48 protein-coding genes (2 of these 48 running past the window's edge) are annotated in these 57,671 nt (G+C 42.2%); 14 read left to right on the top strand and 34 right to left on the bottom strand.

Translation table 11 applies throughout. From position 1 onward, the window contains the following. A protein-coding gene (locus OCU48_RS18235) for an HAD family hydrolase (protein ID WP_141346308.1) crosses the window boundary here: on the bottom strand, nt 1-602 show its 5' portion. The gene continues 46 nt to the left of window position 1, outside the view; only the first 602 of its 648 coding nucleotides appear in the window; it begins with the start codon at nt 600-602; its stop codon lies beyond the left edge, outside the window. A gap of 290 nt (nt 603-892) precedes the next feature. Between OCU48_RS18235 and OCU48_RS18240 the strand changes: the two genes are divergently transcribed. Next, entirely contained in the window at nt 893-2,467 is a 1,575-nt protein-coding gene (locus tag OCU48_RS18240; RefSeq protein ID WP_141346307.1) for a winged helix-turn-helix domain-containing protein, read from the top strand. Nucleotides 2,468-2,558: 91 nt separating this feature from the next. Here the strand turns inward: OCU48_RS18240 and OCU48_RS18245 are convergent, their stop codons facing one another. From OCU48_RS18245 to OCU48_RS18260, 4 genes are all read right to left on the bottom strand, one after another. Beyond that, the gene (locus OCU48_RS18245; RefSeq protein ID WP_141346306.1) at nt 2,559-3,233 is read right to left on the bottom strand and encodes a DUF3313 family protein; all 675 of its coding nucleotides are present in this window, start codon (nt 3,231-3,233) and stop codon (nt 2,559-2,561) included. 406 nt (nt 3,234-3,639) lie between these two features. Continuing rightward, nucleotides 3,640-4,542, bottom strand: coding sequence for a protein translocase subunit SecF (gene secF / locus OCU48_RS18250; protein WP_141346305.1), 903 nt, complete (start codon nt 4,540-4,542; stop codon nt 3,640-3,642). 2 nt (nt 4,543-4,544) lie between these two features. Beyond that, nucleotides 4,545-6,380, bottom strand: a complete 1,836-nt coding sequence (secD, locus tag OCU48_RS18255; protein ID WP_141346304.1) for a protein translocase subunit SecD — start codon at nt 6,378-6,380, stop codon at nt 4,545-4,547. Nucleotides 6,381-6,532: 152 nt separating this feature from the next. Next, nucleotides 6,533-6,970 carry a hypothetical protein gene (locus tag OCU48_RS18260; protein ID WP_141346303.1) on the bottom strand — a complete coding sequence of 146 codons (438 nt, stop codon included), beginning with the start codon at nt 6,968-6,970 and terminating at the stop codon, nt 6,533-6,535. A gap of 432 nt (nt 6,971-7,402) precedes the next feature. Between OCU48_RS18260 and OCU48_RS18265 the strand changes: the two genes are divergently transcribed. Both OCU48_RS18265 and OCU48_RS18270 read left to right on the top strand, forming a co-directional pair. Then, the gene (locus OCU48_RS18265) at nt 7,403-8,515 is read left to right on the top strand and encodes a BamA/TamA family outer membrane protein (protein ID WP_371859125.1); all 1,113 of its coding nucleotides are present in this window, start codon (nt 7,403-7,405) and stop codon (nt 8,513-8,515) included. A 230-nt stretch (nt 8,516-8,745) separates the two neighbouring features. Then, the gene (locus tag OCU48_RS18270; RefSeq protein WP_141346301.1) at nt 8,746-9,639 is read left to right on the top strand and encodes a LysR family transcriptional regulator; all 894 of its coding nucleotides are present in this window, start codon (nt 8,746-8,748) and stop codon (nt 9,637-9,639) included. Here the strand turns inward: OCU48_RS18270 and OCU48_RS18275 are convergent. The 6 genes from OCU48_RS18275 to OCU48_RS18300 form a co-directional block, all read right to left on the bottom strand. Further along, nucleotides 9,629-10,654 carry a hypothetical protein gene (locus OCU48_RS18275; RefSeq protein WP_141346300.1) on the bottom strand — a complete coding sequence of 342 codons (1,026 nt, stop codon included), beginning with the start codon at nt 10,652-10,654 and terminating at the stop codon, nt 9,629-9,631. The genes OCU48_RS18270 and OCU48_RS18275 overlap by 11 nt on opposite strands. Further along, nucleotides 10,644-11,705 carry an HlyD family secretion protein gene (locus tag OCU48_RS18280; RefSeq protein ID WP_141346299.1) on the bottom strand — a complete coding sequence of 354 codons (1,062 nt, stop codon included), beginning with the start codon at nt 11,703-11,705 and terminating at the stop codon, nt 10,644-10,646. Before OCU48_RS18280 ends, OCU48_RS18275 begins: the two co-directional genes overlap by 11 nt. Nucleotides 11,706-11,983: 278 nt before the next feature. Further along, the gene (locus OCU48_RS18285) at nt 11,984-13,306 is read right to left on the bottom strand and encodes an MATE family efflux transporter (protein WP_141346298.1); all 1,323 of its coding nucleotides are present in this window, start codon (nt 13,304-13,306) and stop codon (nt 11,984-11,986) included. Nucleotides 13,307-13,500: 194 nt separating this feature from the next. Continuing rightward, the gene (locus OCU48_RS18290) at nt 13,501-14,007 is read right to left on the bottom strand and encodes a DUF3087 domain-containing protein (protein ID WP_141346297.1); all 507 of its coding nucleotides are present in this window, start codon (nt 14,005-14,007) and stop codon (nt 13,501-13,503) included. Between the two features lie 256 nt (nt 14,008-14,263). Next, on the bottom strand, nt 14,264-16,621 hold the full coding sequence (locus OCU48_RS18295) for a GH36-type glycosyl hydrolase domain-containing protein (RefSeq protein ID WP_141346296.1): 2,358 nt from the start codon (nt 16,619-16,621) through the stop codon (nt 14,264-14,266). A 24-nt stretch (nt 16,622-16,645) separates the two neighbouring features. Further along, the gene (locus OCU48_RS18300) at nt 16,646-18,265 is read right to left on the bottom strand and encodes an MFS transporter (RefSeq protein ID WP_141346295.1); all 1,620 of its coding nucleotides are present in this window, start codon (nt 18,263-18,265) and stop codon (nt 16,646-16,648) included. 232 nt (nt 18,266-18,497) lie between these two features. Between OCU48_RS18300 and OCU48_RS18305 the strand changes: the two genes are divergently transcribed. From OCU48_RS18305 to OCU48_RS18335, 7 genes are all read left to right on the top strand, one after another. Next, nucleotides 18,498-19,226: a helix-turn-helix transcriptional regulator gene (locus OCU48_RS18305; protein ID WP_167496204.1), complete on the top strand. Its 729-nt coding sequence runs from the start codon at nt 18,498-18,500 to the stop codon at nt 19,224-19,226. Nucleotides 19,227-19,300: 74 nt separating this feature from the next. Next, the gene (locus tag OCU48_RS18310) at nt 19,301-19,753 is read left to right on the top strand and encodes an exoribonuclease R (RefSeq protein ID WP_141346293.1); all 453 of its coding nucleotides are present in this window, start codon (nt 19,301-19,303) and stop codon (nt 19,751-19,753) included. A 780-nt stretch (nt 19,754-20,533) separates the two neighbouring features. After that, entirely contained in the window at nt 20,534-21,907 is a 1,374-nt protein-coding gene (gad, locus tag OCU48_RS18315; protein WP_141346292.1) for a glutamate decarboxylase, read from the top strand. A gap of 226 nt (nt 21,908-22,133) precedes the next feature. Further along, complete coding sequence (locus OCU48_RS18320; RefSeq protein ID WP_371859124.1) at nt 22,134-23,858, top strand: aspartate:alanine exchanger family transporter; 1,725 nt, start codon at nt 22,134-22,136, stop codon at nt 23,856-23,858. Nucleotides 23,859-23,997: 139 nt separating this feature from the next. Further along, the gene (locus OCU48_RS18325) at nt 23,998-24,648 is read left to right on the top strand and encodes a hypothetical protein (protein WP_141346290.1); all 651 of its coding nucleotides are present in this window, start codon (nt 23,998-24,000) and stop codon (nt 24,646-24,648) included. 537 nt (nt 24,649-25,185) lie between these two features. Beyond that, entirely contained in the window at nt 25,186-25,911 is a 726-nt protein-coding gene (gene mtnN, locus OCU48_RS18330; protein WP_244312340.1) for a 5'-methylthioadenosine/S-adenosylhomocysteine nucleosidase, read from the top strand. A gap of 42 nt (nt 25,912-25,953) precedes the next feature. Then, nucleotides 25,954-27,222, top strand: a complete 1,269-nt coding sequence (locus OCU48_RS18335; protein ID WP_141346288.1) for a NupC/NupG family nucleoside CNT transporter — start codon at nt 25,954-25,956, stop codon at nt 27,220-27,222. A gap of 99 nt (nt 27,223-27,321) precedes the next feature. Here OCU48_RS18335 and OCU48_RS18340 read toward each other — a convergent pair whose 3' ends face one another. The 7 genes from OCU48_RS18340 to sigZ all read right to left on the bottom strand — a co-directional run bounded on the left by OCU48_RS18340 (nt 27,322) and on the right by sigZ (nt 36,239). Beyond that, on the bottom strand, nt 27,322-28,890 hold the full coding sequence (locus OCU48_RS18340; protein WP_141346287.1) for a polysaccharide lyase 6 family protein: 1,569 nt from the start codon (nt 28,888-28,890) through the stop codon (nt 27,322-27,324). Between the two features lie 541 nt (nt 28,891-29,431). After that, nucleotides 29,432-30,475: a DUF1254 domain-containing protein gene (locus OCU48_RS18345; RefSeq protein WP_141346286.1), complete on the bottom strand. Its 1,044-nt coding sequence runs from the start codon at nt 30,473-30,475 to the stop codon at nt 29,432-29,434. A gap of 400 nt (nt 30,476-30,875) precedes the next feature. Beyond that, entirely contained in the window at nt 30,876-32,120 is a 1,245-nt protein-coding gene (locus OCU48_RS18350; protein ID WP_141346285.1) for an NADH:flavin oxidoreductase/NADH oxidase family protein, read from the bottom strand. Between the two features lie 227 nt (nt 32,121-32,347). Beyond that, entirely contained in the window at nt 32,348-32,578 is a 231-nt protein-coding gene (locus OCU48_RS18355; RefSeq protein WP_167496203.1) for a DUF3622 domain-containing protein, read from the bottom strand. Nucleotides 32,579-32,866: 288 nt separating this feature from the next. After that, entirely contained in the window at nt 32,867-34,039 is a 1,173-nt protein-coding gene (locus OCU48_RS18360) for a MalY/PatB family protein (RefSeq protein ID WP_141346283.1), read from the bottom strand. A 70-nt stretch (nt 34,040-34,109) separates the two neighbouring features. After that, nucleotides 34,110-35,594 (bottom strand): glutathione synthase, encoded by a 1,485-nt coding sequence (locus OCU48_RS18365; RefSeq protein WP_141346282.1) that lies wholly within the window; start codon nt 35,592-35,594, stop codon nt 34,110-34,112. A gap of 105 nt (nt 35,595-35,699) precedes the next feature. Then, nucleotides 35,700-36,239: an RNA polymerase sigma factor SigZ gene (gene sigZ, locus OCU48_RS18370; RefSeq protein WP_141346281.1), complete on the bottom strand. Its 540-nt coding sequence runs from the start codon at nt 36,237-36,239 to the stop codon at nt 35,700-35,702. Between the two features lie 337 nt (nt 36,240-36,576). Between sigZ and OCU48_RS18375 the strand changes: the two genes are divergently transcribed. Next, the gene (locus tag OCU48_RS18375) at nt 36,577-37,344 is read left to right on the top strand and encodes an RluA family pseudouridine synthase (RefSeq protein ID WP_141346280.1); all 768 of its coding nucleotides are present in this window, start codon (nt 36,577-36,579) and stop codon (nt 37,342-37,344) included. A gap of 30 nt (nt 37,345-37,374) precedes the next feature. Here OCU48_RS18375 and OCU48_RS18380 read toward each other — a convergent pair whose 3' ends face one another. Both OCU48_RS18380 and OCU48_RS18385 read right to left on the bottom strand, forming a co-directional pair. Beyond that, the gene (locus OCU48_RS18380; RefSeq protein ID WP_141346279.1) at nt 37,375-38,169 is read right to left on the bottom strand and encodes a hypothetical protein; all 795 of its coding nucleotides are present in this window, start codon (nt 38,167-38,169) and stop codon (nt 37,375-37,377) included. Nucleotides 38,170-39,636: 1,467 nt separating this feature from the next. Continuing rightward, nucleotides 39,637-40,413, bottom strand: coding sequence for a RelA/SpoT domain-containing protein (locus OCU48_RS18385; RefSeq protein ID WP_141347196.1), 777 nt, complete (start codon nt 40,411-40,413; stop codon nt 39,637-39,639). A gap of 475 nt (nt 40,414-40,888) precedes the next feature. Between OCU48_RS18385 and OCU48_RS18390 the strand changes: the two genes are divergently transcribed. Then, complete coding sequence (locus OCU48_RS18390) at nt 40,889-41,884, top strand: polysaccharide lyase family 7 protein (protein ID WP_167496239.1); 996 nt, start codon at nt 40,889-40,891, stop codon at nt 41,882-41,884. Between the two features lie 127 nt (nt 41,885-42,011). Here OCU48_RS18390 and OCU48_RS18395 read toward each other — a convergent pair whose 3' ends face one another. After that, on the bottom strand, nt 42,012-43,016 hold the full coding sequence (locus OCU48_RS18395; protein ID WP_141347195.1) for a LacI family DNA-binding transcriptional regulator: 1,005 nt from the start codon (nt 43,014-43,016) through the stop codon (nt 42,012-42,014). Between the two features lie 277 nt (nt 43,017-43,293). Next, nucleotides 43,294-44,601 carry a carbohydrate porin gene (locus tag OCU48_RS18400; RefSeq protein ID WP_141347194.1) on the bottom strand — a complete coding sequence of 436 codons (1,308 nt, stop codon included), beginning with the start codon at nt 44,599-44,601 and terminating at the stop codon, nt 43,294-43,296. A gap of 536 nt (nt 44,602-45,137) precedes the next feature. On the opposite strand from OCU48_RS18400, the gene OCU48_RS18405 reads away from it, so the two are divergent. Further along, nucleotides 45,138-46,679: a bifunctional GNAT family N-acetyltransferase/carbon-nitrogen hydrolase family protein gene (locus OCU48_RS18405; protein WP_141347193.1), complete on the top strand. Its 1,542-nt coding sequence runs from the start codon at nt 45,138-45,140 to the stop codon at nt 46,677-46,679. Between the two features lie 112 nt (nt 46,680-46,791). On the opposite strand, the gene OCU48_RS18410 is transcribed toward OCU48_RS18405, so the two are convergent. The 10 genes from OCU48_RS18410 to OCU48_RS18455 all read right to left on the bottom strand — a co-directional run bounded on the left by OCU48_RS18410 (nt 46,792) and on the right by OCU48_RS18455 (nt 54,308). After that, nucleotides 46,792-47,052, bottom strand: coding sequence for a DNA polymerase III subunit epsilon (locus OCU48_RS18410; RefSeq protein ID WP_141271617.1), 261 nt, complete (start codon nt 47,050-47,052; stop codon nt 46,792-46,794). 365 nt (nt 47,053-47,417) lie between these two features. Further along, on the bottom strand, nt 47,418-47,861 hold the full coding sequence (locus OCU48_RS18415) for a F0F1 ATP synthase subunit epsilon (protein WP_141347192.1): 444 nt from the start codon (nt 47,859-47,861) through the stop codon (nt 47,418-47,420). 15 nt (nt 47,862-47,876) lie between these two features. Beyond that, the gene (gene atpD, locus OCU48_RS18420; protein WP_141347191.1) at nt 47,877-49,262 is read right to left on the bottom strand and encodes a F0F1 ATP synthase subunit beta; all 1,386 of its coding nucleotides are present in this window, start codon (nt 49,260-49,262) and stop codon (nt 47,877-47,879) included. A 29-nt stretch (nt 49,263-49,291) separates the two neighbouring features. Then, nucleotides 49,292-50,161: a F0F1 ATP synthase subunit gamma gene (gene atpG, locus OCU48_RS18425; protein WP_141271620.1), complete on the bottom strand. Its 870-nt coding sequence runs from the start codon at nt 50,159-50,161 to the stop codon at nt 49,292-49,294. A 45-nt stretch (nt 50,162-50,206) separates the two neighbouring features. Then, a complete protein-coding gene (gene atpA / locus OCU48_RS18430) occupies nt 50,207-51,748 on the bottom strand; it encodes a F0F1 ATP synthase subunit alpha (protein ID WP_141347190.1) in 1,542 nt (513 codons plus the stop codon). 9 nt (nt 51,749-51,757) lie between these two features. Then, nucleotides 51,758-52,309 carry a F0F1 ATP synthase subunit delta gene (locus tag OCU48_RS18435; protein ID WP_141347189.1) on the bottom strand — a complete coding sequence of 184 codons (552 nt, stop codon included), beginning with the start codon at nt 52,307-52,309 and terminating at the stop codon, nt 51,758-51,760. Nucleotides 52,310-52,320: 11 nt separating this feature from the next. Continuing rightward, entirely contained in the window at nt 52,321-52,791 is a 471-nt protein-coding gene (locus tag OCU48_RS18440; protein WP_141271623.1) for a F0F1 ATP synthase subunit B, read from the bottom strand. Nucleotides 52,792-52,854: 63 nt separating this feature from the next. Then, on the bottom strand, nt 52,855-53,091 hold the full coding sequence (gene atpE / locus OCU48_RS18445; RefSeq protein WP_004730405.1) for a F0F1 ATP synthase subunit C: 237 nt from the start codon (nt 53,089-53,091) through the stop codon (nt 52,855-52,857). A 46-nt stretch (nt 53,092-53,137) separates the two neighbouring features. Beyond that, nucleotides 53,138-53,905 (bottom strand): F0F1 ATP synthase subunit A, encoded by a 768-nt coding sequence (gene atpB, locus OCU48_RS18450; protein WP_141347188.1) that lies wholly within the window; start codon nt 53,903-53,905, stop codon nt 53,138-53,140. A 1-nt stretch (nt 53,906) separates the two neighbouring features. Next, complete coding sequence (locus OCU48_RS18455) at nt 53,907-54,308, bottom strand: ATP synthase subunit I (protein ID WP_141347187.1); 402 nt, start codon at nt 54,306-54,308, stop codon at nt 53,907-53,909. A gap of 634 nt (nt 54,309-54,942) precedes the next feature. Here OCU48_RS18455 and OCU48_RS18460 point away from each other — a divergent pair. Beyond that, complete coding sequence (locus tag OCU48_RS18460; protein ID WP_141347186.1) at nt 54,943-55,422, top strand: arginine repressor; 480 nt, start codon at nt 54,943-54,945, stop codon at nt 55,420-55,422. Nucleotides 55,423-55,511: 89 nt separating this feature from the next. Here OCU48_RS18460 and OCU48_RS18465 read toward each other — a convergent pair whose 3' ends face one another. Together OCU48_RS18465 and OCU48_RS18470 are read right to left on the bottom strand one after the other, a co-directional pair. Then, complete coding sequence (locus OCU48_RS18465; RefSeq protein WP_141347185.1) at nt 55,512-56,834, bottom strand: CoA-disulfide reductase; 1,323 nt, start codon at nt 56,832-56,834, stop codon at nt 55,512-55,514. Between the two features lie 79 nt (nt 56,835-56,913). After that, a protein-coding gene (locus OCU48_RS18470) for a cation:dicarboxylate symporter family transporter (protein WP_141347184.1) crosses the window boundary here: on the bottom strand, nt 56,914-57,671 show its 3' portion. 655 nt of this gene lie beyond the right edge of the window; the window shows 758 of its 1,413 coding nt (coding positions 656-1,413); its start codon lies beyond the right edge, outside the window; its stop codon occupies nt 56,914-56,916.

Genomic DNA, 57,671 nt, shown 5'->3' on the forward strand with positions numbered 1-57,671 from the left:
AGTATCGTAACTCTATACAAAAAGTTCTCTTTGGGTGGCAGTAAGTCAGGAATCATCACTACATAACAACCTGCATCAAGCCCTGCTTGTACCCCATTGTTAGAATCTTCCAGTACTAAGCATTGATCAGGTTCAAGACCCAGTTGTTGAGCTGCCATTTGATAACAATCAGGATGTGGCTTACCGCGCGTAACGTCTTCTGCTGTAAGAACTAACTCATAATCAGATAGATACTCACTATCACGAAAGTTATGCTGTACCTCTGGCAGATGTGAGGAAGTCACAATAGCCATTTTTGACCCGCGTAGCTTAATCGCATTAAACAAAGCGTCATAGCCAGGCTTATACGCAATGCCTTTCTCTCTCTGCGCATGAAAGTGCTTGTCTCTCACCATGCAATAACGTGTCATATCAATCTTTGAACCAAAGTGCTCTGCGAGAATACGTTCACACTCCGGATCTTGAACGCCGATGAACTGCTGATAAAAGTCATCAGTGATATTCAAACCTTGCTGTTGCGCGGCAAATTGCCAGCTTTTCTTGTATACCGATTCGGTGTCGAAAATGAGGCCATCCATATCAAATAGTACCGCTTGCAACATCTTTCATCCTCTCCATTCTCGGGAAACTCTTCAGCTCATAATACTTTAATCAACAAGTGCTCAACCAAGCATACTTTATCTCACTGTTTTTTATGACATTGTCCAGTAATTGACTATATTTAGGTTTACGGCTCCACCATTGAGCAATGACTCTCTAATGGCAGGCTTGAATTTACATCATCAAGCACTAGAGACGGTGTTAACATTTATAAGCAAAACGGACCATTTAAGGACAATATGGCCCGTCAGCACTGAAATCTCTCTCAATTTAATGGATAAAATAGAATATTATGGATAAAGAGTATGTGACGTATCGCTTCGATGGCTGGGTGTTTACTCCAGACGAAGACAAACTCAATTATCAAGGGGAAACCTTTACTTTAGACAACCGTCTTTCTAAGCTTCTGCACTTTTTTTGCCAGAACCCCAATACGGTATTCTCTCGCAACGAGCTTATCGATGAAGTATGGAACGGTTCCATCCTGACGGATCAGGTCATCACTCAAGCGATATTTGAGCTTCGAAAAACATTAAAAGCCCCGAATAGACATGCGATGGGCTACATAGTCACTGTGCCTAAACGTGGCTATAAATTTGAAATCGAACATATTGAGCAGCAGGTTGATAAACCTAAAGTAGCTGCACCTATTCGCGTAGAAAAAGAACCCGAAGCTCCTGCTCCTGCTCCCGCTAGTGAATCCACTAAGATAGAGGTACTAGAAGCAGAAGAAATTACGCCAGATGCCGAACCTCAAGCAGCGGTAATTGATGAGAAACCTAAGGTTGCAGTCTCCCAAGCATCGACAGCAAAAGCACCTAAAAAATCACCGCTAGTTTACATCCTTGGCATCATCGTACTTGTTCTGGCAGGTATTCTAATTATGCAACCCAATCAGAAAGATGACGTTGTTGCACAAGATCCAGTGACTTCTGACCAGCAACAGATCCACTACCTATCTCTTGAGCCTCGATATATTTTTGTCGACCTAAAAGACGATCTGAAAAACGATCCCTTTACTATCGGCATAATCCGAAAATTGCTGGATTATCTGACTGTCTACAAAGATTACCGCATTGTATTTGATGAAACATACGTACCAAACTCTGCGAATGTCGTTACGTTTACAACAGAGAGCAGCGGTGATAGAAAATCATTGGCGGTGACTTATTTCAATCGTACATCCAACTTTAAGCATCTAGATCGTAGCTACGTTATTGAGCCGTCTACTACTCTGCACTCAACCATTGAAGTCATGCTCGATGATCTTCTTGATGCATTTAAAATAGATATTCCGAAATCCGTCATTGCAGAACAAGTGAGCGAGTTACCTGATAATCAAGCAGCACTTCATCACGTACTAGAGTCACTAGGATATAGCTTGACAGTCAAATATGCAGAAGCCATTGAGAGTGTTGGTCAAGCTTATGAGATTTCCCCAGATAATCACTTAATCGCGTCAGACAAATACATATTTGAACTTGCTAGCATCTTCATTACTGAGCCTTCTAACTCGAAGAGTAAAGTGAAACAGCTCAATCAAACAATGAAGTCACAGCTCATGGCAATGGAACCAAACCCCGAATCTTTTCGGGTCTATGATGCACTGGCGGCCTATTACTTATCTCTCGATGAGCCAAAACGAGCGAAAGAATATCTAGAAAAAATCCCTAACCACCACTTCAGTATCTTTTCGACTGTGCTTTATGCCAAAATTGAAGAAAGCTCAGGTAACACTGCCTCTGCAGAGGAGTACTACTACGAATCTATCCGTGAAGCGGGATCACCCGTCGTGCTTGATTTAGCGAGAAAACTCTTTTTCAACAGCAACCTCAAAGATATCGAGGCTAAGATCCACTCTCACTAGTTCGCAAGCCTCCATATCTCGATCTAGAGATATGGAGGCTTATTCCTAGCTTTTGTAATCGACGGGCTGATAATCAGCTCTATCTCCGCTCTTAGCCCTTTTCTTCATACGCAACGTGCATAACAAAATCGATGGCTTGGTTTGTGATGGTATCAACATTCTTTTCTAGCATTTTTAGAGTGATTGGTGAGTCATCATTCTCCAGTACACCATTGTTATTAACCACAAATAGGCGACGAGCAATGAGCTCTTTGCTTTGATCATCAATTAGGTCAACACTCGCCACTAAACGAATAGAACGGTCTCTTACTCCTGTCGCGTATTTAATCGCACCAATTACCGTACCTACAGGAATCACTTCAGTAACACGTAGGTTTTCTGGCATGTCTTCTATATCATAGAGAGTAAGGCTAATATCCATCGCACGATTAGGCAGCATTTTAGTTTTGTGACTTGGTAGTTTCGAGGCTACACGTTGTGACAGTTTTTCTTGCAAGTTGCTCGCAAACTTTTGTTCTACTCCCTCAGAAACATGAGGATCGACACCCGTCTCATCCACGTCTACTTTTTCGAAGTGAAACTCATTAAAGTCGAATTGGTCGGCTCCTTTGACAATCCAGGACATACCTGCGTTTCCATCTTCAAAACTACTTTCCACAAAGTAATGTTTAGTGTCGATATCTTTCACTTCATCGGTATTCGGTAGTGAACTAGCACAACCCGTAAAAAGTAGTGACAACGGTAAGAATAGGTGATGTAACTTCATATAAACCTCAAGTATTAAAATTCTTTATTTACACCCCCCGTTTATCGCGTTGCTACTAAGGAGTGGTTATGCACGTCAGTGCGTTGAGGTGAAGAATTCTTATGTAATTGAGGCGTCAATAAATCAACAGTTCATAATATTAGATACAAAATCGCTAAAATATATATAAGCTCTTTTAAATCAAAAGCTTATAGCAAAAAACCCTTGAATATGCCACTTAAGATCACGGCCAGTTACCAATCAAAATCTATGAAATTATCATATCTAAATATTTTTATTTGTAAGATAAGGAGAGGCGCATCGAAAAAGGAGGTTAGCGATAACGGAAATGAGCGAGCGACCCAAACTTTATTGAATTCGGATCGCTTGCTTGAAACGCACAACGTAAATAATTAACTCAGCTTAATCAAGGCGCCGCATCAACCTCAACTGCCCGATAATGCTTAGCTTTCAAGTTCAGCCACTCTGGCAAAACCGTACCAATAGAAATGGATGACCAAGTACCAGATAAAACACCGATGAACATTGCGGTCGAGAACCCCGCTAGAGCAGAACCGCCCATCACCCACAATGCACCAACCGTAATCAGAGTGGTACCCGATGTCACCATTGTCCGAGAGAATGTGGCAATAACCGCTTGATCATTCACCCACTTGACACTCTTATTTTGCTTCGCAACGAGCAGTTCACGAATTCTGTCTGCAATAATGATCGAGTCATTCAACGAATAGCCGAGAATCGCCAGAATCGCCGCAAACACCGTTAAATTAAACTCCATCTGAGTAAGCGCGAAGAACCCGAGAACCAATATCACATCATGAAAAAGCGCAAGCAATGAACCACTCGCTAATCGCCATTCAAATCGAAAACAAAGATAGCCCAGTATCGACAAAATTGAGAACATCAATGCTAATCCACCTTGTTCAAATAAGTCTTGTCCTACTTGTGCTCCCACAATGCTATTGCTAACAACTTCAACTTGATCTGAGTAAGACGACAACACTGAGCCTACATTTATTGCCTCTGAACCATCTTCAGGAATCGAGTAGCGAATCACCCAGCGCCCCTCTTCCCCTGCTGAGGTAACACTCACCGACTCGCCCATTTCAGGTTGTAATTGTTTTACTATTTGATTACTCGACACAGATTTATCTAACTGAACTTCAGTTACCATGCCGCCAGTAAAATCTAGCCCAAGGTTTAATCCCTTAATGCCGATTGCTGCTATAGCAATTACCGTAAGCAACACTGAAATGATAGTGGTGAAATAGCGGACCTTACGGATATTATGTTTAAAGAACTTAACCATGATTACACCCTCACTTCACGACGGGCATCTTGGCCCCAAATTAAATTAATCATTGCTCTTGAAGCAAAAACACCGGTGAAGATACTGGTCAATAGACCGAGCCCCAAGGTCAATGCAAAGCCTTGAATCGGCCCATTACCAATTGAATAGAGAATCGCCGCTGTGATCATAGTGGTAACGTTGGCGTCTAAAATGGTAGAGAATGCACTATTAAATCCTGCATCTATAGATTGAGCAAAACTGCGCCCTTCACGCATTTTGTCCTTAATACGTTCAAAAATAATCACGTTAGTATCGACGGCCATACCCACAGTTAATACCAAGCCTGCAATACCCGGAAGAGTAAGAACAGCGCCTGGCAATAACGCGATCAGGCCCAACAAACACAGCATGTTCGTACAAAGTGCAATGTTAGCGACCCACCCAAGACGTCGATACCAAACTGCCATAAACAACAGAGTCATACCCATACCAAAAGCTAAAGCAGCAAAACCATTTTGAATATTTTCAGCACCTAACGAAGCACCAATCGTACGCTCTTCAACTATGGTAACGGGTGCAGTTAAGGAACCAGCTCGCAATAGCATTGCTAACTCTTGTGCCTCTTGCATTGAGCCTGCGCCCGTAATTCTAAACTGACTTCCTAGCTGTGATTGAATAGTCGCTACGCTGATCACTCGCTCACTACGCTCAGTCACTCCTTGCTGAGTGGTTTTATATTCTCGATAGACCGTTGCCATAGGCTTGCCAATATGAGTCGCTGAAAAGTCGCTCATCTTCTTACCACCAGCATGGTCAAGCGTGATGTTAACTTCTGAAAACCCCATTTCGTCCATACCAGAGCGTGCATTGGTAATATGCTCGCCCGTCAGTACCGGTCTTTTCTCAAGAACAACTGAGCGACCGTCATTATCCTTTAATACAAGGTTTTGACTGTTATAGGCTGCGGATGCACCTTTCACTTCATAAAATGCGAGACTCGCAGTTGCACCAATCACATTCTTAGCTTGAGCTGGATCTTGAACACCTGGTAGCTCAATTCGAATATTGTCCGATCCTTGCCTTTGCACTACAGCTTCGGTAATGCCAAGCTCTTCGATTCGACCTCGCATGATCTGCAAATTTTGTTGCACTATCGTGGACTGAAGCTCAGTTCGACGTTGTTCATTCTGCGTCAAAATGAAGCCGTTTGAATCCGTACTAATTTGCCAATCAGGAAACTGAGTGCGTACATATTCCACCATCTGTTGCTGAGCGTTAGAATCGCGCACATTTACATTGATAGCATCACCATTGCTTACTCGGACTTGCACATTCCTAATCGAGTTTTGACGTAGATGTGCCTTGATATCCTCTACTATGCTGGATTGTTGCTCTTGCAATGCTTTATCAACATCAACGTGCAGCAAAAATTGCACACCACCACGAAGATCGAGCCCTAACTTAATAGGATTCATACCCAGATTCGACAGCCACTGCGGCGCTACAGACTGATAAGAGTAGGCAATGGACTCTTCTGAATACTGTTTATTCAAAATAGTGCGTGCGTGAGTTTGATCAGACTCGTTATCAAACAGTAATGAGATCTGGTTATCTTGCTCTGTCGCGGATAAAACCGGTATACCCTGATCTTCTAACGAACGCATTAAAGTCTGAATTGAAGTGTTAAACCCCGTATTTTCAGTACCTTGAATCTGAATTGCAGGCTTCTCGCCAAACCATGTAGGAATAGCGCTAAGTGTGAGAATGACAACTGTCATAATAAGTACGACATATTTCCAAGTGGAATAGCGATTAAGTCGTTTGTTATTTGTTGGTGTTATAGCTTTTTTCTTCATATATAGAGTATCCCTCCGTCCTCAAGGACAGAGCTAAATTAATTAATTTAGATCGACGATAAACACGTATTCCCCTACCAATTTTGTTGGCAAAGGTAGACATCGGATATCGTTAAGTATTCACCGTTAAGTGAACAATAAGGGGATAGTACTTATGAAGAAAACTGGCTGTTCAGTGCAACGTATAAGGCATTGCTATCTTTCCAACCACCCAGCCGATAGGCACTTTTATCATGATGAAATGCAGCGAGATTAGTTTGCCATTTCGCATGAAATGCATATATATCATCATTGATACAATGATCATTAGGGTTGGAGGTATTGCGAGCGTATTCGTTGTCGTTTAGTTCTTGCTTAGGGACGGAGACACTGCGCTGATTTTGCACAATAGCAAAAGTATTGTGCTGCACATGTGAAGTGCTTGTAGGGGTTTCAGATGCGGGAGTCGGTTCTGACTCGAACAACTGGCTATAAGATAATAGTTCGGTGGTAACCCCTTGCGCCTTCTCATCAGACGCAAAGGCTTGCATAGGAGCAAGCGCTGCTACAAGTAGCAGTAGAACTAATCGTCTGATAATAAATAAAGGCATGAAACTCTCATCTGAAATAAATCGAAATGACCATTCGACGAGAGCATCCTAAGCCGATTAAAAGTGACTTACAACTAAAAACATATAAATCTTAATTCATAGTGAATTAGATGAAATTCAACATTACAAAAAGAAGTGGTTACTATCATTTTTTGAAACTAAGAAGGAAGACATTAAGAGCGTATTTGGTTGGCAGAAAATATGGATAAAGCTTTCTTAATCTTACGCTCCTATTCCTATGTAGGAAGCTGTCCATCAAACTGTAGTTTGTACTTTCGTGCAACCCCGTAAAATCAGCGCGTTTTTCAACCTAAATCGAGCTCTACAGTGACCAATTTTCGACATACCACTTTTGCGACACTCTTGTCTTTAAGCGTTTTTCCAACAGTAGCAATAGCCTCTTTTTCCGATCCCGTTGATGGACGTTTTGACATGGGAGACTATCTAGCTAACAACGCGTATGGCTTCTTACCTGTACCTATCATTATTACTGAGCCAGCCGTGGGCTATGGCGGAGGCGTTGCGGGATTATTTCTGCACGAAACCGATGAAGAAAAAGAACGACGTCAAAAAATGGCAAGAGAGTCCCTTGATGGCGGCGCGCAATTAGTCCCTCCAGCGATGACAGCAGTAGCTGCGGCTGGCACTGAGAATGGCACTTGGGTAGTCGCTGCAGGACACAGACGTACCTGGATGGAAGACAGTATTCGTTATATGGGTGGAGGCGCTATTGGTCATGCAAATATCGATATCTACAATGATTTTGGTGGACTACTTCCTCAAGACAAAGCTTTTAAGTTCGATACGGAAACCGATTTTGCAGTGATCATGCAACAAATTCAGTTTCGTCTTCCCAAAACCAACTGGTTGCTTGGCGCGAAACAAACGTGGAGCAAATCTACGTTAGAATCGTCCAACACCTTAGTGGATAAAACTTTGCAGTTCATGGATCTGGATGAAACCAATAACTCAGGTCTGGGCCTAGTGGTCGAGTACGATAGTCGTGACAATATGTTCTTTCCGACCAAAGGTTATTCTCTAAATGCCGATTATATGTGGTATCGAGAAGAGATAGGCGCCGACCACGATTACGATACTTTCTCTATAGAAGGGCAAGCATTTGTTCCGATCGGTGAAAAGTGGATTGTCGCCTTTGCAGCAAGCTATGATGCCCTTAGCACTGATGAGACCATGCTTACTCCTACAGCCAACCCTTATATCGATCTCCGAGGAATATCCTCCTATCGTTATCAGGGTGATCAAGTGGCTACAGCTCAGGCTCAGCTGATGTATCGTATTGATAATCGTTGGACCATTTTAGGATTCTATGGATTAGGCCATACTCGCAATGAGACTACAGGATTGGATCTAGGAAATTGCCCGAGTAACTGTTTTACCTCGAAGACCTCTTCAACCACTGTTGATGCCTATGGTGCGGGTTTTAGATATCAGATCGCTCGCCGTTATGGCTTACATATGGGAGTCGACCTAGGCTTTAGCGATGAAGAGCAAGCGCTCTACTTTACTGTTGGTACCGGGTTCTAGATCTCGTGATAGCCTTTTTACACCGATGTGGCTGTAGTGAAGACGAGCGAGTTCATCAATAGAGAGCGTAAGGGAGGCTTAAATGCATTTTTGTTTTGATGCCTTCCAACTTTTCAATGATAAAAACTCTTACAATCAATAATTTAGATACTCTTCAGTAGCATATTCATTTGGAATGCGAACCAAAACTGTACTAGTGTGAATAGGGTATTAAAATTATAAGAGCAGCTATGAAACGCACTAGCCTTGATGACCTCTATCTCTTTCACAGTGTCGCCAAATACAATTCAATTTCTGACGCTTCAAAACATCTCTCTGTATCCATAGCTACGATCAGCAGAAGGCTTATTGCTTTAGAGGAAGAATTAAATCTCAAACTGTTTAATCGAACTCGTCGCAATCTCACTCTTACCAACGATGGTCAAACGTATTACCAGCAACTGCACGAAATATTTGATAGGTTGGATACTGAGGTAGAACTTCTACGTTATAAGAATTCTAGCCCGGTTGGACACCTCAAAATAGGGTTACCTAGCTTTATCTATGAATACATCCTTTCTGATGCAATCCACCATTTCCATGAATCTTATCCAAAGATCAAGCTGACAATTTCTCCTGTCTACGATAGGAATATCGATATTGATGATGAAATAGATATTGCATTTCGGCTCCACAAGCCTGAATCTCCTGATTTGGTCAGCAAGCGAATCTTATTTTTAGAGCAAGTATTGGTAGCAGCAACTCCAAGCGAGCAGAGTTTTTCTGATTACTCAGAGCTAAAGCAATGGCTCGATAGCAAACAGCTCATTTCGCATTTAGAAGATGCCAAGATTGATTTAATGGATCCAGGGAAGAAAACCTGGCATACATATAACTCTAAAAATCAGAGGCTTACATTGACGATGGGTTCAATGATACTAAGAAACTTGTCACAAAGTGACACCATTGCTTTGTTACCAAAAGCCATGGTCGAACAGCAATTGAATGACAATAAATTATTTGATGTAGCCAAAGACTGGGACAAACCAATACTACCGATAAACATGATATATCGTTCCAGAAAAAATTTGCCCAGCGCACATAGATTGTTTATCGATATGATATCCAACTACTTCACACACTAGGTTCAGCCTTAGTGTTGCGCTCTAGCACGGTTTTTGACAATTGATACACAATAAACATAACAGTAGCAGTAATAATCATGTCATAACCTCTATGATAATAACTGGTGACACTAAAACTATCTGAACTGGTGTACAGGGATATCGGTATCAATGCCGCTCTTAGTATATTGTTCTCAAAATTTACATTATCCAGGCTAGCTACTCTCAAATGAAGGTTAATTGCAAAATACAAGTAAAACCCTGTAAATATCATCAGCACAAATAAAGCCCATAATATATTACCAGTATTAATACACAATAATAAATTAACAAACAGAGCAATAATACAACCACCTACTTGTATAGGGATTATTTCTTTCACATTATTAAGGAAAACTTTATCATTTGCAGAAAATGCACAACTACTAATAACCAATATACAAAATACAGATGTGGAAAAGTCTATTAACAAGAACAAGAGAAGCAATAAACTTACAATAATAATAGAAAATACCTTACTTCTAAATTGAAGTAAATTCAAATTCAATTTCTGGCTACTATCTTTAGTATCTACTGGAAATGCCTTAAATAACAACCAAGCCAAAGGCATTTGAATTAAAACACATTGAACAAGACTGTATAAACTGTGCTCTACTGATATACCATAGCTGCTATTTATTACCCCAAACATATAATAGAATATTATTGTAGGTAAAAATGCCACTTGAAACCAGTATTTCACACGAAAAATAAACACATAGAAAATAATCAATGACATGACAAATATCATTACATTATTACCCCAAAACACTTCAGCTATCAGAGTGCCGGCTATCAAAGAGAATGCTTGTTTCGCATAACGCTTTAACAATGCTTCCACCGAAAAACGGCTCTGCATAGCAATAGGCAAGGCCACTAACACCCCAAATACTGGACTGCTAATGTTGGTTGCCCATGCAAGTAATAGACCTAATGTATAAATTAAGCTGCGTCTTATTACTAGATTATGTCCCGTGTGAAAAGGCTTAATAAACATAGCGTACGAATGCCATAAACTTCATTGTTAATGATGATACCGCATTCCAAAAAGAGTTAGATTGTTCGCTAAGCATCACTGTGGCCTTGGAGCCCGCAATCAAATTTTCAGGTGGTTCGATTATGTTGATTCTTACCGGAAACTGTTCTGAGCGTCTTACCCAACGGTCACTGCTATCCATTTCAGACAGTTGACCTACTTGACCAACACCACCTTGTATCGCTCTATCAACACTTGTCACCAATCCTGAGTATATCTGTCCTGGATAACCATCAAATACAATGGAAACTTTAGACCCAACATGAATTGTAGATAAACCTTTTTCATTGAAGTTAGCTGACAAATACAAAGACTGCTCATCAACAATAATGAGTGAGTTATCTTCGGTCCCGATGTAATCTCCCTTTGTAATTTGTAAATTTGAAATAATTCCACTTCCGCCCGCTCTGACATCCGTTCTGTCGAGATTTACACTCGCTTTTACCAGCGAAGATTTTGCTTTAAGCACTGATGCATTTTTGCCATCTTCACCAATTTCATTTTTTGTTCTAATTATTTCACTTTCGATTTTCTTAATAGCAAAGTAATCTTGTTCTTTTTGATTTTTAGCTGTTTCATAATCATCCGAACTGATGCTTTTTTTCAAAAAAAGCTGTTGGAATCTTTTATAGTGATTAAATGATTTATTATAAGATGATTTTTGTTGAGAAAGGTCTGAACGTTGAATATCTAGTTGGTATTTTAATGACAATAATTCTGTATTAGCTCTCACTAGATCTGCTTTTGAATTAGATAATGCTATCGAATAATCAGTTTTATCAATTGTATAAAGCAGTTCACCTTCTTTAACGTATTCTCCATTTTCAACAAATACATTGGTAACATTACCCAGTACTAGAGGTTTTACATTGATCGCTGACATTTGTACTTGTGACAATGTTGTATATGGCGAGTATATATTAGAGCTGACGCCTATTAATGCTATCAATAGAGCAACAATTATAAATAGTCTTACTAATATCTTTGAAAGAATTATCGCATCTAATTTCATGTAACCAACATATTTTGAAATATTTAATCTTTCTTATTATATTCCTCCTTTAGAAAAACAAAATAGACAATATATTGAACGTCTTTCTCAATTTTGTAAACAAACACTCGATACATAAGAGTGCGTCGTTAGGTTTGAAGTGTACCGGCGTTGCTCACTACCATTTTTGACCACACTCTATCGCAATAAACCTGTGTTAATGGAACAATGAATGATTAGCGCTCCTTTAGAACCCCTTATTCTAGCAAGACGTCAAGCGTGCTCTGGCAAGATAACGATCATTCATACATCAACTCTTTAGCTTTCTTACTATCAAATTCTCTCAAGAATTTACGTGCTTGATAGCGCATAGGGATGATCTTCAGTGTTTGTTCAAATACGGTCACCGCATACACCCAGAAGATTGAAGCATTAAGCACTAACACAACAAAAGCACACAGTGGCAAGGCAATTAACCAGCGAGTCACAAAATTGATATTAAAGACAGCGGTTGTCTTACCTAGTGCACGAAGTACCTGACCATGCACAGTGGTGTAGCCTTGTATTAGGGGCATTAATATATACAACGGGGCAATGACCGCTAATGCTTGATAAGTCGTTTGTGAATGTCCTGGGTAGATTTTATCGATCACCAAACTCAAGATAAAAGAGGCAAAGGCAATAATACCGGAGACAGCGATAGTGACCTTAATACTCAGGCTCACATCAGAGTCCAAAGTATCTAGATGATTGGAACCAATAGCCTGAGAAATAGTAATCGCGGACGATACTGCCCAAGCCAACACAAATTGCGACAGTGCTGACAACCAAGGCGTTATCATCACAACGGCTGCATAGGCCTCAGTGGGCAACTGTGTATACAATAGGTTATAGGCAGCAAGTCCCATAGCTAACACCATCATATTCGCGGCGATAGGAAAGGTCTCTTTAAAGTGAAGAATGACGTTGCGAGCGACGCCTTGAGTAGCCTGATTAAGAGAAAGTTTAGATGTGTTTTGATATTTCAAGCACACCAACAAAAATGTCGTTCTCAGCCCAAGTGCAAAAACAGAACCAAGTGCAGCACCAGAGATACCAATACCAGCAAATTGGCCAAATCCATAGATAAGGTAGTAAGAAACCAAAGCATTGATAGGCATGGTGAGTAGGTAACTCAGCAATGGAAGCTTGGTTTTCCCCATTGCATTAAACAATGCAATCGAAACTTGTGAAACACCTGTCAGTAACAAAGCATACTTGATCACAGATAGATAGGCGTCGATGTCATTATAAAGATGAGTATCGTGACTGATGAGCCTGATCAAAGGCCATTTGAACACGGTTACTAATGTAAAGAACAGTACAGCAACAGATAAATTAATAATAACGCCAGAGAGAAATGACTTAGAGAGTAAGTTCTCTTTTCCGGAACCGAAAGCCCGCGACAATACATTTTGTGAGCCATTAGCTAAAGCATTCTGAACACCTAACATCAAAGCGACTATCGTACTCGCTATACCCATTGCTGCAAGTGAGCCCTCTCCTAATGGAGAAATAAGTAGGGTATCGATCATCAACATGCCTTGCATTAACAAGGCATTAATCGCAATAGGCCATGCCATTTTGATGTTCTTTTTGATGTAGGTACTATTTTTGAACACGGAAAGCCTTTGGGTCTTATATAACGCTATGCTAGTCGGGGAAAATACCGAGATTACCGGCGCAATTCAATCATCAATCTTGAGAAGTTATTTTCTAAGGTTACTGAACGAATAACTCACACTTTGAGTGGATAACCAAAAGTGTTTAGATGGTTCTAAAACGACTTAAGTAACTGCGAATCATAATCTGAAATATCCAGCTGCGCATCATACTGTTTAGCCCACTCATCAAGCTGCGCCTGTGCTTTATTCAAGCTACTCATGGTGATCGTGTTGTCGTCTAGTTGCCACAACTGACGAGAGCCTTGATAGTTAAACTGTAGCGCTAACATTGCATCTTTGTTGCCTTGCTCTGCTGCAGCAAGTAGCTTTCTGTTTTTTCTGTAAATCAGATTCAACTGATGTTTCAGATCCCAAATATAAGCTACTTCGAACATTTTAGGGTGACTCTTTAGCTTGCGTAGCGTCATCCCAACAACGATAGCACTAACAATCACTCCCAATAAATTCCAATGAAAGTGAGAGCCTGACTCTGACGGGAAGATGTAAATCAGTGTCTGAGATAGTGACAAACTTAAAACCGCTAGACTGACAATACAGCCAACAATTACCACGTTTAATCGCGAACGGTATTGCTTTTTATCTATCTCTTTTAACTGCATTTTGGTACCAAGATCTCTGTTTTTGATTAATTGATATCGACCATTGTCAACAGCGGGAAATTATACACGGTTCAATTGCGGTAATAAGGAATATTTGTTCACAATTGCTGTATGAAGTCATGTTCTCGAATGTGGCAACTTCAGAGAAAACCAACAATTGAATGGGGTAAATTAAGCCATTTCAATACGCTGATGCCGCTGAATCTCTTCAGCGGCATCTCTATCAACAGAACAACGATGGAATTAGCTACCAGCGCTAAGCAATCAAAACCTCAACTTTATACGTTTTTCCTTCTTCGAATTCTTCGATCCTATTTGACGATAGTTGCATTCCGTCGACGCTCACCACTGTTTGCGTCACATCTGCTCGCTGAATTGATACTTCAAAGGTTGCCCCACGGAAATGGCGTACGGCGCTAGCGTTCTCCCAATCTGCAGGTAGCTGAGGCTCAATAGATAAACCACGATCATCCCCCTTCAGGCCAAACAAACCTTCAACAATACAGCGATAAACCCAAGAAACCGTGCCGGTGTTAAATAACTGGCTAGAGCGACCTGCCGTTCTTGGGAACTGATAGTACGCACCACGATAGTAGTTAGGGATAAATACCGGAAGCTGGCCACGCTGAACATAATCCGCCTCATCTGGCCCTGTCAGCATCTGCGACATTAGCTTAAATGCGCGATCGGTTTCACCCGCTTGATAAAGGCTGAAGATATAGAAAATCGCCGCGTGATTATAAACGCTGCCATTTTCCGCCGAACCCGGATGCTTTTGCGTTACACGGCCAACATCATCTCGCATTCCTGTAAAGCTTGGCGCTAACATCATCACCCCATAAGGCGTTTCTAGTTGTTGCTCGACTTGTTGAATCATCTTCTGTCGTTTTTCCGCATCTGCCGTATTGGCTAAGATTGCCCAGCTTTGAGGGTTAAGGAAAATACGACCTTCTTCGTCTTTACTGGTGCCAAATACCACGTCATCGTCGGTGATACCACGCGCGTACCAGTCACCATCCCAGATGTGCTTATTCACCGCTTCATTCAGCGCCTCGGCATTACTTCTAAATTCAGCCGCGAGCTCAAGCTCTCCCAGTTGCTGACAAATATCAGACCAAATATTTAGCGCATAAGCTGCAGCCATAGATAACCAGCCTGATACCCCTTTGCCTTTGTAACCCACCATATTCATTGGATCACACCAGTCCCCTTGCGCGATATAGCTCAAGCCTCGATGATCACGCTCGTTGAACAGCCAGCGCATGGCATTGGTAATACGCTCAAAGGCCGTCTTAGATTCAGTACCTTTAAACTGCTGAACGGGTTGGTTAAAGATCGCATAATCATTAGTTTCATCCAGATAAGCACGCAAACAAACGGGGAACCAAATACAGTGATCCGTATGCGGGATCTGATTGATGTATTTAAGTTCGGCTTGTTCGGTCAACAAAATACCATCAGGAATAGCGCCTGACTCCTCCTGCTGGGCGAGCGCATGCAAGAACGCAGCACGAGTCGCATCTGGTTTGATATACACCATGCCCATCGCATCTTGAATGTAGTTGCGTGTCTGTGGATCAGTACTCAGGCGGTTTACATCGCCGTGATAGAACATCTGTCTTGGGAGCCAACTATTCACAAACTCATTCAGTTGAGTATCAGGCGAGTTAATTTCAATACTCCCCTTACCTTGTGCCACATACGCAGAGTATTTCTCTTTCGTGTTCGCAAAGTCAGTATCAACAAAGTAGCGATTGCGCTTGAGCTCAATCTCTACATCATCAAATGCAGGGCCTAACAAGAACCGATAATCTTCTTGCTGTTCTGCATCCAGATCCATTTGATATTGCAACGCTGCTGTAGGTGTCTCATACAACGCATTACCATTGTCCAAAGTGGTTTGCTGAACACCCGTAGGATTGTGCAGACCACCCTCGCCTTCAAACACTTCACGTATGGTTTCATACGATGTTGGTATTCTATCATGAAGAAAATACGTCTTATCTTTCAGGTCTTTATTTTTAAAGTAATCCGCTACTTTTTGATAAGGGGTTACACAGCTAGCCACTACACCACCAAGATCTTCTCGGTATTTCGCAGACTGATTCATCCAGCTCATGTAACCGATTGGAAAATAAGGATAAACGCTAATCTTTCGCGCGCGACCAGAAACGTTTTTCACTTTTAGCTGCCAAAGCTCTACCACATCATCTTGTGGCAAGCTAAGACACAGCTCTACTTCGATGCCTAGATGTTCAATCTGCCATTGGATATCCGACTGCCCCAATGAGAAGCAATACTTATCTAGCTTCGCTCTGACCGGCTCATAAGGGGCTGAGAAGATTTCTCCCGTCTCTTCATCCTTAATGTAAAAGAAGCGTCCAGGATGATGGGCAAAATATGGTTGCTCAGGTTGCATAAAGCTCTTGGCTTCCAGGTTTGGAGCATGCATGTATTTGGCAGGTTCTGGTTGCATAAATTGTGCAGTGGCATAGCCACGACAATTTACCTGAATCATCATCTGCTTGTTCCAAAGAAACCCCGACGCTCTTGGCATCTCCGTTGGGCTTAAAAGTTCTACTCGTTCGCCATTTTGTTTTGTTGTTATCAACATATCATTCAGCCTTTGTAATTATTCTTAAACCGCTTCGCGGGCTTTTAGCTCTATTTGAATGGTTTCGATCTTGTTTGCTGTTAAGTCGTAATAACGCAATGCCCAAATAGCAATAAAGGCAAAGAACGCTGGTACGATAGTTTGTAGATAGACAATGCTGGATAACGACGCGCCATCTTGAATTTCATTGGCAGAGTAGCCAACGATCGCAAGTACCCACAGCACAGTTGCTGAGCCAATAGCACCACCTAGTTTTTGAGAGAAAGTCGCAGCAGAAAAGGTCATTGCTGTTGCACGTCGACCTGTTTTCCATTCATTAAAGTCGGCTGCATCGGCGTACATTGACCATGTGATTGGAGACTTAGGTCCTAGCGCCAAGCTGATCAAGATGTTTAGAACAAACATGGTGATAATCTCAATCGGCAAGTCTGAGCTGTTCATCACCTCACCGTTCGCTAAGGTTTTCTGAATGCTGATTACCGTACCGCGCGCATCGTCAAGGTTAAGCTCTTCACTGCCCTGAGCAACCACAACTTTGTCGCTAAATATCCAGAACGATTTTTGGTGTTCAATCCACTCAATGTGCTCACCCTCACCTGTTGGCTCACCCAATACTTCAGTAGCCGTTAAGGTGATAGCTTCACTTGAAGGTACAGTCACCACCCCCATCGCAGCTGGCTTTGGTACCAATGCAAACACCACACTTAACGAGCCTACGATACCCATCAGAATCATCAACAGCTTAGCTTTGTCTGTTATCTTGCGCGTTAAATATGGTGTCGCTAAACAGCCCACCGCATAAGCCGCCATTTGCAATCCAATGTACGAACCCATTAAGTCAGGACGCTCAACAAAATATTTGAAGTAATAAGTCGCGCTACTACCACGAAATACAATCGTCATCATGATGATCATCGCAAGGGCAAACAATATCAGCCAAGGCTTGTTGTTCATCAGGTCTTTAATATCTGAGAGTGGATTAGTTTTCTGTCCAACTGGCGGTACTACACGTTCTTTAGTGGTATAGAAAGTGATAAAGAAGCACACTGTCGCAACACTCGCATACAGAGCCATTGTTAATTGCCAGCCTCGAGCATCATCGCCATTACCGAAATAGTCGGCTAATTCTGGTGTAAATGCGCCCACTAAAATGCCAGTTGCGTACGCAAAGAAAAAGCGAAGGCCGAACAGCGAGTTTCTCTCTTCTGTATCTGCTGTTATTACACCCGCTAACGAGGAATAAGGGGTGCTTAAGATGGTGTAACACAGCATCATCAACGAGTAAGTACCATATGCCCAGAGAAGCTTTCCGCCCTCTCCCAAATCAGGAGTGCTCATGGTCAGCACTGCTGCGCCTGCCATCGGCAGTGCACCAAGCATTAAGTAAGGTCTAAATTTACCCCAGCGAGAGTTCGTGCGATCAGCAATAGCCCCCATCAATGGGTCGGAGATTGAATCGACGATTCGTGTAACCAAAAACATAGTACCTGCAGCTGCGGCAGATAGACCAAAGATATCGGTGTAGAAGTAAGATAGGTAAGATCCGATAATGATCCAGTAGAAATTGAAGCCTGAGTCCCCTATGGCATAACCTAATTTTTCACGTAGGCTAAGCTTTGCAGTTCTATCTAAAGAGTTCGACATTAATTGTGCCCTATTTGTTATTATATTCCGTCATATTCATATACACGGCTTGTTTGACACTTTAATGTATCCAGTGCTCCATTCTATGGCACAATCTCTCTTGAGCATGTCATAAACTATCAAGCGAGCAATAACGTCGATGGTGTCAAATAAATTCAAATTAGGTAAAAACTCGAAAGAGTTATTTATTTCGCAAGACAACGCGCCACTTTTCGCCAGTCAGAAAATACGAATGGCGGGGGTAACCCATGTATGTGATGAATACCTTTGTTCAAGGAAAAGCCCAGATCATCACACACTGCTGTTTACCTTATCGGGCAATGCTACGGTGGAAAGTGAAGGGCAAATCATAAGCCTAACCGCATCAAGCATGGTGCTTTTGAAACACGATGTTGACTTTGTTTACTACAAAACAGACAGTCACTGGGACTTTGTATGGTTTATTCTTGAGCCAACCTCTAACTGGGCAGGAATGAACTCACTCCCCCTCTCTTTGGGGAAGGGCCACTATAACGATAACTTAAAGTACATGTTGCACTTGCTAACATTGGATGTGCCATTTGAAACTCGAAAGATCCTCAACCAAGACATCCACCGTTATATTCAAAAATCTATCGTTCAATTTGATGCCCCAGATATCGAAGGGCAACTAGAGCGCCTTTTTCTGGAGGTTGATCAGCAACTGCATTTTCCATGGACGACCCAAGTCATGGCAAAAAAACTGCATATTTCCGAGCCCACCTTGCACCGCCTTTGCAAAAATATCTATCAACAAAGCCCTAAACAAAAGGTGATCGAACTCAGAATTAAACGCGCGCAGTTCTTGCTACTGAATACACACTGGCCCCTTGCAGTTATTGCTGAGCAAGTCGGTTATAAAGATGGCTTTGGTTTATCTAAAATGTGTAAAAAGGTCTTAGGCGTCAGCCCTGAAAGCTTAAGACTCATGGCTGAGCAATAGCATCTAACACTGGTAAAATCATACATAACGCTTAGAATGCGGGGTCTAATTAACAGACAACTAGAGCGATTTATATGCTTCGTGATTACACCTTTGATTGCCTTGTCACTATGCCCCGCCATGAACTAGAAGAGTTTGGCGCACGAATGATCAGTAAGATGGTGCCAGAAGACGTAATGAGTGAGCTTTTTACTTTCGATCATGAAGAAGTGGACAGCGAAGAGCGCATGATGTCAGCACGTCTTGATGCAACACTGCGCATGACGGCTATTGCGCTTAGTGAAGTTCAGCAAGCCTTTGATGACTCTGAGAATGCCAAGCAAAACAGCGAAAGAATGACACGCTTAGTGCTTTGGCATTTCTACGCGATTTCATTCAATCTTGAAGAAGCCATCACTCTAGAAACGCACTGTGAGCAGGTTGAGAAAATACTGATTAATCCGCCTCAAGATGCCTTTGGTTGGGTAAAAATACTCACTGAATTGTTACACACCTACGCGAGCATTAATGCAGAGCAGAATCCATAAGACTTCTATTCCTGTCAAAAGTTAGGGTTGCTCAATAGTCACTATTTTACCGTGAAATGTGTAGAAAATGGACTAAAAACCACTCTATCATCAAGATACACAGCATAAGGCATGAACACTAAGTTTATGCCTTTTCTATTTATAACCGGAGTGCCAACTCTAAGTTAGTATTACTAAGATTAGAGCTAAATCTAATTCTTAAACAGCTAAACCAATCATCACACGCAGCTCTTCAAATAATATACTGGTCATCCCCTCTCCCGCGAAAAATAACAGCATAAAAAGCATAAGTTACTCGCGTAGTGAATGAGTGATATTCAAAAAGATAAAAGATGAACTAGCGCACGAAAATTAGGCAACTTTTATGTGCGCTAAGTGGATTATTATTTCGTTTAAATTCTACCTGTTTACTTAGCATCATTAGTTATGAAAGTACCTAGAGATAAAAATAATCTAACGTCACTCCAAAAAGGAAAATGTAGCGGAAGCATGCCTTTCAGGTTTGGGTTAGAGAAAAGGTTCCTCATCGAGAACATGTTGAATCCATTGGGGTTACTGGCTTCTCTCAGGGTAAATAAAAACAAAAATCAATTCTTATTCTCACATGATTATTCATCGTTGATGGATCGTGTCAATCAAACAAGATTGTTGTGATGCTAAAACTTCGCTTAATGTTTCTCTCGTTGAAGCAAACATTACATATAGCGTCAGATTAGGCAGTTGCATTCACTTGTAAATTCCTAACGTTGTCGTTGAGCAATAACTATAAGGGAAAAGAAAATGTCACATGAAAAACACTCAGAGTTAACTCCATACGAGCAATTTAATATCGAGCTTTCAGAAAACTTTCCAGAAGAAGGTATGTCAGCTCGAGCTGCAGAGGCCTTGGTAAGAAGTGAATGTTGGACTGATGCAAACCCAAATTTAAACCTTTCTTCATTTGTTACTACGTTCATGGAACCAGAAGCTGCTGAAATCTTTAAAGACGGCTCTTTCCGCAACTTTGCGGATCCAGATATGTACCCTCACACTAAAGCGACCGAAGAGAAATGCGTAAAATGGTTGCACGAACTGTGGAACGGACCAGCAAATGTTGAAGCATACGGCGCAGCAACTATTGGTTCTTCAGAAGCTTGTATGCTAGCGGGATTAGCTCATAAGTGGAACTGGCGTCAAGCTCGTGAAAAAGCGGGTAAAGATGCCTCTAAGCCAAATATGGTAACTGGTGGTAATGTTCAAATTGTATGGAAGAAATTCTTAAAGTATTTTGACGTTGAGCCACGCATCGTACCTTTGAAGCCAGGTCAATATCGTCTAACCGCGGATCAATTGGACGAGTATGTTGATGAAAACACAATCTGTGTTGTAGGCATCGCAGGCCAAACCTTTACAGGTGAAGATGATGATTTCCAAGCTATTCACGACTGGTTAGACGCCTACGAAGAAAAAACTGGGATCTCAATTCCAATGCACATTGATGCTGCATCAGGTGGATTTGTAAACCCGTTTCTTTACCCTGACTATGAGTGGGACTTCCGTCTTCCTCGCGTACAATCTATCAATGCATCTGGTCACAAATTTGGTTTAGTACCTCCAGGCCTAGGTTGGATCATTTTCCGCGAGCGCGCTGTATTTAATGAAGACCTAGTATTTTACGTGAACTACTTAGGTGGAGAGGCAGCTACTGCAACATTAAACTTCAGTAAAAGTTCAGCTACTGTCCTTGCGCAGTACTATAACTTCATCCGTTTAGGTCGTGAAGGTTACACTCGTATCATGAAACAGACTGTCGAAAATGCTGAATACATTCGTGATCGCTTACTTTCCACCGGAAAATTTAAAATCATGAATGAGACCCAACGTATTCCAGTAGTTGCGTTAACTCTTGATGAGTCGGTAACTAAATATAATGAATTTGATATTTCAAATAAAGTACGTGAGCGCGGCTGGATCCTTTCTGCTTATTCGATGCCTGCCAATGCACAAGAAGTAAATAGCCTTCGCATTGTAGTGAGACCTCATTTAAATAGAGACGCTGCTGAAATATTAGTGCGCGACATTGAAATGGCATGTGACTTTTTAGAAGAGCATGGCGGTAATGCAACACCACCAAAATTGCATGACCTTCATAAAGTCTCATCAGGAAAATGTTAATCACTAAATATTAATAGTAAATAATGGAGAAGAAGCAAACTAAGGTCTGCTTCTTCTTGTTAACTCATCTAGGTGTTGTTACACAATGAACTCAAATAAATTAGTGGGATATATATCCCACCCTCCCAAACACATAATTAGCCTTATATTAGGTCTATTCTTTCTTGTATCTCTGTTCTTTGGCAATGCCTATGCTGCATCTGTCCAGCCAGAGTCATATAGCGGCATTGCATGGGCAATGAATTATTTGGCGCAAAACCCTTTTGCCTACTTATTTTTGACACTATCAATTGGATACCCTTTAGGTCGTATCACTGTTGGAGGCATCTGCTTGGGTGCGACAGCGGGTACACTTGTTACAGGGATCTTAATCGCACTAGCCTCTAGCGCTCTTTATGGAATTACATACAATATTCCTGGTCTAGTTGAAGACATATTCTTGATGTTGTTTATGTACGCTCTTGGCATGCGAGTAGGCCCTCAATTCTTCTCAGGTCTAGCTCGTGGTGGTATTGATTTCCTCGTTATTGGTCTTATTGTCGTATTCTCTAACTTCTTGATTGTATTTTTGGGTGTCAAACTTCTGGATCTAGGTCCGGGTTACGCTGCGGGTATTATCTCTGGCAGCTATACAGTTACAGCCGTAATGGGTGTTGCACAATCAGCAGTAACTAGTGGCGCATTCAAACTGCCTGACGGCGTTACAGCTGACATGGTCGGTGCAAATATGGCAGCTGGCTATGCCATTAGTTATGTGCTGTCGTCAATCTTCATTATCCTTTTAATCAAATATCTACCTAAGATGTTTGGCAGAGATGCGATAGCTGAAGCAAAGATAGCTGAAAGTACATTCACTGCGGGTGAAGATGGTGGTGCATTACCAGGAACGGCCGGCGCATCAACCCTTGGATTTACTGACAAGCAAGTTCGCTCTTACCGCGTTGAGCACAAAGAGTTGGTTGGAAAATCAGTCAGTCAGTTGTATAAAATGAACCCTCACGCTGCAATATTAAAAGTGGTTCGAGGCGAAACGGTCATTGATTCGAAAGAAAACCCTACCATTAAACTGGGTGATATCGTAGGTGTCGCAGGCGACTACAATTTGCTGCTCAAGGAAAGCAGCCAAGTTGGCAATGAAGTCGATGAACCTCGCGCTCGCATGATAGACCTCGAGGTTGCCGATATTCATGTGGGTAAAAGCGAATATGCTGGAAAAACCATTGATGAACTTGGTATAGAAATTGGCTTTGGGGTTTACTTAAAATCCCTGTTCAGAGCTGGCATAGCAATTCCTCATCTGCCTAAAACGGTCATTGAGAAAGGGGACGTTCTTCGATTGGCAGGCCCGGCATGGTGCGTTGATCATGCTGCAGAGGCTTTAAAGTCAGTACCCGTCGTAGAAAGTGCGTATACCGAAGTATCATTCATGTCTTTTGCTCTGTTCATTGGCTTTGTGATTGGCCATGCCAGCGTTGAAATTGCTGGAATTCCATTTGCGCTAGGAACCTCGGCTGGATGTATGCTAATGGGGATCTTAATTTCGTGGATTCGCACTAGAAATCCAAACTTTGGTGGACCGACGAGTGAAGGCGCTCGTGCATTCCTTAACGACATTGGCCTAAGTCTCTTTGTTGCTGTTTTAGCTGCTGGCGTAGGTCCTAAAATCATGTCATCGTTTCAGGGTACAACCGTGCTTTGGATTACAGTGCTTGGTTTGCTAGGCGCATTAGTGCCACCTTTCCTTGCTTGGATATACGGGTATTACTTTAGAAAAATGAACCCTATCATCTTGGCTGGTGCTTGTGCTGGTGGCCGAAATAGTACCCCAGCCCTAAACGGTATACAGGAGCTTTCACAAAGTGGAATCGCGGCAGTTGCCTACCCAGTACCGTACGCACTCACCTCCGCAATAGTCCTTATCTTAGGATACATCGCAATGGTCTTCTCATAGTAGCGACAGTAGCGAGTAAATAAAGCCCTAGTAAACTTTAAAAGTTAATCACTAGGGCTTTTTCTACCAATCATAGTAAGTAAGCCATTTACTTATCGTGATTGGTATTTTTTGTGGTGTACCAAGATAAGAGTAAATTATGAATAACAGTGCCTCTCCACGCATTGCAATCAACGTCATGCGCTCAAGACTTACCGTAGTAGGAGTAAATGTTGCGGTAGTCTCGTTTCAAGTACCTCAACTATTCAAACTAAAAGGTGGCGTAGTCATTCCTGGCATAGACCATTCTATCCACTTTAGAGCGGATATTGCTCTTCTGATGGCTTTGGTATTTTCTTTGCTCGCACTCGTCGCGTTTATTGCATCAACTTCACTAGACGAAGTAGGTTATTGCGATCACTGGTCATTTATTGCTGGGGATCTATTGATGTATCTGGGGCTCGCAAACGCTATAACGGGCTTTATTTCTCCGTTACACCAAACATTTCAAATGGCTTTACAATCGGCTTCCGTACAAGATCTAAACTTAGCCATGCTAGGTTCCATAATTACTGTATTTGGTTCGATCATCTGGTTCGCTACGTTCTATATTGGTCCAATAGTCACTCTCAAACGCTCACCCTTTAGCCGAATGGGTAATCTTGGGTTGTCACTGGGCTATGTAGTACTTTTGCTCATTGTATTCTGGGTATTCCATCAAGCAGTGAATATTGAATTATCTGTCCTATCGAACCAAGAGAAAGTAGTCATTCCTTATTATTATGAGCTATTACAACCTCTGTTGTGGTGATGGCAATTTCTTTTGGAAAAAAGAGTCTGATTGTTACTTGATCGCGGTCAGACACCCATTTTATATCTAATCCTGGACTCCATTCACGAATCTGCATGCAAACCTTCAGAATATCAGAGAACAAAAAACACATAAGGCTGCTCTTCACCTTGTCGTAGCAGTAGACGAAACTCATCGAGTAATGACGTTGAAGATGTGCAAAAATACTATTTTAGGTGCGTTACATCTAGTTACCTTTCCTTGGGGTCATAGGTAATTTGTTTCCTGTGTATGATTCCCATTATTTTCAGTGTGTCCTAAATATTCTTGGCATCTATGTCTATGAATACTCAGTATGTTTTCAATGATGAAAGAAGATGTCCACCTGCTTCAATTTGTTAGAAGTATATTGAAGCTCTGATGCCTCAATATATGCACATTGAAGCAAACGATTGCAACTGGTAGACTCCGCGCTCTTTTTCATTGAACAGTTTACCTATGCAAAATAATCAAGTGTTAACACATTTAAAGGGCCAACCTATTCTTGTGCAAGGAGCCATGGATGTTGAGACGGAGATTCTCATTGCCTCGTTAGATAACCCGATTAAAACCACTATCGCTTCATGGACGTTTTGGCAAGGTGAATACTTTAACTACCCTGTTGTTGTTTCTCGCACTGAGATTGGGCTTGCGAATGCTGCCGCCTCAACAACACTAGCAATCGAGCGCTTCAAACCAGTTTGTATTATTAACCAAGGTACAGCCGGTGGACATGACCCAGAACTTTATCGTGGCGATATTGTTATTGGTGAAAGTAGCTTCAATATGGCGGCGCTAAAGTCAAAGTTCACTGAAAAAGGAAAGGGAATGCATCCTCAAACTTGGGAACGCCTTGGTTATCCAATGCACCTTAGAGAGGATGACAAAGTCATCGAACACGAACAGTTTTTTGCCAACGCTGAACTTGTAAAGTTAGCATTACAGCAATCTGAGCATTACTCACACGGCAAGGTTGTTAAAGGCATTATCGGTACCGCTGATGAATGGAACCGAGAATTGGACAGAATCAACTGGTACCACGAGACATTTGGCACATCAGTAGAAGAGATGGAAACATCCGCTGCTGCCTTAGTTGCGCATGCCTATCAAGTTCCTTTCGTGGGCGTTCGAGTTCTATCAAATACCGACCAACACGAGCAAGATTTTGAGCCTCGTACCGCTATTGATTGCCAGAACTTCACGCTTGACGTCATTAAAGCACTTATCAAAAACGTGCTTTCTTAATCGAACATACATTTTCCTTTAAAGATTCTTTCGGAACACACGATGCACATTTTTATTAGTTTTATCGGTATTTTTTCGCTGCTATTTGTTGCTTATTTAGTATCAGAAAATCGCAAAGCCATTAATTTCCGTACTGTTGGTTATGCTTTTCTAATCCAGTTTATTCTTGGTGGCATTGTCCTCTATTCATCGTTTGGTCAGGCGATCATTCTCTCTTTAGCTAATGGTTTTTCAGCCGTTATTGGTTATAGCAACGAGGGGATAAGCTTCCTGTTTGGCGGCCTTGTTAGTGACAAGATGTATGAGCTATTTGGTGGGGGTGGCTTTGTCGTCGCATTCAAAATTCTACCTGTCATCGTTTTCTTCGCGGCTCTTTCATCCATTCTTTACCACCTGGGCATTATGCAGTTCGTGGTCAAGTGGGTGGGTGGTTTCTTACAGAAACTGCTCAAAACAAGTAAAGCTGAATCAATGTCGGCAAGTGCCAACATCTTCTTAGGCGTGACTGAAGCACCTCTTCTTATCAAGCCGTATATGCCAAAAATGACCCGCTCTGAGCTATTCGCAGTTATGTGTGGCGGCTTAGCTTCGATAGCAGGCACCATGTTGGTGAGCTATGCACAGCTAGGGGTTAAGATGGAGTACCTTCTAGCCGCTTCATTTATGGCAGCACCAGGTGGATTGCTATTCGCCAAGCTTCTTATCCCAGAGACCGAAACATTTAGCGATGAAGATCTTAAAGAGAGTGAAGAGACCAAAGCCTCAAATATCATTGATGCTGCAACCCAAGGCACACTAAGTGGCCTTTATCTTGCTTTCGCTGTTGGCGCGATGCTACTGACCTTTGTCAGCTTGGTAGCTATGTTTAATGGCATGCTAGGTGGTGTTGGCGGTTGGTTTGGTTTTGAAAACCTAAGTCTTGAACTTATCCTTGGTTATCTCTTTGCGCCTATCGCATGGCTTATGGGAGTTTCATGGGATGAAGCTATGCTTGCTGGCTCATTCATTGGACAGAAGATTGTCGTAAACGAGTTCTTTGCATACATCAATCTAGCCCCATACCTATCGGGCGATGCCATTGTTGAAGCCACTGGACTACCAATGACCGAGAAGACTCAAGTAATCATATCGTTCGCACTGTGTGGCTTTGCTAATATTGGTACTGTAGCGATCGCAATCGGCGGCATTGGAGGCATGATCCCAGAACGTCGCGAGCAAATTGCTTCTCTCGGCGCGAAAGCTCTGCTAGCAGGTATTATGTCAAACTTAATGGGTGCAACCATTGCTGGTATTTTTATCGGTCTTGCATAATGTAAGACTTGTTTAAAAACCATTTAATCGAAGAAAAAAATGGGTTATTCACTTTAAAGTGAATAACCCATTTTAAAAAGGAATAGCTCTATAAAGCTACTATTTAAATACGATAGTAGAGCCAACCATGTCTTCTGTTAAGACTGTTAGGTTAGATGCACCAACAGAACCTACCGCTTTAATTAGACCTTGCTCATCTCTTTCCATTGCTGGCTTTTCAGTTGAGATTCCTTGTGGAAGTGGCTCAAGCCCTTGGATTTGACCGTAGAAGATGTTGTTAACATATTCAGAGCCAACCATTTGGAATTTCTCGCCTTCAAACTGTCTGAATGCGTTTGTACCTTCATTTGCGGCAATCGATAAGTTATTTTCAAACACAGTGTCAACCGCTGGGAAGATAGTCTCGACGCGAGCATCATCAGTTAAGCTCACTCGGTGAATAGCGTTGCTCGCAAAAATACCTTGAGTGTTGTTGACTAAAGTATTGTTCTTAACAATCACGTCTTTAGGCGTCCACTGCTTTTGTAGCGTCTTGCCATCAGTCGAATCCTTGCTAAGCACTTCGCCTTTAGTAACATCAATAATACCGGTATTTAGAACAAGAGCACCTCGGTAAGTGCCTTTACCTAAAGTCCCTTCAATGTAGTTATTTTCGATTAAATGATTTTCATCATATATTCTGATGCCACCCGAGTTAGCCGTATTGCCAGGCAAAATAACATTGTTTGTTACTACATTATTGTGACCGTGTCTTAGAGAGATCATGGAAGTACTATTTTTGATCGTATTTCCATCAAATGTGATGCCGCTTGCCTTAACTGAAATCAATTCAATTTCGCCAGAGCCATTTTTACCTACGTAACCACTAATGTTGTCAAAGTAGTTATTTCTTACAACACTTTGAGAGTCAAATAGTGAGTTGTGGCTATCGCCAACGCGGATTGCTTGTCTGTCGTTACGGTTTGTTCTAACCATCTTAGGATCCGAGTTCTCGATCAACTCGATATCCAATGCCGTTAGGTCTTTGAAGATGTTACCTTCAATTAATGTCTTTTCTAGCTTGTCTGAAGTCGCAACCACAAGCATAGCGCCACGCTTGTACTTACCTTCAAAAGTGTTGTTGGTTATTTTGTTGTTCTCTCCACCAACCGTTACCCATCTGATGTTAGGGTATTTACCTTTTTCATCTGCAACGTATTCGTAGTCATTGAACTTGTAAATTACTGAATTATTTAACGTATTGTTTTTGCCGAAGATTCCAAAAACACCCATGATATTTGCATCATGACTTTCTGTACTTAATGTCGCGCCACCATCAGTGAATACCAAGCTTTCAATTAAGTTATCATTGCCCTTGATGATGAACTGAGTCGAACCATTAAAAATAACAGTACCTGACTTTTCAGCTTTAATGGTTACGTTATTTGCATTTAAAGTAACACTACCTAAGTCTTTATAGCGACCTTCTTTAATGCTGATGATATCGCCATCTTTAGCATTTAGAATGCTTTCTCGTAGCTCTAAAACCTCTTGCATTGAAGCTAAAGCTACGCCTTGGTCAACCATGATGAATGTTGGTTGAGTAACTTGCTCTGTACTTGCAAAATTTGAAGTACATCCTGTCAATAGTAGTGAACCTGCGATTAATAGAATTGGTGACTTTTTCATTAGTATCTCTTTAAAGGGTGTTTCGGTTGAGCGAAAGACTAGCAACTTGCATCATATCTAGAAAGTCTCTTTGACCCAGTAATGTCTACTCAAACCAACTTTGTTTACCAATTTGTGGACACCTTCAAATAATTTAATAATACAATTGAACACAAATCGAAATATGCTTGAAAAAGACAGAACATCACGTTAATTGCCTTTTTTGCTCACCGTAGATAAAACAAAAAAACCACTCAAACCATTGTTTTAATTAAAGTTACTAAATATTCATCGTTAATATAAAAGCCTGGTTTACTTTAAAAACAATAAACAACCACTAAAACAATACACAGTTCAAATAAGATTAACACCTCTAAGACCCAGGTTAATTGTAATATTTTATTTCTTTTAGTTGATAACTTAATCGATAGGCTAGTATGACGAACCGCTTAGTCAGGTTCTATATCATATCGGTAGACAGTAGAGCGAGGACAGCAATGCTAGGATCAAAAAAAGGCCTGAATAATCAGGCCTTCTCATCAGCAAATTTAGAGAGTCGTTGCTATTTTACTGGAGCAATATCTTTACTCGGATCAATGCCCTTGTACAGGAACTCAGTAGTTGGTGCATAGTGACGCACTAACACGTTCCACTTTTGACCGTCCTTCAAACCGTCTAAAGGAATATTGTTCGCACCGTATTTTTCTTCATCACACCCAAAATACACAGTGTAAGTACCATCTGCATTTGGTTTCGCTATACCGCTGTTAGCACTTGCATCATCATTGAACATAAAGCCATCTTCGTTATATACAGTAAATGACCAGAAGCCTCTGTTTTTAGGGTCTTCAAATGTCACCGAGTGACACTGCGTAGATTCAAAGTTAGGCGAGTATTGATAGATATTATCTTTGAACGTTGCCCCGCCCCATCCGTAAGCTGCACCTTGGATGCGTTTTTCGGCGGTAGTGTATTCACCCGTACCAAACATCTTCTCTGAGTCAGCAACACCCTCAACAGCGATCTCTGTCAAAATATCTTTCTTCACTGGCTCAAGTTTGGCTGCAAGAGTTGGCAAGTCGTAGCCACCAAAAATCGGGTAATCATCTTTTGAACCTGCTTTGATGACTAGCTTGTCTTGTAGTTTATTAAGCTCTGCGATTTCTTGCTTATCATGAATATTTGGAAGATAAGCTCGCACAACCACGAACATGAATTTTGTCGAGTCTGGCACTTCTAGTGTTTCATCGCCCTTGGTATAAACCATGTCAAAGGTTTGGTGATTTTCATCCGTAAACTGCACCATTACGAAGCGATCACCAAAGTCAGGTAGTGTCAGTGTCGCGCCTTTTTCCGTATCGATTACCGCTGTAGAATAAATAGTGTCGCGGTTCATACGCACGATTGGCTGGTCTTCAGTCAATGGCGGAGTACGGAAGTGTCTCCAGCTATTTACGCCATCTGTCGCTTTTGCTTCAGTTACTGCAAAATACTTAGAGGTTTCAGCTTGAATATAATTGTCTCGGCTAATATTTACTTCCGCAGATGCAATATTCGACATACCTAAGATACTTACCGCAATTGGTGCTAGTAGAAACTTTTTCATCTATTCAATACCTCAATTCTTTCTAAGTAAAATGCAACCACTGTAGATATTTTCAATATTAGCAGTTGATTCAAATGTAATGCTTATCAATGAATTGCAATCATTGTCTCAGCCAGTACGAATGAGTTTATGGCGAACTGCGGGTAATCACAAATTCCTATTCATGATATCAATAATAACCCAGGCGTATATCATACAATATCGATGAGTCGATTTGCGCATATCACAGCTAGCCCAACTGAAAAAGAGTAGAGTATTTGGAATGCTACGGATTGGTTTGATTTAAAAAGGAAGTAAGCACAATGTCTAAGCGGCGCCGTCTGACAGTGACTGATCTTAATTCTTGGATTTAAAGAGCCTAGCTTAACCTAGGCTCTGTGCATTTAAAGTGATCTATCGGTTATGCTCTGCGCTTTTTGAAGGTATGCCACCCTGCACTTAGGATGGTTTTTATTACAACACCGAGTGCGCTTAATTTAGGATCAGTATGCTTACCATCGGCAATACGCCACATTTGGTGCTCGTACCATACCAATCCAACCATCGCCACTTTATCAAGCGCAGGTTTACCCGTAGTAGGGACAGTCAAAGGCATCCCATAGTTAGAATTTTCAATTAACTTGTTTGGGAAGTCAGGATCCACGGCCATGGTTCGTGCAATACCAATAAAGTCAGTCGCCGAAGTGTTTAATGCTTCATTCATCGCTGGCGCAGTTCTAAAGCCCCCCGTAACCACCAGCGGAGTGCTTACCAACTTTCTAACCTTAACCATGTAGTCCATGAAGTAGGCTTCACGTTTTATTGTGCTGGCTTTTACTGGCTCGCTTTTACTCTTAGACCCCATCATTGATGGGCTTTCATAAGTACCACCGGAGATCTCGATGAGGTCGACGCCGTTTGCACTTAAAGACTGCACAACCTGCATCGACTCTTCCTCCGTAAAGCCTCCTTTCATAAAGTCAGCACTGTTTAGCTTGATCCCGACAGGAAAATCATCGCCAACCTCATTACGAATCGCACGATACACTTCCAACACAAATCGAAGTCGATTTTCCAATGAACCGCCCCATTTGTCATCTCGTTGATTGTGACGTGAGGATAGAAACTGACTAACAAGATATCCGTGAGCACCATGAATCTGAACGCCAGTGAAGCCTGCAGATTTTGCAAGTTTGGCACTGGAAGCAAACTTCTCAACAATCTCGTGAATTTCCGCTTCAGTTAATGCACGAGGTGTATTAAAGCCCTTCTCCAAGCCACGGCCCAATGAAATCGCTGAAGGCGCAACAGGTTTATCACAAAGAAACTTGGGAATCTGTTTACCCGGGTGGTTAAGCTGCATCCATATCTGCGAGCCATTTTGCCTTCCAGCATTTGCCCACTCAATAAATTGCGACAAGTCACTTTGCTCATCGAGAACAACATTCTTTGGTTCACCAAGGGCACTTCGATCCACCATGACATTGCCCGTAACACATAAGCCTATCCCCCCTTTAGCCCAACGTTGATATAGCGTTGCTATTCTAGAAGTAGGGTTATGTTGCTTATCTCCAAGCTGCTCACTCATCGCTGATTTAAACAAGCGATTCTTAATGACTTGGCCATTGGAAAGGGTGAAAGGTTTGCTGAGATCGATTGAATTCATGCTTACTTAAACAATTAGATAATCTGGGGATGATGCGCAGTATGCTCTATTTTGTGCAGAGTTCCGAGCATTTAGGGCAAAGAAGCAGTTATGTAATAAACGGTACGGCTTATGGGTACGCAGATTAGAAAAAATTAGCAGATACTAGGAGTGGTTAAATGTTTGAACAAAAGAAAAGTCAGCGAAAGTTTCGCTGACTCGATAGTGGGCGCGCTTTAAAACGAAGCTTAATCTTCTGAACGACGGTCAGCGGCTTTACGTTTGTTACGCTCTACTTGGTTTTCAATGAAACCTTCTAGCTCTTTCTCGCCCCATGCTTGCGCTTGTTCTTCAGTTTCGAAGCCCATTTCTCGCTTAGACACGGTTGTTCTACGAGATGTTACTTGGCGAACAATCTCGGCACACCAGCCATTACGCTTTTCAATAGTGCGAACCGTAAATTTTTTACTATCAGACATATGTAATTCTCTAAAAATCTGTGCATTGCTCGGGTTAAAAATACTCACCCGAGCGCATTGCCAACACAAGCTAGCTTGGTTGAAAACTATAGATGACATCCATAGATAATACCATCTATTGGAAGGGCGCCATTAAAGCACAGAAGCCTGTATAAATGTAATCATTTATCTAAGCCTATTCTTGTATGCTAAAACAAAGAACAAACACCCGATTTCAGATAATAACTGAGCTCTGAATTACGATAAAGCTCAATCTAAATCAACTACGTGCGCTGAAACACCATTACCCTATAACGTCTCAATTGATATCTTTAATCGTTCAAACGATGCCTGAATTTGATCTAAAGGCGAAGCAAAATTCATTCGATAAAAATTCTCATTAGGTTCGCTAAACCAAGTACCTGGTGTTAATGCCAATTTAGCCTGTTGAGTGAGTAAAACTTTTAGTTGTTCAGGCTCTAAACCTAGCCCGGAGAAATCAAACCAAATTTGATTCGTACCCTCAGGGACAAAAGTATTGATTTGAGGCAGTTCATTTGCCATAAACTGCACGATCCAGTCTCGTGTATTTTGCGTGTAGGCCAAGAATGCATCAAACCATTCTTTACCTTGTTGATATGCAGCAATAGTGGCATGGGTGGTAAAAGCGTTGCCATGATCCAATGACATAGCAACCGTAGTCGCCTTTACTTTCTCTCGTAACTCTGTGTTATCACTGTAGATATAGCCATTAGAGATGCTGTTTAACCCAAAGTTTTTGGCTGGGGAACCAATAATAGTTAGGCTATTGTCGTAGTTCAATGATGCCATCGACGTAAAGGTTGAGCCTTCAAATACGATATCGGCATGCACTTCATCACTCACGATCAACACATTATATTTTTTGGCTATTTCGACCATGCTTTGTAATTCGGATTTTGTCCATACTCGACCAACAGGGTTGTGAGGATTACAAAGCAGCACGACTTTTACATCTCCGTCTTTTAACTGACGCTCAAAATCTTTAAAGTCCATCACATAGTGGCCTTCTTCAATCTTCAACGTATTTGCCACAGCTTTACGCCCTGCAGACTCAATTAGGCGGCGAAATTGATGATAAACAGGGGTTTGAATCAAAATACCATCGCCCTCATGGCTAAACTCACGAATCAATAAGGCTATCGCGGTTAATACGCCAGGTACTTGAACAAAGTGATTCGGATTCAAATCTAAGTTATGACGATCTAGATTCCATTTTGAAATGGCCTGGAATACGGTTTCTGAATCGAACTCATAGGAGTAAGATTCCCGACTCACTAATTGTTGCATCGCGTGAGTGATAGGAGAGGCAATAGGAAAGTCCATGTCGGCAATCCAATATGGCGTCACGTCACTGGTACCATAAACTTGGCCAAGCATCTTACTATCGTATTTAATGAATTTATTGTCTATGTCATTACGTTCAGGGGTAGTTTGAAACATCGTCTTTCTCTTATTCTGCTAGATAACATTAAGACGCAGCTTTAAGCAAAAAGACGCAATTTATTTATAATTAATTCAAAGCTAAAGAATCTAAAATCCCTTTACCACTGTGAATGCCTCCCTCATCCTCGCTCGCTGGCTTACTGCGAATAAGATAGCCCGCATATCCATCCATCTCAGTCACAGGTTTGCCATCGAAGTAAGCTGTGAACAAGCCAATTTCGCTAACTAAATCGTCAACCTGAACTTGCACACCATCACGCACCGCAATCGTTGGTACTTCACGAACATGAGGGTACAAACGCTGCATAAATGCCCATGCGTCTAGCTCCTCAGGTTTCAGTTGTTTTAACCGTTCACTAATATCGTCACCAAAGACGCAATGGCCTCCCCCTTCACCTTGATTCTTTAGCACCCACTGTTGTTTATTTGCCTGAGTGTGAAACCAATCCATCGTTTCTTGATTAATAGGCTTCATCTCGGCTAACACACTTTTAACCAGCTGTGCTTCGGCTAGATTCAAGCCCCATCGAGCATATTCTTCCATAGGCATAGTGGTGAGCAACATCTGCATTGTTTTACTGGTGGCAAGTTGCTGACTAAAAGTCGCATTCACTGCCACATGATGCTGTTCAATAAATAGTCGTGTTTGGCTCAATGCATGACAACATATCGCCTCCTCTCGATCGGGAGAGTAGTAATCACAATATTGATAGCCCGCACGAAGGTACACTAAGTCAATCGCACCAACGTCCTCTAGAATTAAGCGATGTCCCTCACCCGTTGAAAGCTGGGTACTGAGTTGTTCAAAGGTGCGTCTTACTGTTCGTATTCCTTGTTTTTGAAGCGCCAATTCCAACAAATGCTGATCATAGACATTATCCTCGTTTGACTGAACAACCATTAAAAAAGTTGGCCTTTTATCCTCGGTATCAAACGCACCCATAGCCTCCAGAGCAAATGTTGATTTCACTTCTCTTGCTGCGTTAGAAATGCCCAGCGCGAGTTGATCCAGTCCATGATTTACTGCTGGTGTTGAACGCTTGTCTTCCAACCAATCGCTATAGGTTTGTGGCCACTGTTGACTTAAAAATGCATGCAATTCTGTCGCTCTTTGTCCGAAGGGAGCCATACCCGCCGCAATTCCATTAAACTCAATCACTTTTGCACCATGTTGGCCGTCTTCCATAAAGTCTGTGCGCATCAATAACAGTGGTTTTCGTTTTGATTTAAAGCGAGCGACAGAGTCACCATGTATTTGTTGATGCAAGAACACTATTCGTTCAAAAAATGGATCTGCTTTGGCAACATCAGCAAGGGCAGACTGCAGAAAGTCATGATCTTCTGAGACATTGTGGATCAGCTTGGTAATGAGAGGGGTAACCTTTAAAAGGTGTTCAAACACATCACTATCCATGTTCATTGGAGCGATACTGAATGGGCAATGTTTTGCTGTCATATCGGCCTGACGAAAAGCAACGCCATGCATCATTGTCCATTCTATTGCTTCTTCAATGATCTGAGAAGCAATCGGGGCACGCAAATTACTCTTCATTATTTCTCCAAGGTTGTTCTACATAAGCATGTAATAGCTTTGATTGATCCGTTCATCTCAAGTGGCTTTTAGCCCATCTTTTTACAAAGTTAAAGTCAGGTTAAATCAACACTTCTTGTTTCGATTAGGATCTTTAGGTGAATACTCAGTGATACCATCTTGACCAATTTCAAAGTCACAACAGGCCATCATTTGCTCCCGAAACTTAATTCGGCTTCTTTGCACTCGGCTCTTTGCCCCTGAGAGCGATAAGCCAAGTTGCTCAGCAATTTCTTTTTGCGAAACTCCTTCTAACTCAGCCAAGCGTAGTGGAGTTCCGTATTTTTCTGGCAATTCATCTATGAGTGGACGCAAACATTCGGCCAACTCATCTCGTGCTTGTTTGCCCGTATCATCCTCTTCAGAAACTAAGTCTTCAGGAAGTTCTTCATAGGGCTGCCGTGCGCGATAAAAATCCATGATAGTGTTGTAGGCAATACGATAAAGCCAACCTTTCAAGCTACCTTTTGATTTCAGTTGGTGAAGGTTACCACTCGCTTTGATGTACACATCTTGCAAAATGTCATCGACGGCATCTACATCATCAATACGTTTTTCAACATAATATCGAAGCTGAGCTTTGTGGTTTTGCCATTCTGATATCATATAAATAGGGCCTCAACATTATGTGGAATTTACGACACTGCCACTAAGACGGTTAGATTGAGAAAAAGACGCAGAATTCCTCGAAAATATGTCACTGATTATAGAATAAGAACATGTTTAACATGACTTTTCTGATGTATCGTTGGGCTAATATTTATAACGACCGCATAGTATTCAACCGAACCTTATGAGAGACACCAGAACTTGAAAGAATATCCGATTGTAATATTCATGAGACGAAGTAGCTTATGTATTACAAAGCCGTCAGTTTACTAACACAGTAGTGGCTAACTTATCAGCCACTACCATCCTTCTTTTAACTCATCAGGGCACTTCAATGTCTAAAGCGGACTCTTCAACTACAACTGAAATAATTGATCACTTTGTGGCACCAAAGTGCCTCGCTCGGCTAGAGATACTGTATCAAGATGATGATATTTTATTGATTAATAAACCGAGTGGTTTATTGAGCTTATCAGGTAAAAACCCGCTCAATTGGGATTCAGTGCATCACCGCTTAGTACACGGTCAAGACGCTAGCAACATAGACAAAGCAACACCTGCATTTGTAGATGCAAAGCTGCCACACAGGTTAGATTTAGGAACGTCTGGAGTTATGGTGGTGGGACTTAATAGTGCAGCATCGAAGCATCTTAATCAGCAATTTCAAGCACGGACGGTACAGAAGCGATATCTGGCTATGTTAGCTGGCTGGGTTGAAGCTGATAGCGGCCAAATATCAGCCCCCATTGCTAAAGACAAAGCATTGTTTCCTCGCGTAAAGATTTGCCACGCTACAGGTAAAAGCGCCATTAGTGACTATCAAGTCATTAGCCGCTTAGCTCATCCTTTTAGAACTTTAGTGCAATACACCCCTATTACTGGCCGCACTCATCAACTCCGAATCCATAGCCTTGAGTTCGGTCACCCTATTTTAGGTTGTGATCTTTATAACTGCGCAGACCTAAGCAATAACGATGAGCGAGATACCAGTCTTGAAACACAAGACTTTTCACAACGATTAATGCTGCATGCCAGCGACATTTACTTTACCCACCCCACTACAGGTGAGTCTTTTCATGGTCATAGCCCAAGTCCATTTTAAGAACAGACTAGGGCATATAGAGCTTTAACACTAGTCAGAGAAAGTATGGCTGTATGCAAGAATGACCTTCTGTTCAGCGCCGTAATCATTGTCCGTGGCGATGCCGAGTAAATTAATCGAGTCTTTCTTGGTAAATTTATATCCGACGCCAGCTCCAAGCCAATAGCCGAAATAATCATCTGAACCTACTGATGCGCCCGCAAATGTAATAACTGTGAATTCTTCTGTAACGGGCTTTAAAGAGAAATAACCAAGGTATCCACCGGTACTGTCGCTTGGATGCAGCACGTAAGGGTTCGATGGATCAAAGTCAGGCTCTCCCTCATTAAGTGGTCTTTCGCCGTCAGTGTAGTTAAAGCCTGCCATCGGGAAAATTTGCCAGCCTGCTGGCTCTATATCAAAGACTGACAGGGGCACGAATGTTCCGACACTGTAGTTGTTGAAGTTAGAGCCATCTTCATACTCACTCTTACCGAAGTTGAAATTGACAATACCGAACTCGAACAGCCATGAACCACCTAGAGTCCACTCTTCACTATCAGGGTGATATCTGAGGTTGATTTTCTGTGCTTCACTTAAACCGATAGAGCCGGATATCGAGTATCCAAACTTATCAGATTCAAAGTTGTAGTCTCCCGCTACACCTAGCTTTGTGACCACGCGAGTTGGGTCATCAACGTGCTTATTTTCGTTGTCGTAAATATCCTTATTAGAGTCTGAGTGATTATTAGTCTCGTCTTCAGACCTGCTAGAAGTATCTGCGAGCACACTTGTGGTATTTAAACCAGCAAAGAGAATAATTAAGCTCGTCGATAATTTACGCATTAGTAGGCTCCTGTGAAGATTCACATTCATATAAAAAATAAAGGGAAGAAGCCAGCGGAAGTTAGGCTCTAGATAGAAACAACTCAGAGAATTGATCAGTCATAGTGTACGGCATCAAACTCGAAGAAACTAATTCTTTGTATTTATATATGGTATTCACTGCAGCTATGTTGTTTTAGGCAGGTAACTGTCGGATCAGATTTGGGGGCTACAAATAAATGAAAAAGAACCAGTAATGAATCAATCGTACTAACCTCAAAACACGATCGTCTCCGAAGGTTTTTATCGGAGACCTTTTCAACGATTGGAGTATTTAGGTCCCCGATAGGAGCACTCGGGGACGACGCTGGGACTTTCGATTAAGCGTAGGTGAATGAAAGAGACACTACGTTGAACTGACCGTTATAACCTCAAACAGACCGTCGTCTCCGAGGTCTTTTATCGGAGACCTTTTCAACGACTGGAGTATTTAGGTCCCCGATAGGAGCGCTCGGGGACGACGTTTTGGTGTTCTAGATTAAGCGTAGGTGAATGAAAGGGACACTACGTTGAACTAACCGTAATAACTCCAAAAACACTGTCGTCTCCGAGGTCTTTTATCGGAGACCTTTTCAACGCTTGGAGTACTAGGTCCCCGATAGGAGCGCTCGGGGACGACGTTTTGGTGCTCTCGATTAAGCGTAGGTGAATGAAAGAGATACTACGTTGAACTAACCGTAATAACTCCAAAAACACTGTCGTCTCCGAGGTCTTTTATCGGAGACCTTTTCAATGCTTGGAGTACTTAGGTCCCCGAGAGGAACACTCGGGGACGACGTTTTGGTGCTCTCGATTAAGCGTAGGTGAATGAAAGAGATACTACGTTGAACTGACCGTTATAACCTCACACAGGCCGTCGTCTCCGAGGTCTTTTATCGGAGACCTTTTCAACGCTTAGAATACTTAGGTCCCCGATAGGAGCACTCGGGGACGACGCTGGGGCTTTCGATTAAGCGTAGGTGAATGAAAGGGACACTACGTTGAACTAACCGTTATAACCTCAAACAGATCGTCGTCTCCGAGGTCTTTTATCGGAGACCTTTTCAATGCTTGGAGTACTTAGGTCCCCGATAAGAGCGCTCGGGGACGACGTTTTGGTGCTCTCGATTAAGCGTAGGTGAATGAAAGAGATACTACGTTGAACTAACCGTTATAACCTCACACAGGCCGTCGTCTCCGAGGTCTTTTATCGGAGACCTTTTCAACGCTTAGAATACTTAGGTCCCCGATAGGAGCGCTCGGGGACGACGTTTTGGTGCTCTCGATTAAGCGTAGGTGAATGAAAGGGACACTACGTTGAACTGACAGTTATAACCTCAAACAGATCGTCGTCTCCGAGGTCTTTTATCGGAGACCTTTTCAACGATTGGAATACTTAGGTCCCCGATAGGAGCACTCGGGGACGACGTTTTGAAGTGCTTTGGATCTCTATGCTGCTTCAATATTTGTGGTCACATAAGGCAACCATGCGTTTTGGTATAATTCTTTTGATTGAAAGCGGTAACGCTTAATTTGCGTACGTTCAATATCGGTAAAGTCCCGTTGTTCAATTGCAGCCAAGCGTTCTATTTTCTGCACTTGCTCATAGATGCTGTGCTCATAGCCATTTTTTACATCTGCAATATCTTTGAGGTGAAGCTGGACCTCTGCAATTATGTTGGTCTTTGGCAGTTGCACTAAAACATTTAAATCTCGATAACCTGATTCAGTTGGCTTTTTGAAGCGGTTTTTCACTTTTACAATCGTCGCTTCACGTTCAAGTGCCTCATAGGCATTCATTAAGCTCGAAATGTCTTTAGCTACTATTGTGGCACGTGCTAAATCTGTGATTCGTTCGGATTTTCCTCCAAGCTCGTACTGCACTTTTTCCTTTGCTCGCTGCTGTGATTTAACACCTGCGAAGTAAGCTTCTGATGAGGTTAATAACGCCGTACTTTTACACAAGGTTTCTAGCTCAGATTGAGCTTGATGCGCCTTACTATAAAGCACGTCAAAGTCGGAATAAGGTTGAAGTGGAGAAACGTCGTGGTTTGGGATGCCGTAAAGCCCACTCAAGCTATGTTTGAATTTAGCTGAGCACACTTGGCCTTGATTGTTGTTCGATCTAGAGTTGTCGTTATTTGGTGCTACTGGGACTGCGGCAAACGCAGGAACACGGGTCAGTACTAACAGAGATAGCACTGCGGCACGCAAGAATAAGCTCATTGGCTCTCCTATTTTGTTTCGACTCAAAAACGGTATCGTAAAAAGACTGAGTAAATACAAAAAAGGTTCTGATTACGATATGGGGATAAGACCGAGAAATCCAATCTCTTTACATTTCTTTTCGTGTCTAAATGTGAATAAAATCACACCATATTTCACAAACTGTTGTTTAGATTAATAAACCTATGAACATCGCCTTTTTGGCAAGACTAAAGCGAAAGTACAAACTACGCCTCTCAAGTATTACCCCATTCAATCCGTTTGTTTCTTGATAGGAACTTCCCTTCTGCCCAATGCCCACATGTCTCACGCCTTTAGATTAGGCTCATTCGCTAAACAAATGATTGTTATACATTAATACTATTTCCAAACTGCATTCTGCCTGTTTATCTTATTTTTAGTGCAACGAATTTCGCAGAAACCAAGCGCACTAAAACAAGAACTGACATCCCTAATACTATAAAAAAGAATGGCTATGAAACTAAAAACAAAAACTCTGTTAACTGCAATTTTGGCAGCCACTGTATCCTCCCACGCATTTGCACAATTAGACCCAAATAAAGCGCCTTCAGAGAACTTCGATTTGAGTCAATGGAAACTCAATGTACCGATTGAAGACACCAAGCCGGAGCGCAAAGGCCAAGTAATGGAAGTCTCTGTAGCCGAGTTAAATGAAGGCTATGTTCATCCAGAGTGGTTCTACACTGATTCACGCACTGGCGCTTTGGTTTTTGTCGCACCGAATAAAGCAATGACAACACCAAACTCAAGCAATGCGCGTTCAGAGTTGCACGCTATGTTGGCTGATAACCCTGAAGTAGGTACTTACGACCCTGCAAATAACTTTGCGGTGGCATCGAACAAAAATATTGAAGCCTACGCCTCTGTTGGCGGTAAATTAAGCGCCGAGGTTTCAGTTGATCATGTGAGTGTCAGCGGCGATCACAGACACAACGATTCTTTCTCAGTAGTTATCGGGCAAATCCATGCTCGCCACAACGAGCCGCTAAAAATCTTCTACCGCAAACTTCCGGATCATGAGTATGGTTCTGTTTACTGGAACTACGAGAACAATGCATTGGGCGATGATTACCATAAGCGCTTAGACATTTCTCATGACGTGTTCGGTAAAGCAAAGCAGCGCTTCGGCCACGAAGACCCGCAAGATGGTGTGAAACTTGGTGAAAAGCTCTCTTATGAGGTGAATGTTGAGGGCGACATTATGCACCTTGAATTTATCAAAGACGCCGATAGCGATAACCCAGTGAAGAAGACGTTCGCAATCAATATCGCAGAGGGCAACTACCTTGGTAACAAATACGATGCTGGCTATGCACAATCACTATTCTTCTACAAAGCAGGCGCATACAACCAATGCAGCACTGGCTCTGTAGGTTGTACCAATAATGGTATGGATGCCGGCGATTACACTCAGGTGAGCTTTTACCGCCTTGAGCTTGACCATGAGTAAGGCTTTTAGCTAATACTCAATTATCGAATACAAGGGATCTCCATTGAGATCCCTAATTCTTTTGACCTAACTCGTGAATACTCCACTCACTCTAGAAAATTGAGGTACCCCCGTAGACTTGCATATTCTAAAGACTAGCTAGTGTTTGAACTGAGTCTCTCTCCACAAGTGTTGGTCGCAGCATAAACTCAACATTACACGGTTTTTTGGACAGTTTTTGCAAGATAAGTTGAACTGCTTCCGATGCCATCTCTTTAAGAGGCATGTTGATTGTCGTTATTCCAGGAGCGATATATTGATTAAAGCTCCAATTATCAAAACCCAGCAATGAAATATCCTCCGGTACTGACATACCGTGTTTACGAAGAGTCTGCATCGCCCCAAAAGCCATTCTATCATTCGAAGCAAACACAGCTGTAAACGCTTTATTTCTTTTAATTATCCGCTCTATCGCTTTAGAACCCGATGCTTCTAAATAATCCCCTTCGCACACCAAATCTTCGTTGTAATCAATGTTGGCGTCTGACAAGGCATTCTTATAACCTTGCAATCTTGCTCTAGCGCCTGCTTTATCCTGCGGCCCTGCAATGCACGCTATTTGAGTATGCCCATTGCTAAGCAAGAATTCCGTAGCAGTACGCCCACCCAATTGATGGTCAATACTGATGCAACTGTCTGCCAGTTCTGGAACATAGTGATTTAAGATAACGAGTGGGACACCTCGCTGTTCGAGTTCCATCAAGAAATCATCATCGAGGGTTAAATTACCAAGTATGATCGCATCGACTCTTCGGCTTAAAAGGTATTCAACCGATTCTTTTTGCTTGTTTGCGTCATCTGAACCTGAGGTGGCGATAATATGATAACCAAATTGACGAAAGCCTTCTTCAACAGACTGAAATAGGCTGGAGTAGATGGGACCGCCCAATTCAGGGACGACAATACCAATGCTGCCGTTGCGGTTTAGGCGTGGTGAAAAGGTAGAAAAGCCTCGTTTGTAGTTGAGCTCTCTGATGGCCTTTTCAACTTTTAGTTTTTTGTCATGGCACACATGGCTAGTGCCATTGATGACTCTTGATACTGTCGCTGCAGAAACGCCAGCACGTTTTGAAACGTCTCGAATTGTCGCCATCGAATGGGTACCTCTATTAAAATAAAAATGCATCCATTGCTAACAGCGTTCTATTCCTCTGTGATTATTAGTATTTGATAAATCACAAGATACGCAATTTAATTATTGACTACTAAATATTTAATTACTACATCATTGAGCCATTTATAAATAAAAGAATGTAACAAAAGTCAACCCACATAATATCTAATTGATGCACCAAATAACTTTTATTATATATCTATAATTTTAGATAATGGGGTTAATATAATTAACCCCATAAACTAATAATCTTTAATTACCACCAAGCCTCAAACATGGCACCAACAGTTAGAGTGTCTTCATCTCTAACATACGTTGGGTCACTGTGATTTATTGTGTACTCGTTATCTGAGTTACCCACGGTTGCGTAGAAGCGCAACATTGGGCGCGCGGTACCCATATCACCGAATGCGATATTTTGTGACAGCGTGGTCTTCCAAGATGAGTTAGTTGCATCAATCTCATCAAAATCAACCACGCTGTAGCCCATCTCTAACCAAGTTGAGTGGGTATCGTTCCATGCATAAGCAGGTCGAACAATGACGTTTGTGTTTACGCGATCTTCTACATCTTTACCTTCAAGTGATTGATATCCTGCTAGATATTCAACCCCCCATTGTTCGGTAAGAGAATAGCGGCCATCAAAGCTAACTAAAAGTGCGGTCTGATCTTCAGCAAGGTCAAACACACTATCTAAGGAGTTGTTTGAATAACGTACAATTAAGTTTTGATTATACATTTCAACTTGACCGACAAGTTGATAAGCACTGCTTGCTGCGTCAACTTCACTGCCTGTTTTTTCGGATGTATTTTTCAAGTCATCTTCAGAAGTAAAACCGTAGTTAGCGTAAAAACTTACGTCCGCTTCGCCTAAAGATATTCCATGAAGCTTAGAGGTCACTGCGTAGCGCCCATTGTCTCCAACAGAAGCACCATCAACTTGACCGACAACTGACATATCAAACATTACGCCACCAAGATCAAGGTTGTAGAAACCACCACCTTGGCCATCGTGCATCATCCAAAAGTAATCATTAAGATCCGTTTGCGGACGTTGATGGAAGTCACGACCAGCCCAAATATAGAGCTCTTCCTGAGATTCAAATAAGTTGGTTGCACCAGCATAAAATTTCTTTAGGCCAACGGCATCACCATCTGCGTCCCCTTGCCAGTGCTCAAGCATTACCTGTACATCCCAAATAGCACCACTATCGCTTTCAAAGAATTTACCAAATTGAAACTCTCCTCCATTATCTTCGTTACCAAGACGACCTGTCGAATTACCCGTGAGCGCACCATCTGTCGTTACTCGTGTTGCATCATCTACAGCATATTGCATGCCGTAACGAGCATAACCCGTAAATACCACACCTTCAGGAACCTCACTTTTTGAAGACAGTACCAATGGCTGTTGATCATCAACATAACTTGATGTGTCTTGTTTAGCTTCTAGTTCAGCCAAACGTTGTTTGAGTTCCTCTAGCTCTGAATCAGCGAGAGCGGGTGCTGCAGCTAAAGTTGCTGCCACAGCTAAAGACACAGGTAAAAACTTAAATTGTTTCATTATTATTCCCAACTTTTAGGATGTGTTTCAGGACGCCGAAAATTATATGGAATGAAACAAGCGAAAATATTGAAGGCATTCACAGCCAATTGCCTTTTATTCGAGGTGAAAAATTGAAAAAACATAAACCCTTTCAATACAGACAGTTAGATAAAGAAAGCTAAAGAATATGCGAGTTCTCAAAAACACCAATGAGATATAGATCGCTTTTTTATGTAAGGCATAAACTTTATTTGCATCGCGAATTGTGAAACAAGATACGAGCATGTAACGTTTCATTGGGGTAATTGGTTGGTTATTTCAGAAAAGCAGGCCATTTAACCCTAAATCCCAAGTAGCTTAATTGTATTTTGAGTCGAGTTAGGTCTGAACCTACCCCTTCAAACATCAGATTTTCACTGAGGTACAGAGATACTGAGACTGAGCAACAGTGGGTCATTACAAATCACAGTTGACCCAGAATTTAATTCAGTCATGCTAAATAGTTGTTAAAATTGATATTAACTGAGTATCCAGAGGCAAAGGAGCAATGCGTTATGGAGAACAGCACAACCAAACTATCGCTAAGAACTATCGAGGCTAAAGACTACCCTGAATTAGCCGCTTTGATGGACTTAGTATTTCACGATGTTGGAGGCGCATGGCCGCGATTCACCATCATGGATTTAATTCATCAGTTTCCAGATGGACAAATCTGCATCGAAGACAATGGTAAAATCATTGGGGCCGCCCTCACCATAAAGGTCGATTACAACCGTTTTTCTCTGCCTCATGTATACACCGATATCATTAACGAAAAAGACATAATCCAAAACAAAGCAACGGGCGACGCCATGTATGGATTAGATGTCTTTGTTCACCCAGATTATCGCGGTTTGCGTTTGGGGCGACGACTGTATGATGCGCGCAAAGAACTATGTCGAACCAAGAACTTTAAGGCCATACTCACCGGAGGCCGTATTCCTTCTTACAACCAGTATGCAGATGAGCTATCGGTGACGGAATACATCAATAAGGTGAAGCGCCGAGAACTCCATGACCCCATTCTTTCGTTTCAACTTGCCAATGACTTTGATGTAAAACGACTGATGCGTAACTACTTGCCTGAGGATGATGCTTCTTTAGGTTACGCTACCTTATTGGAATGGGATAACTTCTTCTATGAGGCCGATATTCAATCGGTTCATGACATAGAAAAGACCTTGGTTCGTATCGGTGTGGTTCAGTGGCAAATGCGAGCGATGCGAGATCTCGATGATTTTATGGATCAAGCGGAGTTTTTCATCTCTTCACTGTCCAACTACAAGGCCGATTTCGCCTTATTCCCAGAGTTTTTCAATGCACCATTAATGGGGTTACAACACGACCAAAACTCGGTAGAGGCGATTCGTTTTCTCGCCAGCTTTAGCGAAGAGATCAAACTTCGAATCTCACAACTGGCAGTGACCTATAACATCAACATTATTGCCGGTAGCGTCCCCGTAGAAGAAGACGGGAAATTATATAATGTGGCTTATCTGTTGCAGCGTGACGGCAATATCAACGAACAATATAAAATTCATATTACACCTCACGAAGAAAAAGACTGGGTCATTGATGGCGGATCTCAAGTAAAAGTCTTTGATACTGACGCAGGCCGCGTGGGCATTCTCATTTGCTACGACAGTGAATTTCCAGAACTTGGCAGGATGATGGCAGATCAAGACGTGCAAATCATCTTTGTTCCGTTTTGGACGGACACGAAAAATGGCTATCAGCGCGTGCGTATTTGCTCGCAAGCTCGAGCCATTGAAAACGAGTGTTATGTGGCGATTGGAGGTAGTGTAGGTAATCTGCCACGCGTCGATAATGTCGATATTCAGTATGCGCAATCAGCGGTATTCTCTCCCTCTGATATCTACTTTCCTCACGATGCTACACTCGCAGAGGCCAACGCCAACACTGAGATGATCATTTTTGCAGATGTTGATTTAACTAAGCTCAAGCAGCTCAACACCGAAGGTTCGGTGACCAATCTGAAACATAGAAGACGGGATGTGTATGGTACATTCAGTGTGACGCATACTGACGAAAACTAGACTTGGACTTATTGATTAAATTATATCAGTTATAAAAAACAGGGGCCTCAATCGAGGCCCCTGTTTATATCTACATGCAGACTGTGAAGTCGAATGTCAGTAAAAAAGTGCTCTACTCTTGGTTGTCACCGACCGTAAATGACTCTTCAATTCTTCGCAGTTCTTCTTGCTCTTTAAGCTTCGCTTCTTCTTGAAGCGCCGCCTTTCTCTCGTTCATTGCTTTCTTTTCTGACTTAGTCAAAAACTTGACTGCTTTCTTATTGGTCAGAGCATACGCGACGACGTCTTCACCCTTTTCACGGCGTTCATTGACGCGTTGAGAGAAACGCTCGTTATCGCGTGCTTTACGTTCAGCTGAACTTAATTTGCTCATATTTCATACCTATATTAAAAATTCGGTGCCTGTTGCTACCTTCAAGTAAACAAATGAGATGTCATTCATATAGCTGATGAGGGCGATTTTAGCATAGATAGTGATGCAAATAGCGATATGCGGATTTGAATACTGCAAGAAAGGAAAGGACCTCAGAGAGAGGGTGAGTCACCTGAGGCCTTCTGGGGATCAGAACTACTACTGTTCTGAGTTTCTCTGCTAAAGAAATCGTTGTTCCCATGAGTAAGTCTTACGTCTAGTTGCTTACTTAGGGAGGCCAACCTGCTGGTAAGAGACAACAAGTCAGCCTATTGACTGATACCAACCTAAGCTATGGGCTCAAGTTGGTAGATGAGCTAAAGCTCTTAATGGCGTACGTGTGAGCCTGTTAGCTCCACAGCACGCAACTGGGCAATGGCTTTTGCTAATTCAAGCTGAGCTTGAGCAAAGTTAATGTCTGCATTGCCTTTATTGATGTTTTCAAGTGCAGCACGTTTTGCTTCTTCTGCGCGAGCACGGTCAATGTCTTTTCCATGCAAGGCAGTATCTGCCAAAACCGTCACTACATCAGGTTGTACTTCCACTAAGCCGCCAGAAACATACAGCACTTGCTCTTTTTGCTTCTCGCCAGTAACGAATACCGTTACCCCTGGCTTAATTTTGCTCAGAAGTGGCGAGTGACCTGGGCGAATACCCAGTTCACCATCAGCACCTGAAACCGCAAGGGCATGTGCAGGCCCTGAAAACAGCGTACCTTCCGCACTTACGATGTTAAGTTGAAATGTATTATCTGTAACTCCGATAGCCATAATGCACCCTGCCTCTTAGATAGATTTTGCTTTTTCAAGCACTTCGTCGATAGAACCACAGTACAAGAATGCTTGTTCTGGAATATCGTCGTATTGGCCTTCTAGCAAGCCTTTAAAGCCTGATAATGTTTCGCTTAGAGGAACGAATACACCTTTCTGACCTGTAAATACTTCGGCTACGTGGTAAGGCTGAGTTAAGAAACGTTCAATCTTACGAGCACGAGATACCGTTTGCTTATCTTCTTGAGAAAGCTCATCCATACCTAGGATTGCGATGATATCTTTAAGCTCTTTATAACGTTGAAGCGTTGTCTGAACTTTTTGTGCGATGTTGTAGTGCTCTTCACCAACAACTAAAGGATCTAGCTGACGTGACGTTGAGTCTAGTGGATCGATTGCTGGATAAAGACCAAGCGCTGCGATGTTACGAGACAGTACAACTGTTGCATCCAAGTGAGCAAAAGTGGTTGCTGGCGATGGGTCAGTCAAGTCATCCGCAGGTACATAAACCGCCTGGATTGAAGTGATCGAGCCTTGTTTAGTTGACGTGATACGCTCTTGAAGCACACCCATCTCTTCAGCCAGTGTTGGCTGGTAACCTACCGCTGAAGGCATACGGCCTAGCAGTGCTGATACCTCAGTACCCGCAAGTGTGTAACGGTAGATGTTATCGATGAAGAGTAGTACGTCACGACCTTCATCACGGAAACGCTCAGCCATAGTAAGACCTGTCAACGCTACACGTAGACGGTTTCCCGGTGGCTCGTTCATTTGGCCATAAACCATGGCCACTTTGTCGAGAACGCCCGCTTCTTTCATCTCGTAGTAGAAGTCATTACCTTCACGAGTACGCTCACCAACACCCGTAAATACAGATAAACCTGAGTGAGCTTTCGCGATGTTGTTGATAAGCTCCATCATGTTTACGGTTTTACCTACACCCGCACCACCAAACAGACCGATTTTACCGCCCTTAGCAAAAGGACAGATAAGGTCGATAACCTTTACACCTGTTTCCAGTAGCTCAGTGCTGTTTGCTTGATCTTCATAAGAAGGTGCTTCGCGGTGAATTTCGTAATTTTCTTTTTGGCCAATCTCACCACATTCATCGATAGGTTGACCTAAGACGTTCATGATACGACCTAGTGTCTCTTCACCTACAGGAACTGTGATTGGAGAGCCGGTGTTCTCAACTTCAAGGCCACGACGAAGACCGTCAGAGGTACCCATCGCGATACAGCGTACGATACCGCCACCCATTTGTTGCTGAACTTCTAACACTAGCGAGCCTACATCGTCGCCTAATACTGTTAATGCGTCATAAACGCGAGGACCGTTATTGTGGCTGAATTCGACATCCACCACCGCACCGATCACTTTTACTATTTTTCCAACACTCATGTCTAAATCCTCAAATTCTTTTCCGAACCCTATACCGCTTGGGCACCTGAGACGATCTCGCTCAGTTCTTGGGTTATGGCAGCCTGACGCGCTTTGTTGTAAACCAACTGTAAGTTGTCAATCAGTTGGCCGGCGTTGTCGGTGGCCGCTTTCATGGCTACCATTCGGGCTGCTTGCTCACACGCAATGCTCTCTACAATGCCTTGGTACACCTGCGATTCAATGTAGCGGTGTAACAATTCAGAGAGAATGTCTTTTGGTGCTTGCTCGTAGATGTAGTCCCAGCGACGTGCTTCTCTTGCATTTGCGTCTGCTTCTACATCTGACGGGTGTGGCAGCAATTGTGCTGTCGTTGGCTCTTGCACCATGGTGTTAACGAACTTGTTGTAAACCAAATACAAACTGTCGATCTTACCTTCGTCATAGTGTTCCAACATCGCGTTTACTGTGCCTAAGATGTCTTCCAATTTTGGAGAGTCACCTAGACCTGCAGTTTGCGCTACGACGTTGCCGCCGCGTTGGAAGAAGCCGATAGCCTTTGAACCGACTAAAGTGGTATCAACCTCTACACCTTTTGCTCGCCACTGTTGCATCTCTTCAAGCACCTTCTTGAACAAGTTATTGTTCAAGCCGCCACATAAGCCGCGGTCAGATGAAATGATGATGTAAGCAACACGCTTTGGCTCACGTTGTTGAAGGTACGGATGTTGGTATTCCAACGAACCCGATGCGACATGAGAGATAACGTGACGCATGTTCTCAGCATATGGGCGAGTTTGCTCCATATGATCTTGAACTTTACGCATCTTACTTGCCGCAACCATCTCCATTGCACTGGTGATTTTTTGAGTGTTACCAACACTGCCTATCTTGGTGCGAATCTCTTTGGTATTTGCCATTATCTGCTCCTATTTGTTTCGATTTCCAGTCAACAAACCGGAGCTTTACAGTGATTTCACTGAAACAAAACCTTTCAGTATTTCGTGTAAACCCGCATCAATTTCGTCGTTGTAGTCACCCGTTGCATTGATTTTCGCCATCAACTCTGGGCTTTGGCTGTTTGCGTAAGCCAACAGCTCTTGCTCGAAATAACCAATCTTAGAAAGCTCTACATCAGACAAGTAACCCTTCTCTGCTGCAAAGATCACGATGGCTTGAGCTGCGACTGACATTGGTGCGTACTGTTTCTGTTTCATCAGTTCAGTTACACGTTCACCATGGTCAAGTTGCTTACGAGTGGTCTCATCCAAATCAGAAGAGAACTGAGCAAATGCCGCCAATTCACGATATTGAGCAAGTGCAGTACGGATACCACCAGACAATTTCTTGATGATCTTACTCTGCGCGGCACCACCTACACGTGATACTGAGATACCTGGGTCAACCGCTGGGCGTAAGCCTGAGTTAAACAACTGAGTTTGCAGGAAGATCTGGCCATCGGTGATTGAGATTACGTTAGTAGGTACGAACGCTGATACGTCACCTGCTTGTGTCTCGATAATAGGTAGAGCAGTCAATGAACCAGTCTTACCTTTCACTTCACCTTTAGTGAATTTTTCTACATACGCTTCGTTTACACGAGCAGCACGTTCTAGAAGGCGTGAGTGGAGGTAGAAAACGTCACCAGGGAATGCTTCACGACCCGGTGGGCGTTTTAGCAGTAGTGAAATCTGGCGGTAGGCAACCGCTTGTTTAGACAAGTCATCGTAAATGATAAGAGCATCTTCGCCACGGTCACGGAAGTATTCGCCCATGGTACAACCTGCATAAGGAGCAAGGTATTGAAGTGCAGCTGATTCAGATGCAGAAGCTACAACTACGATAGTATTCTCTAGCGCACCGTGCTCTTCTAATTTACGCACTACGTTAGCAATGGTTGATGCTTTCTGGCCGATAGCCACATACACACATTTAACGCCAGAATCTTTCTGGTTGATGATGGCATCGATTGCCATCGCAGTTTTACCGGTCTGACGGTCACCGATGATTAGCTCACGCTGACCACGACCGATTGGCACCATAGTATCAACGGCTTTGTAGCCAGTTTGAATTGGTTGATCTACTGATTTACGCTCGATTACACCAGGTGCAATCACTTCTACAGGATCAAGTTGTTCAAAGCTTACTGCGCCTTTACCATCGATTGGCTCACCTAGCGTATTTACCACACGACCAAGTAGACCGTTACCTACAGGCACTTCCAAGATACGACCTGTACCTTTCACTTTCATGCCTTCAGAAAGGTCGGTGTAAGGACCCATGACTACGGCACCTACTGAGTATTGCTCAAGGTTAAGTGCTAGTGCGAACTTGCCACCTGGTAGTTCAATCATCTCGCCTTGCATTACATCTGCAAGTCCGTTAATTGTGATGATGCCATCACGAACAGAGACGATAGTACCTTCGTTGCGAGCTTCAGTGCTCACATTAAATTTCGCGATACGCTCTCTGATCAGATCGCTAATTTCATTTGAATTTAATTGCATATCTGTTACCTATCTCGCGTGAAGTTGACTAGCTAGTCGGGTAATTGATGTGTCTACTGAACCATCAATGATTGTTTCGCCTGCTTGGACGACAATCCCACCCACCATTGTGTTGTCTAGCACTTGCTCTAGTTCAACTCGACGCTCTAATTTCTTCTCAAGTGCGGCAGTAAGTGCCGTAACTTGCTCTTGTGTAAGCGATTCTGAGCTTGTGACAGTGACAGGAATAACACGCTCATGTTCATCCTTAAGTTCGGTAAACAGTTCAAACAACTCTCTTACAACCGAAAGACGACCATTCTCTGCCAGGACTTTAATTAGGTTTACGACGTGTTCGTCTACAAGTCCTTGGCAAACCTCAATAATGATGTTGGCCAGAATTTCAGCTTGCTGTGTGCCTGCACCTTCTGCGGAAGAAATCTCGTTTGCGATGGTTTCTTCTTCTGCCACAGCTACAAGAATTGACAGCATCTGTTGCCACTCTTGTAACTTGTTCTCACTCAAAGCAAAGTCAAACGATGCTTTGGCGTAGGGATGAGCAATAGTTGTGTACTCTGACATATTGCCTCCGCTTAGATTTCGCTTATCAATTGATCAACCAGAGCTCGGTTCGTTGCTGAATCCAGGTTCTTACTAATCAACTTCTGTGCACTTTCAATTACTGCGTCTGCCATTTTCGCCTGAAGTTCTTGACGTAATTTTTGACGCTCGCCTTCTAGTTCGGCTCTACCTTGCTCCAAGATGCGTGCTTTTTCTTGTTCAGCTTCTTGCTGAGCTTGGCTGATGATTTCACTGCGGCGTTTATTGCCTTGTTCCACCATTTCAGTCACATTGCGTTTTGCATCTTCGATGAGTTGAGCACCATTTGCTTTCGCTATCTCTAGCTCTTTCGCTGCATTTTCTGAATGGCGTAAGCCTTCAGCGATTTCTTTTTGGCGCTCGTCTAACATCGCGGTGAGAGGTGGCCATACATATTTCATACATAGCCAAACAAAAATCACGAATGAGATTGCTTGTCCTAGCATGCTTGCATTTAAGTTCATACCTTCCTCACTAAATCTTGATTATTTATAAATCGATCTTTTCAAAGCTTGTTAATTAATGAATTAAGCTACTGCGAAGATGATGTATAGACCGATACCCACACCGATCATCGGTACAGCATCCACAAGACCCATCATGATGAAGAATTGAGTACGAAGCATTGGAGTTAGATCTGGCTGACGTGCAACACCCTCTAGGTATTTACCTGCTAGATTACCGATACCAGATGCGGCACCCGCTGCACCAAGACCAATCAGTAATGCACCTGCTACATATAAAACTGCGCTTACGATATCCATTTGTATCTCCGATATATAAATTTGTTAATTAAATCTGTGTGAATAATTAGTGTTCTTCTGTTGCCATACCTAAGTAGACAATTGTTAGAACCATAAAAATAAATGCTTGTAAGAAAACGATTAATATGTGGAATAGAGCCCATGGAACACTCAGTGCCCATTGCATCCACCAAGGCATTAATGCAATCAGGATAAATATCATTTCACCTGCGTACATATTTCCGAATAATCGTAAACCTAGTGATATTGGTTTAGAAATTAGCGTAATAAGCTCTAAAACAAGGTTAACTGGGTATAACAGCGGATTATCAAATGGTTGAGTTGTTAACTCTTTAATAAACCCCTTCAGTCCTTTATTTTTAAACGTATACGTTAATAGCAGAATAAAGACACCCAGTGCCATCGACATTGGAATATTTACATCCGCTGTCGGTAGATCTCTAAAGTGTGTGAATCCCATTGCTTTAGTAAGCACTGGTACTAAATCGATTGGTAATAAGTCGACTGCATTCATTAACAGCACCCAAACAAAGGTGGTTAATGCCAGTGGACCAATCAATTTATCTTCTGCCTGAAAAATTTCTTTTACTAGATTGTTCACAAACTCAAAGATGACTTCGATAAGACATTGAAAGCGACCCGGAACACCGCTGGTCCCTTTAGTAACAACGTATCGAAAAGCACCGATGAACAGTAAACCTGTTATCCAAGACATCAACATAGAATCTATGTTGAATGCCCAGAAACCATCACCTGTAGTCAAGAAGGTTAAGTGATGCTCTATATACTCGTGAGCGGTAGTAACATTTTCCATACTACGCATACTCCGACTTATTAGAGTTGGTAATAAATGGTGTTAAGAAATACCCAATCATTGTCACTATGTATGCTTCTAGAATTACAGGGTTATCCAAACCGAAGAATCGGAAAGCTAGAATAAACATTACAAAGGTATATATGATTTTTACTACACGACTCATTTGCATAAGATCGCGCAAACTGTAATTTGGGTTTCTTTGTACCTTAAGGCTTGCATATATAAAACCGAACAGCGGTGGTAACATCGCAATAACGATACCTAGTGCTGCAGATTCCATATCTACTTTATTACCGAAAAACACTTCAAATAAAACTACACCGATGGCTAATACTACTTGGCAAAGAATAACTCTTTTTGCAGCAACAAGAATGTCCCCGCTGATTCCATCCAGCCTCATAATAAACCTCGTATTTGGCAGTAACATTAATATAAAAAACAGTCGAAAGTGAACTTGTTCCTAGAAACTGACTCTTGGCTACTCTTTATATTTCCCCACGAAACTAAGCTCTATAAAACTTATTGGCTATCGCTTCGATATGGATAATTTACGCTTAAAGTTCCGTGATCAAAACACCAAATACCGACATCAATCATTCCATTTTTGATAACTGCGTCACTTATTTATGAAAATTAACCAACTAATCCTAGATGCGTTCATTTATGCCCCGTGAAAATGCAACCAAGCGCACAGTGAACTTGATTAATATCAATTTAATTATTTAGTTCTTTAAAGTTGGAAGGTAATTATTCAAAATTGGAATGATATGAATAAAAGAGAAGTTCATTCTCTGGTTATGCATCTTACTTTATTGAAACGGTTGTAATATTAACTACATCTCTCAAAGTACCTTTATCTATTCCCAATATGAAACATGATAGATATATAATACAAATAGTATGCAAGCTATTGATTATTAAAAATTAAATAGAATGTTTATAGGGTGATCTTCTTCATACTGTCATTTTCACTTCGATGATAATATTCAGCCTTACAACACTTAATACTATTAATGCATCACTAGGGTAGTTATATGCACAGCAGTGCCACCTTGAGTTTATCTCAAGAGCAATCATTGGAAAAAATATGTAAACATCTTCTTCAGGAGAACAACTTCCACAATCAAAATGAATTGAGAGAAAGTTTAATTGAAAATGGCTTTGCAGGAATAAGCCAGTCAACGGTTTCACGCCTTCTGACTCAATTAGGCGTTATTAAGATCCCAAATGCTCTTGGCAAAAAGATTTACTGCTTAGCACCCGAAACTAGCGCAATACAATTTGACTCCTCTATAGCCTCTCAAATCGATTCTATTGAAGACAACAAATCCATGATTGTAATAAAGGCAAAACCAGGAAGTGCCCAACTCATCGCTAGACTGATTGATTTTGACGCAGACAAAGCCATATTAGGCTCCATTGCTGGTGATGATACGGTATTGGTCATACCTAGTGACGTAAATAGAATAGATCAGTGTAAAGAGGTCGTCCGAAGCATACTAGCCCTTAACTGATCTTCAACTTGTAAGAAAGCTACGAGCTATAAACAAAAAAAACCTAGAAATGGACTCGCCACTTCTAGGTTTTTTAATCAATACAAGATTTACTTAGCTACATTACCAGCCACATTCAGCGCATCCCATGTACGAGCAAACGGAGGAGCGTAACAGAAATCTAAATACCCCAATTGAGATGTGGTCATCTTAGCCGTAATCGCTACGGCTAAAGCATTAATGCGGCTCACTGCCCCCCTCTTACCTACAATCTCACCACCTAAAAGAACTTTCGTTGTCGGGTGATAGATTAGCTTAACCTTAATGTCTTCTTGGCCCGGATAGTAATCCGTTTGGTTCTTATCTGAAATGACAGAAATCTTATGTTCAATACCTGATTCTTCAGCCAATGCCTGAGTGACACCTGTACATGCCATTTCGTAGTCCAGTACTTTCAGACAAGATGAACCCAAGAAACCTTCTAAGTAGACATCTTTACCCGATAGGTTGTCTGCCATCATGCGAGCTTGCTTGTTCGCCGTTGTTGCAAGGGGCAGGTAAACAGGCTTATTCAAAGCAATATGATGAACCACAGCGCAATCACCTACTGCATAAATATGCTCGTCTGCTGTTTGACCAAACTCATTAACAAGCAAAGCACCCGTTGAATGTTTATCTAGATCAAACATTTCCGTATTTGGCTTAAAGCCTAAGGACATAACGACCACATCTGCAAATACCGAGCCTTTATCCGTGATCACTTCGTAGCCACCTGCATCAGCATCTCGAATAGCTTCTACGCTACAATCGACTCTTAAGTCTGCACCCGCTTCTGTAATGCTTTGCTCAACTGCAGATACCATATCTGCACCAAACTGCCGACTCATTACGCGAGAGGCACGCTCAATGATAGTCACCTTCTTGTTTAAATGGTCAGCGGCGTCAAACACCTCTAGTCCAATAAAGCCAGCACCAATTACGCAGATATTTTGATTTTTTTCTTCGGCAAATGCTGCTTTTACTGCCAAGCCATCTTCTTGGCTAGTCAACGTGAATACATTTTCAGAATTGTATTCACCGAAACTTGGGACGATAGGTCTAGCGCCGGTACAAATGATTAACTTATCGTAATCAATGCGTTTTATCTCACCTTTAGTGCTCACTTCTACTTGCTTACTGTTGCGGTCTATCCCTATGACTTCTGTAGACACTCGAAGATCCAGCCCTGACTTAATAGCCTGTTCCGGCGTACGAGAAATCATTCGCTCAGTATCATCAAACATGCCACCAGCAAAGTAAGGCAGACCACAACCACCAAACGAGATGTACTCACGCTTTTCGATGACCACTACTTCATCACTCGGTTGATTGCGTTTGTATTTTGCAGCAAAGCTCATGCCTGCTGCGTTGCCGCCGATTACCACTATTTTCATGCTAAAACCTTAACTAAAAAGGGTGGCCAATATGGCCACCAAATAGAGAGTATTTCTTTATATTTATTGGAGAAACCGATTAAGCTACTGCTTGCTCTGGCGTCTCTGTACCTTTGGCTATTTCAGAATTGTACACTTCATTGTCTAGAGTGCCGTTCTTCTTAGCCGTCATAACACCAGACAACATAGAGCCTGAGATATTCAACGCAGTACGCGCCATATCAATTAATGCTTCGATTGACACTAAAATTGCCACTATCGTGATATCTAGTCCCATGATAGTCAAGACTGCTACTGCAGCGAAGGTAGCACCACCACCGACACCAGCTATGCCAAATGACGCAATCGCGATAACAGCGACCAGTTGTACGATAAAGCCTAGGTCTACTGGGATACCCATTACTTGTGCTGCCATAATAGCGAGCATTGCTGGGTAGATACCTGCACAGCCATTTTGACCGATACTAGTACCAAATGTAGCGGACATGTTTGCCGTTTCTTCGTCTACACCCAGAGTGCGGTTCTGAGTTTCAACGTTAAGTGGAATCGCTGCCATGCTTGAGCGAGAGCCGAAACCAAATACTAGTACTGGCCAAGACTTCTTCACGAACTTCATTGGTGATAGGCCGGTGATGGAAACCATCGCAAGATGAACTAAGTACATTGCAAAAATTGCTGCGTAACTTGCAACTAGGAAGCGCCCCATCTCTGCCAATGCAAACAAGTCATTGGTCATCATAAACGAAGTCATAAGAGCAAATACGCCGTATGGTGTTAGCTTCAAGATTTCACGAACCATTGACAGCACAACTTCTTTAGCGGCATTGATGAAATCTA

Origin of the sequence: Vibrio inusitatus, from assembly GCA_024346935.1 — a bacterium.
GTDB lineage: Bacteria > Pseudomonadota > Gammaproteobacteria > Enterobacterales > Vibrionaceae > Vibrio > Vibrio inusitatus.

What these genes read in the sequence shown, in the direction of transcription:
- mtnN (WP_244312340.1), top strand. Translation starts at nt 25,186, where the DNA reads ATGGATGTTGAGACGGAGATTCTCATTGCCTCGTTAGATAACCCGATT.
- OCU48_RS18335 (WP_141346288.1), top strand. Translation starts at nt 25,954, where the DNA reads ATGCACATTTTTATTAGTTTTATCGGTATTTTTTCGCTGCTATTTGTT.
- atpB (WP_141347188.1), bottom strand. Translation starts at nt 53,905, where the DNA reads ATGGAAAATGTTACTACCGCTCACGAGTATATAGAGCATCACTTAACC.
- OCU48_RS18345 (WP_141346286.1), bottom strand. Translation starts at nt 30,475, where the DNA reads ATGAAAAAGTTTCTACTAGCACCAATTGCGGTAAGTATCTTAGGTATG.
- OCU48_RS18240 (WP_141346307.1), top strand. Translation starts at nt 893, where the DNA reads ATGGATAAAGAGTATGTGACGTATCGCTTCGATGGCTGGGTGTTTACT.
- atpD (WP_141347191.1), bottom strand. Translation starts at nt 49,262, where the DNA reads ATGAGTGTTGGAAAAATAGTAAAAGTGATCGGTGCGGTGGTGGATGTC.
- OCU48_RS18280 (WP_141346299.1), bottom strand. Translation starts at nt 11,705, where the DNA reads ATGAAATTAGATGCGATAATTCTTTCAAAGATATTAGTAAGACTATTT.
- OCU48_RS18260 (WP_141346303.1), bottom strand. Translation starts at nt 6,970, where the DNA reads ATGCCTTTATTTATTATCAGACGATTAGTTCTACTGCTACTTGTAGCA.
- OCU48_RS18265 (WP_371859125.1), top strand. Translation starts at nt 7,403, where the DNA reads ATGGGAGACTATCTAGCTAACAACGCGTATGGCTTCTTACCTGTACCT.
- secD (WP_141346304.1), bottom strand. Translation starts at nt 6,380, where the DNA reads ATGAAGAAAAAAGCTATAACACCAACAAATAACAAACGACTTAATCGC.
- OCU48_RS18465 (WP_141347185.1), bottom strand. Translation starts at nt 56,834, where the DNA reads ATGAAAATAGTGGTAATCGGCGGCAACGCAGCAGGCATGAGCTTTGCT.
- OCU48_RS18290 (WP_141346297.1), bottom strand. Translation starts at nt 14,007, where the DNA reads ATGCAGTTAAAAGAGATAGATAAAAAGCAATACCGTTCGCGATTAAAC.
- atpA (WP_141347190.1), bottom strand. Translation starts at nt 51,748, where the DNA reads ATGCAATTAAATTCAAATGAAATTAGCGATCTGATCAGAGAGCGTATC.
- OCU48_RS18340 (WP_141346287.1), bottom strand. Translation starts at nt 28,890, where the DNA reads ATGAAAAAGTCACCAATTCTATTAATCGCAGGTTCACTACTATTGACA.
- OCU48_RS18405 (WP_141347193.1), top strand. Translation starts at nt 45,138, where the DNA reads ATGGAGAACAGCACAACCAAACTATCGCTAAGAACTATCGAGGCTAAA.
- OCU48_RS18385 (WP_141347196.1), bottom strand. Translation starts at nt 40,413, where the DNA reads ATGAGCTTATTCTTGCGTGCCGCAGTGCTATCTCTGTTAGTACTGACC.
- OCU48_RS18390 (WP_167496239.1), top strand. Translation starts at nt 40,889, where the DNA reads ATGAAACTAAAAACAAAAACTCTGTTAACTGCAATTTTGGCAGCCACT.
- OCU48_RS18395 (WP_141347195.1), bottom strand. Translation starts at nt 43,016, where the DNA reads ATGGCGACAATTCGAGACGTTTCAAAACGTGCTGGCGTTTCTGCAGCG.
- OCU48_RS18455 (WP_141347187.1), bottom strand. Translation starts at nt 54,308, where the DNA reads ATGAGGCTGGATGGAATCAGCGGGGACATTCTTGTTGCTGCAAAAAGA.
- OCU48_RS18355 (WP_167496203.1), bottom strand. Translation starts at nt 32,578, where the DNA reads ATGTCTGATAGTAAAAAATTTACGGTTCGCACTATTGAAAAGCGTAAT.
- OCU48_RS18460 (WP_141347186.1), top strand. Translation starts at nt 54,943, where the DNA reads ATGCACAGCAGTGCCACCTTGAGTTTATCTCAAGAGCAATCATTGGAA.
- OCU48_RS18270 (WP_141346301.1), top strand. Translation starts at nt 8,746, where the DNA reads ATGAAACGCACTAGCCTTGATGACCTCTATCTCTTTCACAGTGTCGCC.
- atpG (WP_141271620.1), bottom strand. Translation starts at nt 50,161, where the DNA reads ATGGCAAATACCAAAGAGATTCGCACCAAGATAGGCAGTGTTGGTAAC.
- OCU48_RS18285 (WP_141346298.1), bottom strand. Translation starts at nt 13,306, where the DNA reads ATGGCATGGCCTATTGCGATTAATGCCTTGTTAATGCAAGGCATGTTG.
- atpE (WP_004730405.1), bottom strand. Translation starts at nt 53,091, where the DNA reads ATGGATATCGTAAGCGCAGTTTTATATGTAGCAGGTGCATTACTGATT.
- OCU48_RS18295 (WP_141346296.1), bottom strand. Translation starts at nt 16,621, where the DNA reads ATGTTGATAACAACAAAACAAAATGGCGAACGAGTAGAACTTTTAAGC.
- OCU48_RS18300 (WP_141346295.1), bottom strand. Translation starts at nt 18,265, where the DNA reads ATGTCGAACTCTTTAGATAGAACTGCAAAGCTTAGCCTACGTGAAAAA.
- OCU48_RS18245 (WP_141346306.1), bottom strand. Translation starts at nt 3,233, where the DNA reads ATGAAGTTACATCACCTATTCTTACCGTTGTCACTACTTTTTACGGGT.
- OCU48_RS18275 (WP_141346300.1), bottom strand. Translation starts at nt 10,654, where the DNA reads ATGTTTATTAAGCCTTTTCACACGGGACATAATCTAGTAATAAGACGC.
- OCU48_RS18380 (WP_141346279.1), bottom strand. Translation starts at nt 38,169, where the DNA reads ATGCGTAAATTATCGACGAGCTTAATTATTCTCTTTGCTGGTTTAAAT.
- OCU48_RS18350 (WP_141346285.1), bottom strand. Translation starts at nt 32,120, where the DNA reads ATGAATTCAATCGATCTCAGCAAACCTTTCACCCTTTCCAATGGCCAA.
- OCU48_RS18325 (WP_141346290.1), top strand. Translation starts at nt 23,998, where the DNA reads ATGAATAACAGTGCCTCTCCACGCATTGCAATCAACGTCATGCGCTCA.
- OCU48_RS18310 (WP_141346293.1), top strand. Translation starts at nt 19,301, where the DNA reads ATGCTTCGTGATTACACCTTTGATTGCCTTGTCACTATGCCCCGCCAT.
- OCU48_RS18410 (WP_141271617.1), bottom strand. Translation starts at nt 47,052, where the DNA reads ATGAGCAAATTAAGTTCAGCTGAACGTAAAGCACGCGATAACGAGCGT.
- secF (WP_141346305.1), bottom strand. Translation starts at nt 4,542, where the DNA reads ATGGTTAAGTTCTTTAAACATAATATCCGTAAGGTCCGCTATTTCACC.
- gad (WP_141346292.1), top strand. Translation starts at nt 20,534, where the DNA reads ATGTCACATGAAAAACACTCAGAGTTAACTCCATACGAGCAATTTAAT.
- OCU48_RS18415 (WP_141347192.1), bottom strand. Translation starts at nt 47,861, where the DNA reads ATGGCTATCGGAGTTACAGATAATACATTTCAACTTAACATCGTAAGT.
- OCU48_RS18375 (WP_141346280.1), top strand. Translation starts at nt 36,577, where the DNA reads ATGTCTAAAGCGGACTCTTCAACTACAACTGAAATAATTGATCACTTT.
- OCU48_RS18440 (WP_141271623.1), bottom strand. Translation starts at nt 52,791, where the DNA reads ATGAACTTAAATGCAAGCATGCTAGGACAAGCAATCTCATTCGTGATT.
- OCU48_RS18360 (WP_141346283.1), bottom strand. Translation starts at nt 34,039, where the DNA reads ATGTTTCAAACTACCCCTGAACGTAATGACATAGACAATAAATTCATT.
- OCU48_RS18305 (WP_167496204.1), top strand. Translation starts at nt 18,498, where the DNA reads ATGGCGGGGGTAACCCATGTATGTGATGAATACCTTTGTTCAAGGAAA.
- OCU48_RS18435 (WP_141347189.1), bottom strand. Translation starts at nt 52,309, where the DNA reads ATGTCAGAGTACACAACTATTGCTCATCCCTACGCCAAAGCATCGTTT.
- OCU48_RS18400 (WP_141347194.1), bottom strand. Translation starts at nt 44,601, where the DNA reads ATGAAACAATTTAAGTTTTTACCTGTGTCTTTAGCTGTGGCAGCAACT.
- OCU48_RS18365 (WP_141346282.1), bottom strand. Translation starts at nt 35,594, where the DNA reads ATGAAGAGTAATTTGCGTGCCCCGATTGCTTCTCAGATCATTGAAGAA.
- sigZ (WP_141346281.1), bottom strand. Translation starts at nt 36,239, where the DNA reads ATGATATCAGAATGGCAAAACCACAAAGCTCAGCTTCGATATTATGTT.